Origin of the sequence: Algoriphagus marinus (genome assembly GCF_001936475.1) — a bacterium.
Taxonomy (GTDB): Bacteria; Bacteroidota; Bacteroidia; order Cytophagales; family Cyclobacteriaceae; genus Algoriphagus; species Algoriphagus marinus.
In genome coordinates this window covers 172,597-230,267 of sequence record NZ_MSPQ01000010.1, presented here as the reverse complement: position 1 = coordinate 230,267, position 57,671 = coordinate 172,597, and the positions used below count along the sequence as shown (strand labels likewise).

Below are 57,671 nucleotides of genomic sequence, written 5' to 3'. Positions count from 1 at the left end.
ATAAAGCAAGTCCCCTTCATAGGTGTGATTTTCAAAAGTAAAATCTGAAGTGATATCCTTGTAAGTATGATCTCCTTCCAGTAAGTCCTCATCCACTACAATTGAAAGCGCGCAACCTGCTAGTTGATCATTCACTCGGATGACAACCTGACCTTCAGGAAATTTATTCAATAAAGTTTTTATTTGATTCTCTCTCCAATAGGCTTCTGCCATAGATCGATAGCTATCGATCATCGCTGCCTTCAGTTCTTTATAATCAGATATTTTGAGATAGGAGAGCGTAATATTTCCTGCTTGAGAATTGTCCATAATAGGTGTAAATGTGTGCGAAGGTAAATATTTGGAGATAGAAAAGTTTGTTTTTCTAACTGTTCAAAACAATATTTATTCAGGGCTTATTTCAATATTTTATCGAGCTGAAGAATAGTATGGAGCAAAACATTTGCTCCATTTGCAATGTCTTCTGGAGCGGAATATTCACTTGGCGCATGAGATATTCCGTTTTTGCTTGGGATGAAAATCATTCCCATTGGGGCTATTCTAGCCATTTCTTGAGCATCATGACCTGCTCCACTTGGAAGACTAAGCGTAGAAAAGCCCATTTTTTTGGCCTGATCACCGATGATTTTTCGAATTCCTTCATCTGCTAATGCTGGTTTACTCGCTACCTCTTGATGAGTAATAGATACTTCCACGCCAGCTTCCGAGGCTAATGATTTAGCTTTGGCTTCTATCTCGCGATAGATTTTCCAGATTTTCTCCGATGAAAGATCCCGCATTTCCAGATTCAATTTTACCTCTCCGGGAATAACATTACCAGCTCCTGGAAAAGCTTCGATCTTACCAACAGTTCCTACCTGTGCGCCTTCGTAGGATTTTACTATTTTATTCGCAGCTAAAATAAATTCTGCGGCTGGTAGCAAAGCATCTTTCCGCATATTCATCGGGGTAGTTCCAGCGTGATTTGCCATTCCTTTGAAAGTAAATTGCCACCATTCGATGGCTACAATTCCTTCTACTACTCCAATTTGAATTTTTTCACGGTCAAGATTTCCTCCCTGCTCAATATGAAGTTCTAAGAAAGCCGCCAAATCCCCTTTTTTCCTAGCCATTTCAGCTACTCGATCAGGATTTCCTCCCAATAGTTTGATGCCTTCATATTGGGTTATTCCAGCATTGGTGATTACTTGAAGAGCTTTATCATTTAATTCTCCGACAATTGCTCTACTTCCTACGACTCCTCCTTCTTCATTGGTAAAAATGATTGCTTCCAAGGGATGAGCTGTCAAAATATTATTTTCGGAAAGTGTTTGCATGACTTCTATAGTGCTCATCGAGCCCACTGGGCCATCATAATCTCCACCATTGGGGACTTCATCGATGTGTGAGCCAAAGGCAATGGGTTTCAGAGAAGGATCGGTACCAGCTCTATGACCAATAATATTTCCTGCGAAATCAACCGAAACTTCCAATCCGGCATTTCGCATTAATTCCATCACGTAGACTCTCGCTGCGATATCATGGGAAGAAAAAGCAACCCTATCTGATCCACCGTTTGAATTTTTACCATAGGTAGATAGCATTTCAAGAGAATTATTTAATCTATTTGTGTTTACCCGGAGTTCTGGATTGGTTTGAGCTAGCGTATGGAAAGAGATGCTTAACGCAATTAAAAGAATGAGGTATTTCATCAGGAAGTTTTTTAGTAAAGTACTTAGAATGTGACTAAAATAAAAAAAGTCCTTCTCGTCATGCGGAAAGGACTTTTTGTTGATTTTGGTTTTCTTATTTCAACCAAGCAAGTTGTACCTCGTCTGGAGCTTTCATTCGATCAGCTAATCGCATATATCGATCAGAAAGGTTTGCAAGATATTCCTGTGCTTTGGCAGCCACATCGTTTAAGCCTGTGATTGCTTCAATTTTCCATAAATCAACCAAGTGTTCGATAATTCTTGCATAATCCCAACCAGTGTAGATTCCCACCTTTTGAGTAATTGCAGAGAATTGAGCGAAAAGCGAAGGGTTGCTTCCTCCAACACCCATCATGATCGCAGGCATAGCAATTTGCTTTCGCATCATCTGCTCAAAAGCATGAATCGCACCGTTTGGATCAATCTCAAATATTTTTGACATAAAGGACTTATAAGCCTTCTCATGTCTAGCCTCATCACCTGCAATCGTCTTACAGATTTTTGAAAGGACAGGGTCACCGGCCTTGTCAGCAAGTTTCCCTGTATTCACGTGAGAGATTTTTGTAGCTCGCTCTTGGAAAGAAGTATAAATCATTGCCTGATAAGGATCCCCATCAGTATTAGGATCAAATCCGTTATAAAGTAGTCTATGAATGGTTTGTTCGACCTGTTTCATATCTACTCTTCCGGTCATATAGAGGTATTTATTCAAAAGATCACCATGACGGTTTTCCTCTGCAGTCCATGCTTTGGACCATCTTACCCATCCTGAATTAGAGAAGAGACTTTTTTCTTCATTGATCCCTTCCAGCATATTGAAATAAGTCTGGTAAGAAGGCAGTGCCTCCTCAGTGATCATATTTCCAACTAGCGAAGTCAATACAGTGTCGGGAATTCCTTCTGCGCGTTTTTTAAGCAATTTGATTTCTTCGAAAACTTCCGGATCGCCAAAGTTTGGAAGGAAGTCAGATGGCTGCCAGCATTTGTCTGGATCAACCAAAATATTATCCACTGCCTCACCGACGATTCCGTCGAGTTGGGAGATTACTTCGATATTTTTTTCTAATTCGTAATTTATCGGCTTTGCCATAATTCAATAGTTTTAGAATCCTTTCAGGAATTTTAATAATTATAATTTCCTTTTAGACAGAATAAAGATAGTCACAAAAATCTATTTCTATTTTTCAAAAAATCTATTTTCCACCTTCTAATAATATGAACGGTCACCATTCAAGATAAATTCAATTGCTGACTTTAAAATATAAAATGGTTTGATTCTTTTCTTTGAAAACTCAAATGGAAAATCTTCATAAACCTTCAATTATAATATGGGAGCTTATGAAGATTTAAGAGAGGTTTAGTAGTCTAACTTGTAAGCAGCAACTTTGTTTTTGAAGAAAGTCGGAACATAAACCACTTGGTCAGCAGCATTGTATCCTATGTCCGCAGTATTTGATTCGGCTGCTTTTGTGTCAAGCATCAAGGTTTCACCTTCTGCTGTAGCAAACCAAATCTCTCCTTGCCATCTTGATGCTACAAAATTACCTTCACCTAAGATAACTAACCCATCGCCACCAGTTACTGCGCTATTCAAGATAGTTGTAGTTCCATCAGCATTCCACATCTTCAATCCAGATGCATCAAGGCCATAGATTGTCCCATCACTTGCGACTGCAATACCGTTGATCGATTCATTTCCCTCAGAAATGGTGGAAACTACACCAGCATCGAGCATGTGAACTTTACCTGTATTCATATCTGTGAAGTAAACCTTACCATCATAAGTATCGGTATCATTGAGAAACTGAGCGCCCTCCACCTTGTACTTGTTGGTGATTTTTGCAGTAGCGATGTCGATCTCTACAAGCTCGTCAATATCTGTTACGTAAAGCTTTCCGTTTGCAATTCCCATACCTTTTGGTGCATTCAATCCCGTAATCCAATTTTGATTTACGATGCTGCCATCTTTACCAATGATGGAAATCGATCCTTTTCCATCTTTCCCCACAGGATCACCTTCGATATTTGCGACATAAATTGTACCAGTAGCCGCATCAAAAAGAACCGATTCATTGGTTGTTAAGGTTTCTGCTGTTTCCCAAAGAAGTGTTAAAGTAGGAGTTTTTACATCCTCTACAATTGATAGGTCTTCAGTTACTTCCTCTGTTTTCTGGGGCCCGCATGATGCTAGAAAGCCCGCTGATAATGCAATTAAGCCGAATTTTAAAGTTGTTTTGATCATTTTAATTTTTGGTTAAGGTCCAATTCTGTTGGTTGAAATTGTTTGGTGCTGTTTCGTTTAATCGATCTTCTATTTTGTCCAAATACATGGTGTTGTATCTAAGCCGGGTGATGTAATTTGGTAAAGTTGGATCGCCATTCCAGCAATGTTCTGCTCTATCACCATAAGCAACTTCGCCGTTGTAATTAGGGTTTTGTGTTTGTTCTAAAAATTCTTCCGTCAAATATACTGCATTGTTGAGGTAGTAATTATCCATATCGCCACAATAGATATGAACTTTGCCTTCCAGTTTAGGGCCCAAAGTCTCCCAATCTCGCTCCATGATGTAGCGAAGATCATAATTTTCCTTCCAATAAGCGGCTACTTCAGGGTCGATTTCCCCAGTGTATTTATCCCAGATTGGTTTTGGGTATCCATCCGCTCCAACCGGTGAATAGACAGCCTGCCAAATATCAAATTGTTCCCCTGAGCGAGTTTTATTTCCTCCGATAGCAAGCTCTCGATGATTCATATCTTGGAGCATCGCATCGATATGTCCTAAATAATTCCGATGTCCAGGGCGAAGTGTCTTTCGGAATTCACCCTCTTGGTAATAAGCATTCTCATCATTATAGATATCAACGGAAGTGAATGCTCTGAAGTCTATAGGATCAGGGCAGGCAGCAAAACAGCCATTGTATTCATCAGGATATTTTACCTGAACTGCTAAAGCCTCCCAGCCTCCGGTCGAACCTCCATAGAGAAATCTAGCCCAGCCCTCACCTATACCTCTAAATTCTTTCTCAATATGAGGAATCTATTCATAGGTAATTGCATCTCCATAAGGTCCCAGGTTTTCTGAGTTTACTGCATAGCTGTCGTCATAAAAAGGATTGGCATGCTGGATCTCGATGGCAATAAATCGCTTGAAATCCGGCGAAATCCACTTTTGATAAAAATCATATGCTTCCTGTTGTTGCATTTTGGCATACCCATAGATACCAAAGCGCGCACTGTAATCATCTTCGCCTAGTTCGGGATCCGGTGGGATAGTTCGGAACCCTCCAAAATCATCAGGGAAATGACCATGAAAAACCATGAGTGGGTAGTATTGATTTGGGTTTTCCTCAAAGCCCTCCGGCAAAAGGACATGCGCTCCCAAATACATGTCTCGCCCCCAAAACTTAGAGAGTAATTCCGATTTGATTTTAATATGCTTGATGAATTTGGTGTCTGTTTTCGCTTCAATTGGAGGAATGATTTGATCAATCGTAAACTCGATTTTAGCTCCTTTTTTCAGACTTATTTTTGTTGGCGTACTATAAATATTACCCGGAGTCCTGGCCCATTTTCTTCCTTCACCTTGGTCCATGGCAAGTTTTACTGTATGTCCGTCGGCTCGATTGAAGGTCTCATATTTGATAATATAGGCTTGGACGTTATAATCACCATCCGGAAGACTGTCCATGGATTCGATGGGATAGCCAAAGCTTTTCGGATCAAAAATGAGATCATCACCAGCTTGATAATTCTCGAAATCCATCCCGAAAACTTGGGCTGTGGACACATTGTCTGATACTCCAAAACGTGGTTCAGTGCTGTCGTCTTTCGAAAAAATAAGTAATAAACGACCATCGGATAATCCTTCACTAAGAGCTGGGTCTATTGCGACTTCGATGTTATAAGGCTGATTGGAGGTACAGGACCAAGCCACAATGAGAAAGGAGGCTATTAAATAAAATTGTTTCATAAGGTGTCTGGTTAATTTACTTGAATTTACAAATTATGATTGAATCCTTAGAAATTGAGTTGAAATTAGATCCTATTGAAAAGTGCAAGGACCATTTATGGATTTTCCCAAGTTTCCAGAAGAAAAGCCTTTATCTTCAAATTTTTAAAAACCACTAGCTATGAAAAAATATTTGCCTTTAGTTCTGATCGCTGCTTTGGGATTTGCCTGCCAGGCTCCCGAACCTGAGCCAATCGATTACACCACCATGACTGATGCGGAGCGTTTAGAAGCTGCGACAGAAATTGCTCGAAGTACCATTATGGTTGACGGACATGTCGATCTGCCTTATCGAATGAAAGTCGGAGGATTCACTCTTCAGCGTGAGATTTTAGATGTTTCTGTCCGAACAGACGGGGGGAATTTTGATTATCCCCGTACCAAAGAAGGTGGATTGGATGCGCCTTTTATGTCTATTTACATTCCCGCAGGCAATCAGCAGATTCCCGGAGCATCCAAAGCTTTAGCAGATTCCTTGATCTTAATGACGGAGCGGATCGCAAATGCTTATCCCGATAAGTTTGCCATGGCTTATAGCCCAGCCGATATCGAAGCAAATTTTGCCAAAGGAATAATCTCTCTACCTATGGGTATGGAAAATGGTGCCGGTTTGGAGGATGATTTGGCAAATGTGGCATACTTCCATAGTCGAGGAATTCGATATGTGACTTTGACCCATGGAAAGGATAATTTAATAGGAGATGCTAGCTACGACACTACCGGAACTCATGGTGGACTAAGTGAATATGGCGAGCAAGTAGTCAAAGAAATGAACCGAGTTGGGATCATGGTGGATTTATCGCACGTCTCGGATAATACGTTTAGAGATGCCCTTACAATTACAAAAGCACCGATCATTGCTTCCCACTCATCAGTTCGGAAATTCACTCCGGGTTTTGAGCGGAATATGAGTGATGAGTTGATTCAGGGAATGGCCCAAAATGGCGGCGTCATGATGATCAATTTTGGAGGGACATTTATTGACTCAGCTTATGCCGCTGGGTCAGGAAAAGTAAGAGAGCACTTGGTTAATTACATGGCCGAGAATAATCTTAGTCGAACAGATTCAGCTTTTCAGGTATATGCGGAAGAATATGCAGCTGCGAATAATCCTTTTCCAACAGTTCAGCGTGTGGCAGATCATATCGACCATGTTAAAAATTTGGTTGGAGTTGATTATGTGGGGTTGGGTTCAGATTTCGATGGAGTAGGAGATTCCTTACCCACTGGATTGAAGGATGTTTCGATGTATCCTAACCTAATCGCAGAATTATTAAAGCGAGGTTATTCCAAAGAAGATATTGAAAAGATTTGCTACAAAAATGTTTTCAGAGTCTGGAAGGCTGTGGAGGATTATGCTGCTTCACAAAAATAATTAAGGATTGGATTTTATCTAAAGCCCCTTGTTCGCTAAAGCAAGGGGCTTTTTTTGTCCCTTTAAGCCCTGTGAAAATTCACCATTTTTTAAGGTTTAAAAATTTTAATAGCACAATACCCTGAAAACCAGCAAAGGGTCCATTGCTTTTTCAATTTCATTTTCAAAGAATAATACAATTTCATTCCGTATATTGAGTCATATTTTTTTTCAATTTCATATGATGTTCAAGTCGCTTTTGATACAATTCTGTCGTTTTTATTTACCATTCGCACTTTTCGGAACTTTCTTTTTTGGGTGCAAACCGTCCCTTCCAGACCCGGTAGCTGAGGCTTATGAGCTTTTACCTAATGAGGTAGATTATAATTTTCATGTCAAACCAATTTTGGCGGATAGATGCTATGCTTGCCATGGTCCTGACGAGGGATCGCGAAAAGCCGGGTTGAGACTTGATAGTGAGGAGGAAGCTTTTGCAAAACTAGCATCTGGAAATTTTGCTTTTGTAAAAGGGAATGTAAATAAGAGTGAGGTGTATCATCGAATGATCAGTGAGGATGCCGAACTCCTGATGCCTCCGCCTGAGTCAAATATGACACTCAGTGCAAATGAAATTGCCACCATCGTGAAGTGGATCGAGCAAGGATCTAAATGGAAGCCCCATTGGTCTTTCATGAAAGTAATAAAGTCTGAGGTGCCTGAAGTAGATAAGCAATGGGTAAGAAATAATCCTATTGATAATTTTATCCAAACTGAGCTAATCCGACAGAATCTTGAACCCAATCCAGTTGCAGATAAGGAAAGGCTTTTAAGAAGAGTTACGCTGGATTTGACAGGGCTTCCTCCAACCATTCAAGAAATGGATAATTTCTTGGCAGATAAGTCTCCAAAGGCTTACGAAAAGGTAGTGGACAGGTTACTTTCTTCCCAAGAAAATGCAGAAAGACTGACGATGGAATGGCTGGATGTGGCTCGCTATGCAGATTCACACGGGGTGTCATTCGATGGTTATCGGGAAATGTGGCCTTATCGAGATTGGGTGATTCAGGCTTTTAAAGATAATATGCCTTACAGCGATTTCATCACCAAACAGGTTGCAGGGGATTTGCTTCCAAAGGCTAGCACTGAAGATAAGCTGGCCACTGCATTTTACAGACTAAATCCGATGGAAGCCTCTGCGGGTTCGATTTCAGAGGAATATCGTGTAGAGTATGTCGCAGAGCGGACGGCTACTACTGGGACGGCTTTTCTCGGTTTGACCATTGGATGTGCTCGTTGTCATGATCATAAATTTGATCCGATTAGTCAAAAGAATTTTTTCCAATTATCTGCTTTCTTTAATAGTATCGATGAATATGGGTTAGGTCCTACGGATTTGAATCGGGCTCCCACTGTGCTTCTTTTTGAAGGAAAAGATAAGGTTAGAATTGATTCGCTAGATCTTCTGATTTCTGAAACGGAGAAAGAATTAACCAAAATCCAAGCTGCTGAAATCAAAAATTATGTAGCGGAAATTGGCGAACTATCAAAAATTGAAAATGAGGTTGGTTCCTTTTCTTTTGAGTCGTTTGAAAAAATAAAGCGTGTAAAGAAAAAGGAGAATCCTTTTGCCGATGAAGAGGCTGAAGAATACAAGAAGAAATCTCCTAAAGAGAAGGCAAAGATTGATTCCCTGAAAATGGTTGAAAAGAAAAAAATAGAGACCGAGGAGATCCTAATCTTGGATAAAAACAAAAAATCAGAAGCAACCCTTGGAGTAGAATTAGTGGCCGGTAAAAAGGGAAAAGCTCTTGCATTCGATGATGATTACGATTATGTAAGTCTAAATGATAATGGGTTTTATGATCAATATGATCCTTTTAGTGCCAGTGTCTGGGTAAATCCCAAAAAGGAAGAGATCAATCATCTGAAAAATATCATAGGAAACAGTAATAATTTCTTAGGCTTTTATCGAGGATGGGAAATGATTCTTGATTCCTCCAACCATGTTTCCTTGAGATTAATCCATAGACTTCCGGATGATTATTTGGAAGTAGTGACTGAGGATAGTGTGCCTTTTGATACTTGGACGCAATTGGGCTTCAGTTATGACGGAAGTGGCAAAGCGAGTGGGGTTTCACTTTTTATCAATGGTAAAAACCAAAAAGTAAAATCCTTAAATGATAAATTAACGAGAAGTATTCTTCCAATTCATGAGTACACAGCTAAGCTGGACACACTTCCACTGCGACTAGGGAAAAGCTATCGCTTATTTACCTCAGACCCCGGAATTTATAAGGGTTTAATCGATGAGGTGAAGCTATATGATCGGGAATTATCCTCTCTTGAAATGGCGAAATTGGGTGATGCCGATCCGAGCACAATTTCTAAACCAGCAATCAATCAATTTTTCAATGAGAATGATAAGAAAGCGATTGCCCTTCGAAATGAGCTAAGATCTCTCAGAAAAGCAAGAACAACATTGATGGGGAGTATCCGGGAAGTGATGGTCATGGAGGATATGGCTGAACCTCGACCCACATATCTATTAAGCAGGGGGCTTTATAATCAATATGCAGAGGAAGTGGAAACTAGTACTCCTGAGAATATTTTACCGTATCCTAAAGATTACCCCAAAAATAGGCTAGGCCTAGCCAAGTGGTTGGTGAATGAAGAGAATCCTTTGCCATCGAGAGTTTTGATCAATCGCTATTGGCAGATGATTTTTGGAACTGGAATCGTCAAGAGTTCCGGTGATTTTGGGATTCAAGGTGACTTGCCTACCCACCCGGAGTTATTGGATTGGCTGGCGGCAGAATTTATGGAGAGCAATTGGGATTTGAAAAAAATGCTCAAACTGATGGTCATGTCAGCGACCTACCAGCAGTCTTCTTTTGCCAATGCTGAAAAATATGAAGCAGACCCGGATAATAAGTTTTATTCCAGATCCAGCAGCTACAGATTGCCGGCAGAATTTATCCGGGATAATGCCTTAGCCTCGAGTGGGATTTTGGATAAAAAAGTTGGCGGACCGAGTGTGAAACCTTACCAACCGGAAGGGCTTTGGGAAGAATTGGGTGATTTCTCATACAAACTTCATAAATACAAGCAGGACTCGGTTGCGAATTTGCACAGAAGAAGTATGTACACCTTTGCAAGGAGATTTTCTCCAGCTCCTTACATGATCACATTTGATGCTGGAAACCGGGAGATCTGTATCACTAGAAGAGTGAACACTAATACACCACTTCAGGCACTAAATCTTTTAAATGATCCGCAATTTGTGGAAGCATCCAGATCGATGTCTGAGCGAGTGATTCGAGAAAAAGTGACTCTTGATGAGCAGTTAACCATGAGCTTTCGATTGTCTACCGGTGTGACTCCCACACCAGCTTTGTTGGCAACTCTAAAAGAACATTATCAAAGTGCATTCAAGCATTTCCAAGAAAATCCATCATTGGCAGATTCCTTATTGGCTGTAGGCGAACTGCCTCGGGATAATAGGCTCGACAAAGCTCAAACTGCCGCAATGACAGTCGTTGCAAATTCAATTTTAAATTTTGATGAAACCTACATGAAAAGGTAATTATGGGACATAATCATATACATACTCCAGTGACTAGGAGAGAATTTTTAACCAAAACTTCCTTGGGAATCGGTGCGGTTTCGCTAGCCTCTTTGCTGAATCCTTCTTCACTTTTTGCGGCCACCAATGGTCCTCACTTTGTTCCAAAAGCCAAGCGAATAATCTACCTATACATGGCAGGAGCACCATCGCAATTGGATCTTTTTGATTACAAACCTCAGTTGATTAAAAGAGATGGTCAAGATTTGCCTTCGAGTGTTTTGGGGGATCGGGTGACTGGCACAGTAGCCGCACAAAACTCCTTGCCGATGGTGGGTACGCGTTGGGATTTCAAGCAGCATGGGAATAGTGGAATGTGGATGAGTGATTTGATGCCAAACATGTCTAAAATCACCGATGAGCTATGCAAAATCCAATCCATGCATACAGCATCTGTACAGCATGAGCCTGCTCAAATGTTCACAAATACCGGATCTGAATTACCGGGAAGACCATCTTTTGGATCCTGGATAAGCTATGGCTTGGGTTCGGACAATGAAAACCTGCCTGCATTTATTGTATTGAAAACTGAAGGGCTTGAAGGAGGATTTTCAGGTTTGTATTCCAGTGCTTTTTTACCTGCAGAGCATCAGGGTGTTCGTTTTCGTGGAGGTAAAGACCCTGTTTTATTCTTGACCAACCCTCCAGGTGTTACTGAAGCAGCACGGAGAGAGCAGCTTGATTATTTGAAAAAAATGCAAGAAGGGGCTTTTGATTTCTGGGAAGATCCTTCGATCAAAGCCAAAATGGCACAATACGAGATGGCTTTCCGAATGCAAACGTCAGTTCCTGAGGTTGTGGATACCAAGGGCGAACCTGATTACATCTATGAACAATACGGGGAGGACAGTAAAAAGCCTGGGACTTTTGCCAGTAACTGCCTTTTGGCCCGTAGACTTGCTGAGCGCGGGGTGAAATTCATCCAAGTTTATCATGGTGGCTGGGATCATCACAGTGACCTTCCTAAAAATATTGGAAAAAGAGCCAAAGAAGTGGATCAGGCTAGTGCAGCATTGATCATGGACTTGAAGCAGCGTGGACTTTTGGAAGACACCCTGGTGGTTTGGGGTGGTGAATTCGGGCGAACTTGCTTTTCTCAAGGGCAGTTGACCAAGGATAACTTTGGAAGAGATCATCATCCGGATGCCTATACCATGCTTCTTGCAGGGGCTGGAGTAAAGAAAGGAATGACCTATGGACGGACAGATGACTTTGGATACCATGTAGTCGAAAACCCAGTTCATGTGCATGATCTTAATGCAACTTTACTTCATCTCATGGGACTGGATCACGAGCGATTGACATACAAATTCCAAGGAAGAAGATTTAGACTGACCGATGTGGAAGGTCATATAGTCAAAGGGATTCTCAGCTAGATTAATTCAAAGTCAATTCTTTACAGGTTTTGTTTCCGGCTGCATCTGTAGCGCAGATCTGCCAGGTAGACGATTGATTGTCATTCTTTAAGGAGCCTCTCCAGAGATTTTCGCCATACCATTTTAAGGGGACTTTAACTTCATTAGAAATCAATTCTACTGATTTCCAGTCCTGTGGCATATTTGGACTTTTGTTGTCATGGATTCTTGCTTTGATTTCCATCGTTCCATCTTCCTTCTTAAGAATTTCTTCATGAGAAATTTTTGGAGCTGCTGTATCTTTTTCAATACCTGTTCCGATAAAAATTCGCTCTTCGATCACTTCTTCACCCTCGCCTTGCCCCATAACCAGGTCAATCTTGCCATCTCCATTGATGTCACTGGCCATCAAAGAAAGTGTATGCGGGGTCGGTTCACCAGACATAATTGATTGGCGAAGTTGGAAATTCCCTTTCCCGTCATTGATCAATAATCGGTCTTCCCCGGTAAGGGAACTTAATAGAAAATCCGGATCTCCATCAGAATCAAAATCCAGGAAAATCACATTATTATCATCTTCACCAATATTTTCACTTAAGGGCCAAAGTTTCATCGTGGCATCGAGGAATCCTTTTGCACTATCGTTAAGGAAAATATGCTCGATTCGGGACCAAGATTTCTGATCTAGGATATGTCCATCATTGACCGTAATTAGATCTAGGAACCCATCATTATTTACGTCCATGGGTTCAAATTCGTAGTTATTCGCATAGGCTGGAACCAATCGCTTATTGGTAAAATTGCCTTTGCCATCATTAACAAAAATTCGACTGGTCCCACACATTTTGCAGGAGACGGCGATGTCTAGGTCAAAGTCATTGTCAAAGTCAAAGAACTCCAAATCCCACGAGAATTGAATCAGGATATCAGGCATTTGTGCTTCTGTTACATCGGTGAATCTTGCCTGACCATCGTTAAGCCAAAGTCGGGTTAAGCCACCGCTATTGGTCATATTTGATCCAGGTCCCCAGTCCGAGAAGGTGATGTCCAAATCTCCGTCATCATCCACATCTCCAAATTCCACATCACCAACACTCCCCAGGAATGCAGGAAGATGAGTGAGGGTAACTCTTTGGAAAATCCCATCTCCAGACCCGAGATAGAGTTCGCTTTGGGTTTGAAAAGTATTCCCTAGAAAAATATCAGGATATCCATCTTCATTCAGGTCGCGAACTTTGATCACCCGTGCATAAAACTTGGATTCGCCGAAGACAGTAGCTGAGATTTCCAGAAACTGTTTATCAGGACCTTGATTTAAAAAAACTCGACTTGGTTCTAATTCCCCTGGCTCAGAATAATCTCCTCCATTGGCAAAGATTAAATCGACTAAACCATCACCATTAAGGTCAGCAATTTCCACTCGATTCGTCCATTCAGCTGTTTGGGGCAGATACTTTTCGGTTTGATCTTCCCAGAGGTAATCCGTAGCAGGAAGTTGCTTTTCTTTTGATTCTTGACAGGAGTAAAAAAATAGGATACCAACTGATGTGAAAAATACGAGCGAGAAGTTCTTCATTAATTGGATAATTTGGAGAAATGAATCTGTTGAATACAAGGTTAATAAGATACAAATGTTAACTTTAAGTAGAGCAATCTTTAATTTATGAATCTACTTTTGCAGGCCGACTCCACACTATTTTTGGGCCGATTTCATTCACTCGCTGTTCATTTGCCTATAGGTTTTCTCGTGCTTGCGGCTATACTTTATGTTTTTTCCAGAATCACAAGAAATGAGTCATTACTAAAGCCAATACCAATTATTCTCTTTTTTGGGGCTTTAGGTGCTATTGCATCGGTAGTTTTGGGTTGGTTTTTATCAGAGGAAGGAGGCTATCCCGAAGACACAATTTTTTGGCATCAATGGTTGGGTATAGCTGTAGCTGTTTTTTCAACGGGGAGCTGGCTTTGGATTAAAGGAGTTTTCAAGAAAAAAGAACCAAGAGCTTCAACAACGACTAGGAGATCTGAAGACAATCTTATGATGAACAAAGGAAGTCTAGGATTGGTCCTGGCAGTTCTGGTCTTGCTGATTTCAATTACCGGACATCTTGGAGGCAACCTTACGCACGGAGAGGATTACCTTTTTGTCTATGCCCCGGAGGCTTTGCAAAGCCTTTTTTTGGACGAGGAAACTGGTAAGAAAGCTGGGTTTGAATTTCCTGTAGAACCTGATTCGGTCTTGCTTTTCGGGCATGTGATCGAAAAAGTGTTAAATCAAAAATGTGGTAGCTGCCACAATGAAGAGACTAAAAAAGGAGGGTTTTTAGTAACCTCTCAAGAAGGTCTTTTAGAAGGAGGGGAGAACGGAGCAGTTCTTCAATCTGGCTCTCCGATGAGCAGTGAGTTATTTAAGCGAATTAGTATGAATCCGTCTAGTAGAAAATTTATGCCTACCAAGGGTGCAGCCATGTCTTATTCAGAAACCATACTTTTGAAATTTTGGATAGAAGAAGGGATGCCTTTCGATATGAAGGTAACAGATGAGCGAATCCCTGAAGAACTGAAATTAATATTACAAAGCGAATTTGAGTTGGTTACCGAGCGAAAACCTATTTATGAAAAAGAGCAGGTCGATCCATTGATTCCAGAACTGCTCCGCGAATTACAGGAAAATGGGTTTCGAGTGAGGACCTTATCGGAGGAGAATAACTTTCTTGAAGTAGTAGCAACTGATAGCATGTCGTCTGAAAAAATCAATTCCTTGCTTAAAGTTAAGGGCCAGATTACCTGGCTTGATTTAAGTAATTCAGGAATAAAAGATGAATGGCTTTCACCTTTAAGCCAATTTGAAAAGCTTACTAGATTAAATTTAAATTCAAATCCTTTATCGGATTTAGCACTTTCCAACATCAAAGAGTTGCCTTATTTAGAGTCTATACTTCTTCATTCTACCCAAGTCAGTGATGAAGGAGTAAAGCAACTTTCAAGTCTTAAAAACCTCCAAAGGATTTATGTTTGGAATACGGAAGTCACCGAAGAAATTGTAGACTCAATTCAAAGGGAGAACTCAAAACTTAAAATTGATCTGGGGGTAAAAGAAAATACTAAAGTGGCTAAAACTTCAAAAGTTGATTAGATATTTAAATGATTGATTGTTGAAACTTCATTCATTTCTGGAAAAGGGAATTGATTTTTACTTCCTTTATCTGTGGGAAGGATTATTTAAAAATTTGAGTTCAATAAAATATTCCTAAATTTTATCCCATTATCAATTTAAAGCCTCTTTTAGTATAGTTAAAAGTTCAAATCATGAAAATCCAATTAACAATTTTATTTGTATTCGCATTTATAGCAAGTTCCTTTTCTCAGGAAGGTTTAAGTATTCATCTCAAAGGCATCGAGGGATGTTACACAGAATATTATGGTGCATTTGTAAATCGAGGTGCGCAAGCTGTTTCTGATGGAGAGCACGAAGTGGTCATTTCAATTATTTACCAAAACTCGAGTAATTGCTACATGGGAAAGTCAACTGTGAAAGATGGAAAGTTTGTTAATCCAGTTTTAATTCAAAAAGATAATAATACTTACGCTCCTATAAATACCATCTTCAAAAATATTGACCAGATTTGGCTTGCCCAGCAGAATCCAGCAACCCTTTATGAAATCAATGATGGGATGAGTAAAATGTTTAAAACTGATCAGGGTTATTTTGTTCAGATGTTCTTTCCGGCATTTATAAATGCAAATTCTGGAGTTAATAAAAAAGCACCACCAGCTAGCGAATTATTGAAAAAAGGAAATTAAAAAAGTTCTCTTTTAACTTAATATGCCCCCAACATTTTGTGAATGTTGGGGCATTTTTTTTAGTAAGAAATCAAGATTTGTTTCGATTTCTTGAAAATGCAAATACTACTAGTTTAGAAAAGTTTTTTTCTAAAAACTCATTTGGAAAATCTATATAAACTGAATTGTTTTCCTGTCAAAAATTCCGAGTATTCTGATAAAACACTTCATTTTCAGTCATAATGACCGATAAAAGTCAGTTGGAGGTAGATTTGATAATCACTATTCGTCGAATGAATACCGTGTGACTTCGCAACGTATCCATTGATAAGGTAAACTCTAAATCAGAAAAAAATAACCAGTAATACTATGGACTTCAACCAATTTACTATCAAATCTCAGGAAGCGATTCAAAAGGCTTTGGAGTTGGCTTCAGCAGCGGGACAGCCCAATATCGAACCAGCCCATTTGCTGAAAGGAATACTGTCCGAAGACGAAAATGTAACCGAGTTCTTGTTCAAAAAATTAGGAACTAATAAGCAGTTGATTGGTCAAAAGTTGGATGAGCAACTCGCAAGACTTCCCAAAGTGAGTGGAGGTCAGCAGCCTTATCTCTCGACTTATGCCAATCAGGTCCTCACCAAAGCAAAGGATTATCTCAAGACTTTTGGTGATGAATATGTTGCGATTGAGCATTTGATTTTGGCGATTTTAGCTGGATCCGATGCCACTGCGCAATTATTGAAAGACCAGGGTTTAAATGAAAAATCACTGATCGAGGCAATCAAAGAACTTAGAAAAGGAAATAAAGTGACCGACCAAAACGCAGAAAGTAAATATCAAGCTTTGGAGAAATACTCCAAAAATTTAAACGAAATGGCCAAAAAGGGTAAAATAGACCCAGTAATTGGCCGGGATGAAGAGATCCGAAGGGTACTTCAAATTTTAGCGCGACGAACAAAAAATAACCCGATTTTACTAGGAGAGCCTGGGGTGGGTAAAACTGCCATCGTGGAGGGACTAGCCCAGCGGATCGTATCAGGCGACGTGCCTGAAAACCTGAAATCAAAAACCCTGATCTCGTTGGATATGGGCTTGCTAGTAGCAGGTGCCAAATACAAAGGAGAATTTGAGGAAAGATTAAAGGCAGTCATCAAAGAAGTTACGGATGCGGAAGGGGAAATCATCTTATTTATTGATGAGATCCATACCTTGATCGGTGCCGGAGGTGGAGGAGAAGGAGCTATGGATGCTGCGAATTTGCTCAAGCCTGCATTGGCTCGGGGTGAACTCCATGCAATCGGAGCTACCACGCTGAAGGAATACCAAAAATACATAGAGAAAGACAAGGCCCTTGAAAGAAGATTCCAAGCAGTAATCGTAGATGAGCCTGATGCTGCAGATGCGATTTCCATTCTTCGAGGGATTAAGGATAAGTACGAATTGCACCATGGGGTACGAATCAAGGATGATGCAGTGATTGCAGCAGTCGAACTTTCTCAGCGCTATATTTCTGATCGATTCTTACCTGATAAGGCTATTGATTTGATGGATGAAGCAGCTGCCAAATTGAGAATGGAGATTGATTCGCTTCCACAGGAATTGGATGAATTAAATCGTCGAATTATGCAGTTGGAGATCGAGCGGGAGGCAATTCGAAGAGAGAAAAACAAGGACAAGGAAACTGTCCTCAGTAAAGAACTCGCAGAACTTGCTGAAAAGCGAGATGCTGTAAAAGCCAAATGGGAAAGCGAGAAGGCGGTTATCATGGGTATTCAGCGAGAAAAAGAGAATATCGATAAGTTTAAGCTGGAAGCTGAACAGGCTGAGCGGGCTGGAGATTTCGGGAAAGTAGCCGAAATTCGATACGGTAAAATCGTAGAGTCTGAAAAGAAATTGGAGTCTTTCAAATCTCAATTGGCTGATATGCAGGCTGGATCTCCACTTTTGAAAGAGGAAGTTGATCAGGAAGATATTGCAGCTGTGGTGTCAAAATGGACTGGAATCCCATTATCCAAGATGATTCAATCAGAGAGAGAAAAGCTCTTGCACTTGGAGGAAGAGCTTGGAAGGCGAGTGGCTGGTCAAAAGGAAGCAATCACAGCGCTTTCAGATGCGGTGCGAAGAAGTCGTGCTGGATTACAGGATCCTAAGCGACCGATTGGAAGTTTCATCTTTATGGGGACGACAGGAGTTGGAAAGACTGAGCTTGCAAAAGCTTTGGCAGAGTATCTCTTCAACGATGAAAATGCGATGGTCCGAATTGATATGTCAGAATATCAGGAGCGTCATGCCGTAAGTAGATTGGTAGGAGCACCTCCGGGCTACGTGGGTTATGATGAAGGTGGTCAGCTGACAGAAGCAGTGAGAAGGAAGCCGTATTCTGTGGTGCTATTGGATGAGATTGAAAAAGCCCATCCGGATGTATTCAACATCTTGCTTCAGGTCCTTGATGATGGACGGTTGACGGATAACAAAGGTCGAGTTGCCAGCTTTAAGAATACGATCATCATCCTAACTACCAATATTGGTTCGCATTTGATCCAAGAGCGATTTGCAGAAATCGAAGAGTGGAACAAAGAAGAGATCATGGAGAAAACGAAAGAAGAGGCATTCGACTTGCTCAAGAAATCGGTAAGGCCGGAGTTTCTCAACCGAATCGATGAGGTGATCATGTTCGAACCTTTGAACAAGCAAATCATCCGAAAGATCGTGGATATTCAGTGGAGAGAAATTCAAAAGAGGTTGTCTGAAGCTAATATTGAAATCGATGCCACCAAAGAGGTGTTGGATTACCTTGGCGAGGTTGGATTTGATCCGCAGTTTGGAGCTAGGCCACTCAAGCGAACCATGCAGCGATTAGTCTTGAATGAGCTTTCTAAAGAGATTTTATCCGGGTACATTAAAAATGACTCTGCTGTCTTGGTAGATTTAGATGCGGATAATCAAGTGTATTTTAAAAATGTGGATACTGAGGTGGAGCTAGAAAAATAAGCCTTCGGCGAAATACAGCTTTGCTGAAATAGTGTTTAACCCTTGAGGTCTTTAAGACCTTAAGGGTTTTTTTTTATAACTCAGGTACTTGGATATGTTCGAAATATTTTGAGTTAAATCTCTCTGTGATCAAAATATAACTCCTAGAATTACCTTGATTCCAAAGGTTATTATCCCCCAATCCAATCCAAGTAATTGCCTTGATGAACGACTTCATAGCTCGCATTTGGGTAGGCTTTTGCCCAGGCGGCTGGAGCCTTTGGAGCTTTGGATAGCTGATATTTAAATTCAAAAGCACGGAGCTGATCGCCCTCCTCTTCCACCCAGTCGATCTCTTGCTGATCGTATGTTCGCCAGAAATAGTTGGTACATCGAATCTGATTGTAGCTCTGATATTTCCTTCGTTCGATAGCTAGGTAATTTTCCCAGAGTTCGCCTACATCCGCCCGTAGATCAAGCCGATTGAAGTTTTGAATGATCGCGTTTCGCACGCCATTGTCATAGAAGTACCACCTGCTGCTTTTGACGATTTCTTTCCGGAGATTTCTGCTAAATCCCCCAATTCGGAAGATCACAAATACTTTCGAAAGTAAATCTAAATAGCGCTCCACCGTATTTTTGGACATTCCCAACTGCTTTCCGAGTTCTTCCAGTGAGACTTCTTTTCCTACTTGGAATGCAATTAATCGAAGTAGTGCATAGAGTTTATCACTGTTTTTGATCCCATCTACCATCAGAATATCCTTGAGTAGATAATCATTCATGATTTGGTAGAGGTAGTCTTCTTTGTCCTTCCAATCAGGATATTGGATCAACTCTGGATATCCTCCGAAAATGAGTCTTTCTTCACGTTTTTCAAGGGTAGTTTTGAAATCTTCGATTTTTGAAAATTCCATTTGGGCCAAGGGATACATGAAAAGTGTGTTTTGTCGCCCTACCAAAGGTTCGCCGACCTGCTGATGGAGATCAAAGGCAGAAGAACCTGTGGCGATAACCTGAATCCCCTCGATGCTATCCACAATAAGTTTCAGGATCAATCCCATCTCCGGAATATGCTGGGCCTCATCAATGACTAGAAGATCTTTACCTGCCAGCAATCGGCTATAGTTTGCTACAGAGCGTTCTTGCAATAATGCGGCGTCACCCAAATCTTCTCCATTTAGCACCAATGTTTTTGTAAGATCAACTGTTTTGAGGTAATCTTTAACAAAGGCAGTTTTTCCCGATCTTCTCGGTCCGAGTAGCATCAATACCTTATTTGGTCGGAGCTTTCGCTGAAATTGAGTTAGTAAAGCTCGTGGAACGGCATTCATATTGATTTACTGTGATTTAGAATACAAATGAAATTTTTTTTAGCTAGAAATCCTATGTGACTGACGGAATTAATGTAAATTCAGTCAGTAAATTGACGGAATTAACGTTAATTCCGTCAGTTAGTTGACGCAATTGATATAAATACCGTCAATTGAGATTCTTTGAACTCAAATCCTTTTACACAGTTCTAAAAGAAAAACAGAAATGATCGAACACTTTTTCCAATGTCCGTATTGCTTTGAGGAGATTTCTATGTTAGTTGATCCTTCTGTCCGGAGGCAAGAATATGTGGAGGATTGTGAAGTGTGCTGTAATCCTATCTTGGTTCAAGTGGAAATCGAAGAAGGAGAGATCGTTATTTTTGACGCACAATCCCTCGAACAATAATGCTTATCAATGCAAAACAATCCCTGCCTGAAATCTGGACTATTCTTTCTCATGAATTGAATAGAGGAGCTTTGGATTCCAAGCACCCCTTTCGCTATGTGACTTTGGCGACTGTTGAAAATAACTCCCCGGATCAGCGAACTGTTGTTCTGAGAAAAGTGGATGAATCGCTCAATTTTTATTTTTTCACCGATTCACGCACAGCCAAGGTCAAGCAAATTCATGCAAATCCCAATGCTGAATTTCTAGTCTATCATCCGGCGAAGCGAACTCAAATCCGAGTGAAAGGAAGGCTTCAGATTCATCAGCAAAATGAACTCAGCCGGGAAATGTGGAAGCGGGTACAAGGTGATGCCCAAAAAGCGTATAATTCAAGCCTTTCGCCCGGAACAGAAATCACCAATCCCGAACTCGCGTATGATTGGCCAACAGAGCTGGATGATTCTTTTTTTGCAGTTCTACAATTTGTCCCTGAACGAATTGAAGCTTTACAATTGAATGGCTTGACGCATGTTCGGGTGAGTTTTACAAAAATGGGAAAAGATTGGGAAGGACATTGGCTAGTGCCTTAAATGAAGGTATGTTTTTGGAATGAATTTGATTTTAGCTTTTTCAAATGGCTTTCCTTAAATTCCAGAACCAATCAACCTTATGTCAAAATGAAAATTTTACTTAAAGCCAGTTTGGCGATGCTACTGGCTTTTGGTTTTTCTGAACTCTCTTTTTCTCAGAAAACCAAAAAATCAAGCGCCCAAGAACCCAAATCAACCTTCGATACTGCGCTTTATAACGCGATGGAATTCCGACTTGTCGGACCTTTTCGTGGTGGTCGAGCTACTGCTGTTGCTGGGGTAGTCCAAGAACCTTTGACCTATTATATGGGAGCTACGGGTGGAGTTTGGAAGACCACCGATGCAGGCGAAAGCTGGACAAATATCTCTGACGGCTTCTTCAATACTGCTTCTGTAGGAGCAATCACCGTTTCTGAATCCGATCCCAATGTGATTTATGTGGGTATGGGCGAAGCGCCGGTTCGTGGAGTGATGACCTCTCACGGAGATGGTGTCTATAAATCTACCGATGCCGGAAAAACTTGGTCACATATCGGTTTGGAAAAAACCCGTCAGATCTCCAAAATCGTGGTGCATCCAAGCAACCCAGAAGTATTGCTTGTCGGAGCACAGGGAAGTCCCTATGGTGCGACTGAAGATCGGGGAATCTATCGATCGGAAGATGGTGGAGCGAATTGGACAAAGGTTCACTATGTAGATGAGAACTCAGGAGTTTCCGACCTAAGTATGGATATGACCAATCCTAGAATCATTTATGCGGCTTATTGGGATCATCGACGCTATCCTTGGCAGGTGAAAAGTGGAGGTCCGGGTTCTGGAATCTACAAATCTGTCGATACCGGCAAAACTTGGGAAAAGCTTTCCGAAGGTCTTCCAAAAGAAACCATGGGTAAAATTGGAATCTCTGTTTCTAGAGCAAATGGCAATATTGTTTGGGCGATCATCGAGGCGGAAGATGGCGGTTTGTATCGATCCAATGATGCTGGTAAAAACTGGAAACTCGTCAATCCGGATCGCTTGCTACGGGCTCGATCTTGGTATTACATGCATATTTTGGCTCACCCAACTGAGCCGGAGACGGTTTATATTATGAATGCTCCATTGGTGGAATCCAAAGATGGCGGTAAGACTTTTACCAATATGCGCACCCGACATGGAGACAATCACCAACTTTGGATCAATCCAGCGCATCCCCAATACATGGTCAATGCCAATGACGGCGGTGCAAATGTGACGATCAATGCGGGTAAAGATTGGTCAAGACAGGATAATCAGCCTACTTCACAATTCTACAGAGTGAACGCTGACCGCCAGTTTCCGTATCGGATTTATGGCGGTCAGCAAGATAATTCCTCTGTTTCTATTGCTTCACGAGCTAACGGTCCGGGTATCGGTCCAGAGGAATTTTATCCTGTAGGTGGTTGCGAGTCCGCGTACTCTGCATTTGATCCGGAAAATCCAATCTACATCTATTCAGGTTGCTATCAGGGGATCATCACCGAATGGAATGCTAAGACAAAATTGGAAAAAGACGTGATGGCTTATCCTTATCAAGGTCTGGCTTCCAATCCTCGGGATGTCAAATACAGGTTCAATTGGAATGCGCCAATTATTTCTTCGATCCATGATCGTAGCGTGATTTATCATGCTGGAAATGTGATTTTGAAAACCACCAATCGAGGCATCAGCTGGGAAGAGATTTCACCGGATTTGACGAAAAATGACACGACTCACCTCATTGCTGGAGGCGGACCGATCACCAATGAAGGTGCAGGAGGAGAAGTTTTTCACACGATTTACTATTTGGCAGAATCCCCTTTTACCCCAGATGTACTTTATGCAGGAGCGGATGATGGCTTACTTCATGTCACTCAGGATGGAGGGAAAAGCTGGTCGAATATCACGATTCCAAACACTCCGGAAGGAATGGTCAATCAGATTGAAGTTTCTCCGCATGATCCGGCTACCGTCTATGTGGCTTTCAACAGTTACAAATACAACGACTTCACTCCGCATGTTTTCAAGTCTTCTGATTATGGGAAAAGCTGGACTCGACTGGTGAATGGTATTGCTCCTGAAGCTCATGTTCGGGTAGTTCGCGAAGATCCAAATCAGAAAGATCTACTATATGCAGGCACAGAGACTGGCCTATATGTTTCATTCAATGGTGGTCAGCTTTGGGAGAATTTCCAGCATAATCTTCCAGTCGTGCCGATCACGGATTTGATGATTCAGGATAATGACATGATTGTCGCCACACAAGGTCGGGCCTTCTGGGTGATGGATGATTTGAATCCACTTTATGAATTAGCCGAAGCGGGAAAGGCGGATTTCTATGTCTACGAGCCTGAGGATGCTATTCGAGACTTGGCGGTGCGATCCGAAAGTATGGAGATGGGACAAAACCCATACGAGGGATTTTCAATGATGTACTATCTGAAAGCAGATTCAGATTCTACCGATCTGACTGTCGAGATTTTAGATGCCAGCGGAGCCGTTTTGCGGACCTTTACCACAGATTCGGAAGCAAAGAAAGGTAAAATCAAGAAGGAAGCTGGAATGAATCGACTGCATTGGGATTTGGCGATAGAGGGATTTGATCCGGTGGAGGGAGTGTTCTCAGGCATCGGTGTGGGGCCTGCTCTGGTCGCGCCGGGAAAATATAAAGCCGTTTTCGAATATGGAGATCAGCAGATTACCAAAGACTTAACGGTAAAACCTGATCCGAGATGGTCTGCTAGCCAAGCAGCCTATGATGCGCAGCAGGCAGCACTTAAGCCGATAGCCACTGCCTTGATTGCCACTCGAAAAACAGCTGATGACCTCCGTTCGCTTCGAACTCAAGTGAAAGATCTTCAATCTCGGGTATCTAAAGAAGATTACGCGGACTGGAGCACTCAAGCAGAAGAATTGATCAAATCTATTGATGCCCTAGAGGCTAAATTGATTCAGCCAAAGCAGAAGACTTTCCAGGATGTGATCAACTTCCCAAATCAATTGGATGCGGAGTTGGCTCATATTTATGGGACCATTGCCAATCAGGAACCTCCGGTCACTGATGGCCAAAAAGCTTATGCAGCTGATATGTTGAAGAAATATGAAATCCTGATAAAGGAATCAGAAACCGTAATGAAATCTGCCGAAGCCTTGCAGCAAGCAATGATCGATCAGAAGATTCCTTTCTTGGCGCCCAAGAAGAAGGACTAACCTTTGAGGCGTTATCCTGACGACGAAGGAGGAAGGATCTCCTCGAAGGTTTTATAATGCAAAAGCCCTCAATTGTAACGATTGAGGGCTTTTTATTTAATTTGGTTGTGAGAGGTTATTGTGATTTCAATACAGCTAAAAATTCCCTAATGGATACTGTTGGAATGACCGAGGTCTTGAAATCTTTAAGATTTAGGGTAAGTATTTTGTCATTCTCCTTGGTGAACCCTTCAGAGAATATCTGCACCGATTCATTATAAATTTTCTTTAAATAGTAAAAAAAATATTCTTAAAAATTTAAGTATTATTTCCGAAGATTATTCTGTTCACTAACTAATTAGGGGGGAGGGCTATCAGAATTATATTCCGTAGAATTAAGTTATTCGTATTATCGGCACATTGATCTAATTTTTAAATATTTGGATATATAAAGTTTGAGCTAGTTCTTAGGCTGGATTTAGTTCAAAACTTAATACCCTCGGATGAAATCATTTTTACTTCTCGCCTTATATTCTCTGGCTCTTTTCCTAGTGACCTATCTCTTGCTTGATGTAGAGGGGATGTTTTTAAATGCGCTGGCCAAGCAAACGGAAATCGAAATTCCTGAAAATGTCCTTTTGGACACTTTGGAGGATATGCGCTACTGGAATAAGTTTAGTGGATTGTTCACTTTTATGATTCTTGTCATCAAGTGCTGGCTGATTGCTCTGGTGCTTTATGCAGGATTGTTTTTTGCAAACCTGCATCAGGGAATCAAATTAATCCGACTTTTCAAAGTGGCGGTTTTTGCAGAGAGCATCCTGGTTATTGCAGGCTTGGTGAAAGTGATTGTAGTATCATCGGGCGACTTCTCCTATGAAGAGTTTTCGGTTTTTTACCCCTTATCCGTTCTGAATTTGTTTGAGCTAAGCGAACTGAATCCGCTCTTTATCTATCCGCTACAATTGGTCAATTTATTTGAAATCGGTTATTGTTTCCTGTTGGTCTTCTTTTTTCAGCAGGAAGTTCAGATTGATCTAGGGCGAAGTGCTAAAGTTGCTTTCGGCTCCTATTCATTCGCCTTGGTGTTTTGGTTGGTTCTGATTCTTTTTCTTACGCTCAATTTCACCTAAAACTTTTTTAACCATGCGCAAACTACTTCTAATATTCCTATCCCTGGCACTACTTTCAGCCCTGGTTTACCTAGGTTTCTCTTTCCAGCAAAAAGAAGCGAAGAAAGAACTTATCCAGTCTCAAATCATACGATTGCCTGATTTGGACTTACCGGACTTAGACGGGCAATCGGTAAATTTGAAAGCACTGGTAGGAAATAAGTCATCCCTCTTGGTGTATTTCAACTCAACCTGTGAAATATGCCAGATGGAGCTGAATTCAATTGCCAAAAGAATCGTCGAATTTGATTCCCATGCCTTGGTATTCGTGACCGTACAGCCTGTGGAAGAGGTTAAGGATTTCATCCAAGAACTTGGAATTTCCGACCGTGAATCAGTTCATTTTCTCATCGACTCGGAGATGACAGTCGCAACGTATTATGGAATAAAAGGCGTGCCAGCTTTATTTATCTATGATCGTTCGGGAAGCCTTTTGGAGGATTATTCAGGCCCTGTGAAAGTAGATTTACTACTTGAGCAGCTTACAATTCAAAAAGGAACAGGACTATGACCTTTTCTCCAAATAAGCTTAAAAAGTATCACGTAGCACAACTGGGGGAATACGCTTGTGGTTTGGCTTGCCTCTGTACGATTTCCAGATTTTACGGGGCGGAATTTTCGCAGGAAAAACTCCGGGATATCAGCGGCACCAGCCAAAGTGGTACTACGATGCTCGGCTTGATACAGGCTGCGCAAAAGATCGGCTATGAAGCCAAAGGATTTGAAGCGGAGTTGATTCACTTGAAAGAGCTTAGCGGCCCAGCGATATTACATGTGGTTCAGGATCAAAATCGGGAGCATTACCTAGTGTATTTTGGTTTTGTTGAGGGAAAGCATTGGGTGAGCGATCCCGGTGTAGGTATTTTGGGAATGTCAGAATCTGAGCTTTTGGCGCAATGGAAATCAGGAATACTCCTTCGACTTGAGCCCACGGAAGCCTTGCAAAGTAAAGCGCTAGTTTCCCGATCTAAACGAACCTGGTTTGTGTCGCTGATCGCTGAGGATATTCCCATCCTGATCGTAGCGACAGTCATCGGTAGTTTGATGGCTGTCACCGGGCTTTCCACGGCAATTTTTTCCCAGCGGCTGATCGATGATTTTCTTCCGAATGAAACCTATGATAAAGCAATCATGGGCGTCGTAGCCTTGTGTTTTCTCCTTAGTTTTCGAGCAATTTTGGGCTATATCCAAGGCGTTTTTATGGCCAGGCAGGGCAGAGATCTCAATGTTCGGATCGTCTCCTCCTTTATCGAGCGAATCCTCAAGCTGCCGATGAATTACTTTCGAGGCTATAGCACTGGTGATCTGATTGCCCGAATGAATGACTCCCTTCGCATCCGAAATACGGTCTCCTTAATTACAGGTACAGTCATTATCAATCTATTGGTAGTGATCGTGTCCTTGGTATTTGTCTTTTATCAATCTAGCCTTATCGGTTTGATTTGTTTGCTAGGTGTGTTCTTCTTTTTGATTGCCGGTTGGAAATATCATGCGCCGATTTTAGCAAAGCAAAAAGAAGTGATGGCGGCCCACTCCCTGAATGAAACCCAGTATGTGGATAGCCTCACGGGCATGCATGTGATTCGATCCTACTCGAAGGAAAAAGAATATCAAAGCCGGATCGAAAATGTCTATTCCATGTACCAATCGAAGGGCTATGAACTGGCCATTATCGGAAATAATTTTTCGTTTTGGACCCAACTGATTGTCGCCATTTTTATGAGTTTGCTTTTCGGGGCCGGAGTCTATTTGATTTTTCAGGGCGAGCTACTTCTCGGAGAATTGATGGCATTGATCTCTGTGGGTAGTACCATCGTGCCGGCAGTGGCAGGACTAGTGGTCGCCAATATTCAGTTTCAGGAAGCCAAAGTCGCCTTTGATCGACTCTTTGAGATTGCTGGCTTGGATATGGAGTCAGATGAACCCATAGAAAAAGGTCAGCCTATTATAGGGAATTCTCCGCTACTGAGACTGGATCAAGTGACTTTTCGCTATCCCGGACGGACGCAGATTCTGAAAGGGTTGAGTTTTCAAGTAGAGGCAGGAGCATTTGTGGCAGTCTTTGCTCCGGTGGGTACAGGCAAAAGTACGTTGGTGGATTTGATTCAGCGATTTTATTCGCCAGAGTCAGGAAATATTCGATTCAAAGGGAGAGACTCCAAGGAGATTTCATTGAGTGACTGGCGCGGATCTCTGGGAGTGGTCAATCAAAAGGAGAAGATTTTCAATGCCACGGTCTTTGATAATATTGCACTGAGTACAGATCCCAAAGAGCTGGAGCGCATTGCCAAAGTCGGGGAAGAGCTGGGGCTTTGGAATCTTTTCAAGGCCTTGCCTCAAGGAGCGCTGACGCTTTGCGGGGAGGATGGAAGAAATCTTTCCGGGGGTCAGCGTCAGCTGGTCGGTATCGTCCGAGCCTTGGTGAGAGAGCCAGAGCTGCTAATTCTGGATGAAGCGACCGCTGCCATGGACTGGGAGCTGGAAGATCAACTGCTGCACCTGATCCAGCACTACCTCAACAAAAGACAGGCAGCACTTCTGATGATTACTCATCAGCCCAGCTTGGCAGCAAGAGCTGATCGGATACTACTGCTTCAGGATGGAAAAATCGCATTCTCAGGATCCCATACCCAACTCCTCAATGAAGAAAACACCTATTCCAGAGCCTTCAAACAAATTCTTCACCTTACCCACTAGATCATGGCAGGACTAAAATACTACGAGCGCACGAAGCTACTGATCGAGCTGATCGAAAAAGAAAAGACGGGGAGTCCGAGGGAGCTTGCAAATAGACTTGGTGTAAAGGAAAGAATGGTCTATCGAATCCTAGATGATCTTCGCTTAATCGTGAATGAGGAGATCATATTTTGTAAGGAATCAAAGAGCTATATTTTTTCAAAAAAAAATGGCTGACTGTAATGAAATGACAGTGACCTGAATTTATGTTTGGGTATTCTAAATCAAACTTCTAACTTTAAAAACTATAAGAATTATGAGAGAATTAAGTATCGAACAAATGGAGATGGTGAACGGGGGAGCAATGAATGACGCCACAAGATGTATTGGTGGAATTCTAGCTACAGCGGCCCTTGGAGCAACTGCTTTTTTTGCTCCTGTTGCATTTATGGGGGTCTTGTCCAATCCTGTAGGTTTAGAAGTAGTAGCGGGTGTTTCGGCTGCTGCTGCAATTGCCATTTATGAAGGTTGTTAACTAATTCCAATGATTAGGAGGTCTTTGACCTCTTAGTCATTGACATAACTCACATTATATGCAAGCGAAATATTTAAAATTCATTATTCCTTTTCTAACAATCTTGGCAATATTTACTCTTTTGTTCACTGATAAAGATTTGAACATAGTTGCAATATTTTCGATAATATTTATGTTGTCAGGTTTTAATTATGCGTTATTCCGACACTTGAATAATACCCACGAGGAGAAAAAAAGAGATAAAAAAATGTTAACTATCAATAAATTTGAATCTGAAATAAAAATAGCTAAACCTTTAAGGTTGCTTGGCTTAATTTCTTTTGTTCTATTATTAATTGTTTGGATGGACTTAGTTTCCTTTAAATATTCAGATTATCTATCACTTTTGGTGATTGGTTTATTATTGCCTTACATTCTTTTATGGGTTTATCATTTTAATAAAAGATTAAAGGCAACAAACGAATAGATTATTGAAACTAATTTTTTATATTGAACGTGAGAAGTTTCCACACTTTTTTATGCGCAGATAGTATCTAAGCATTTTTATTTTTAGGAATCCTGAGCTGTAGAGTCAGGACTAAAATACTACGAGCGTACCAAACCCCGTCTGGGTGAAGAAGAAATATCGGTGGGACTGGGTGGGATTTGCAATCCCACCCTTCTATCCTTACCAATTTGTAATTGGTTTTATCTGCCTTGGCTATCAGCCACCCCCCTTCCATTTTTATTCCTAAGAATTTGAAATTTCTATTCTCAGCCATTTTTATCGAGCTCACAAACTAACAGGGTTTGGCTAAAGCCAATTCCTTCCTTTGTTCTTAGATGAAATGGGCTAAAGTGCCATTTCTATTCATTGATAATCATCCCAAAAAAATTCCTATGCCGACCTAAATTTATATTTGGTTACAATTAATCAAATTTCTAACTTTAAAAACAACATAATTATGAGAGAATTATCGATTGAAAAAATGGAGATGGTGAATGGAGGTAAAGTTAATGATGCTTCGAAATGCGCAGGTGGTATTTTAGGTATGGCCTCCACTAAGCGTAGATTGTATCTACGCTTTTTTATTTTTAGGATTCCTGAGCTGTAGAGTCAGGACTAAAATACTACGAGCGCACCAAACTTCTGATCGGGCTTATCGAGAACGAAAAGACAGGAAGTCCAAAGGATTTGGCCAAGAAGCTCGGTTTTAAAGATCGAATGGTTTACAATCTTTTAGATGACCTGAGATTGAGCATGGAGAAAGGTATTTGCTAATGCAAAGAAAAAAGATCTTATATTTTTCAGAAAAAAGCTGATTGACTGCAAGGAAATTGCAGTGAGCTGTATTTAGCTTAGGTTATTCTTAAATAAATAACCACTTTAAACAACAAAATTATGAAAGAGTTAAGTATTGAAAAAATGGAAATGGTGAATGGGGGATGTGATTTTGATGAAGCAATGTTTTATGCAACCTCACAGTTGTATCATCTTGGTCAGCTGGGCTCTGGTAACCAATATTATTATTACCATTTTGCAGGACTTTCATACTACACAGGAAGATTGATGGCTTGTATTTAAAAAATTGAATAACCGATCTAATATTTTGGATCAGTTATCTTTTTATTGTGCTTTTGAGTTAATTATGAATTTTCAACTTATTTGTCCTACTATGAAATATCTATTTTGGATTAATCTTATTATTTTCACTCTTACCTCCCAAAAGGCTGAACTTGATTCAAGACTAGTCGGGCAGTGGACTATGCTATTTTCACTTGATTCTAATGGCGAGGTTATAAAAGATGAGTTCTACGGGAAGAAATATGTGGAAGAGTTCACAAATGATGGAAAACTGATATTGGATCCCAATTTTTTTATTGATGATATGAAAAGACATGGGGAGACTATACCCATGGATTATACACTTATCCCCTCCATAAAATGGGAAACAATTAATAATAATACCTTAAGAGTGGATTTAGGTGAATATGGAACTAGGGACAATCGCTATGGGTTTTTAGGAGACACGCTGATTTTTGGGTATTCCAATGGCACCACTCGATATTTACTTAAGCGAAATAAAGATTAGGGGTAATGGGAAACAATTAGCCAAGTCAGACAACAAGAATTATCGATTGAAAAAATGGAGATGGTTAGTGGGGGTTGCAGTATTGACGATCTCTTCATTCTAAGTTCTGTGTTTTTACTGGATTAGGTATGTATATATATACAAACTATTGGGTTGGTAGTATCTGGTGCAGCAACTTTAGGTATGTTTGCCTGTATGTAAATTCTACTCGATGAAAATTCTGCAATTCATTTTCGGATTAGGGATATTATTTATCACCAATTCGTATTCTCAAAGTATATATGGGGTTTATCATGGGAGTTTAGTCACCGATAAAAACCTAATGTATATAGAGGAGAATGATGGTAATACTTTTATAAAGATATTTTTTTCCGAAAAAGAATCTATTCAAGTTTCTGCTGAAGTTTCAGATGGAAAATTAACATTTCCTCTCCCTCAAAACGAGGGAGAGGATCTTACTATTTGTGCAGAATTAAGTGAAGATTCATCGCGTCTGAATATTGAGTTTGAAGTTGATGGAAAAAGTTACAGTACTACATTCGAAAGAATAGAGTTTCCCAAACGAAATCTCGAGAAAACTTGGTTTGATGAACCCAACACTCCTTCATTTGATCCAAGAGTTGTAGGAAAATGGGTTCAGTATCTTACTACCGATAGTTTGGGTAATCCGATTGAAAGTGTGGCTACAAAAAAGCCTTATGTCACCTCATTTTTGGAAAACGGGGTGTACTTGGTTGATTTGCAATTGATCAGAGATGTATTTGAAGAAGCTGGGAATGTTGCTCTTTTTGACTATACAAAACTCCCAAAATCCAGTTGGTATACTTTGGAAAATAATAGGTTAGTGGTATCGGTGGACGGTACTGATGTTAAATACCAATATGAGGTTTCGGCTGATTCTCTGAAATTAGTTTCTAATCCCATGAGATCAGTTCTTTATTATACTAGGAAATAGCTTTATTAGACCGAAGAGGTTTTTAAAAACGTCCCAGTTGATCAGGAGTTGCAATCCTGAACCTTGATCCTAGGATTTACAATACTTGAAAATAGAATCTTAATTTTTGGATTGGAAGAAGTCAAATATTCGCATCACCTTTCGAGATTAATTCTGATTTATTTCAGTACTCGAAGAGCGGGGGCATTTGTATAATCCGAATTTGCATTGGGCAAGGGATCCAATTCCCCCTTTCCCCTTTTCATCCAGGTAGCAATTTGGAGGGGAATAGCACCGCCTGATCTTCAAAAATCTTTTATTTCCTCAGGACTTTATTGATTACTAGATTGGTCTTGGGTTGGTCAAATCCTACGGTTTAGGTTTTATAATTCTTCAAGACTATTGAACAAGAAGATCTTAACTCTTTTCCATTGTATTCAATTTAGCTTATCGTGAATTGGATTTCTTTTTCAATATTTTTATACCAAAAATTGGTATATTTGATTCAAATGCTTTCAATATGAATAAGAATACATCTATATCACTCGGCAATTATTTTGAGGAATTCGTGCAAGACCGAATTCTAGAAGGTCGGTTTAAAAATGTCAGTGAAGTGATCCGAGCAGGTTTAAGACTTTTGGAAGAGGAGGAAAACAAAGTAAAACTTTTGAAAAATGCGATTCAAGAAGGGATTGATAGTGGAATTGCGGATGATTTTGATCCAGAAAAACATTTAGAATCCCTAAAAGCTAAAAACCGCTAGCGTGGGAAAGTATAAGTTCACTAAAAAGGCTGTGACCGATTTGTCCTCAATTTGGGAGTATACTTGTCAGAATTGGTCGGAAACTCAAGCAGACAGATACTATGAAACGCTAATTTCTGCTTGTGAGGAAATTGCCAATAATCAAGGGATAGGTAAGAATTATGAAGGAATCGCTGACAAACTCTTCGGAATGAAGACGAGTCAGCACATTATTTTCTACCGGATTTTAGACAATACCCATGTGGAAATTACACGAATTTTGCATGGAAGCATGGATCTCAAAAATAGAATTAAAGAGTAATGCCAGTTTATCGGTGCTGATAGTTTTTGCCAGCAATTCTGCTCTGCTGTTCAGGATTTATATTCCTGAACTTTTATCCCAGGATTTTTAATCCGATAAGATTGGTCATAAGTTTCCATTTTGAGCAGGAAGATTGGAAATCTTCGGATAGTTCTTCAAGTTACATCCGCTCTTTACCCGTTCACCCAGAAGCTAGTGAATCAATTCACCGGCGTATTCCGCATCAAATAATTTGTCATTAAAGTATATAAATGCAGACTTGTTCCTGCTCCTTCGTAGATGCCATGGGATCGGTTCGGGTAGGGCATCACTTGGAATTGTTTGTTGTGCTTCACCAGCTCATTGATCAGTAGCTCGGCGCTTTGGTAGTGGACATTGTCGTCTCCGGTGCCATGAATTAGAAGCAGGTTTCCTTTTAGGTTTTTGGCGTAAGTAATGGGCGAACCACTCACAAAATCTTCCATATTCTCCTGTGGCAAGCCCATATAGCGCTCCTGATAGATATTATCATAGATGAGCTGATTAGAAACGGAGGCTACGGAGATTCCTGTCTGATAGACCTCTGGGAATTTGAATAGCAAATTGAGCGTCATTGAACCGCCACCACTCCAGCCCCAGACGGCCACTCGGCTTTCGTCTAGGTAAGGGAGTTTTAGGATTTCTTTGGCCGCCAAACCTTGATCCTGTGCATTGATTTTTCCAATATTCCGGTAGATACTTTTCCGCCAAGCGCTTCCTTTTAAGGTTGGGGTTCCACGGTTATCCATATCGATAATTACATAGCCTTTTTGCGCCAGCATCAGATTAAACAAGCCCACTTGCGTATCGATCGCTACTGCCCCCCAAGGCTCCGAATAGACATGGAAAAGCACCGGAAACTTTTTGCTTTCGTCAAATCCGATTGGATAGATGATTCTCGCATCCATAGTCACTCCTTCGCTCGTCGTCACGGTGGTGAATTTGATTTCTGGCTGTGCCAAAGTGGCTAATTTGGTTTTGTAGGCTGAGTTTTCAACCAAAGTTTTTAGCGTTTTGTGGCTTGCTACTTCGATTAGTCGGACAGTTAAGGGTTCATGAACTGACTGATGGGAGTGAAGGGCAAATCGCCCATTTGGAGAAACATCGTAGGTATTGACTCCCTCGAAATTGGCAGGTGTGAGTCGCTGCGTCTTGCCTTTTCCAGTGAGCGAGCTTTCGTACAAGTAGCGCTGAGTAGGATTGGTTGGAGAGGCGATGTAGTAAACCTGATTCGCTGATAATCCCGCAAAAGAGGCTACATCATAGCTTTCTTCTGTGACGGCTTCAATTTTACCGGATTCCAAATTCACTTTGATGATATGTCGCCAATTTCCATTTTCAGTCATTCGAAGAAAAGCTTTTCCGCTATCCACGATCTTCAAATCGTTATTTCCCCAACCGTTGGCTGAGATGTCCGGGTAGCCCAGATCCACCCAGGTTTTTTCTGTTTCAGTATAGACTTTTTTCAGGTCCTTCGTCGAAGGTTTATAAGTCCAGACAAGAAGTTGATTTTGCTTTCGGTTCATCTGCTGGATCAGCAAGAGATCCGAATTGATCCACTGCATTCCAGGGAGGTAGTTTTCAGTTTCGGGTCCGGGAATCGGAATCCAAAGTTGCTGCTTTGTTTCCGGATTGATCAGTCCGATTTTCGCTCCTGCGGGAGTTTGCCCCACCTTCGGATATTGCAGCGGAATCGGTTTAGAATAAATCGAGTCGGTGTTATTGATCATGTAAAATGTGCCAATCTCCGAAGCATCGATCTGCCAGTAGGAAATCCAATCTCCCGATGGGCTCCAGGCAAATCCATCACGCTTTCCAAATTCTTCTTCGTAGGCCCAGTCAAAGGTGCCATTGATTATTTTTCCGGTACCATCGGAAGTGAGTTGATCAATTTTTCCTGTAGAAAAATTCTCCCGATACAAATTAAAACCCTGCACATAAGCCACGAATTGATTGTCGGGGTCAAACTTAGCAAAGAGTAGGGAGGAGGGTTCAAATTGCTTTCCGACTTGGCTCAGCTTTTTTGTGGTCAGGTCATAGACCCAAAAATCTCCTTTGGTATTGGATCGCCAGACTCTGCTGGAATTGGTGAAAATTAAAACTTTGCTGCCGTCCTGACTTAGGGAAAAAGATTCGATTTCGATGACTTTTCCATTAGACTTTAGCGCCGCCTTTGGTACAAAAACAGACTTTTTCTGTGTCGCGCTTTCCCATCGAATCAGTTCATTTCCATCCGACGAATCGTCTACAGTGACATAAGCGTTCCCATTTTCGATCCACTGAATCGGGGCTTGCCGCTCCTGTCGAAATTCATTGGAAGCATAAATGCGCTCTAAAGTCAGCAAGCTAGGTTCAGCCTGCTGTGAAAAAGCGATTTGATTGATACCTATGCCTAGAAGCAGGGCCGTAACTAGAAATTTTTTAAGGAACATGGATTGAAAGTTTTTTAACCTTTCTCAAAATACAGCAAACCTTCGAGCTTTCTAAATATTCTTACTCAGCCAAACAATTCTCTCCCGTATAGGTATCGGGGCTCTTATTCTCTTAATCTCCCATTCTCTAATCTCCTAATCCCTTTTCCCTTTTAATCTTAGCATTAAACATTCCACCAATACGTAAACTTCAACACCAGCGAGCGGTTCTTCACATTGAATGGCTCAGGCAAATAGTTGTCCGTGTAGACTAAGAAAAGATCCGATGCGGGAGCGAATCTCCATTGGAAGCGGGTATTCAAGTTGATGTTTTTGATCTGCTCGTTGTACTGAATAAAAGTCGTCAGGAAGAGTGTATTCGTCATTGTCACATCGATTCTTGGACCGACTAGCCAAAACCGTGTCGTTCCCCAAGGTTCACGAAGCTCGATTTGATTGTAGTTGGCAGCCATGGCTATGGCCACATAAGGCTGAAATCGGTAACCCAAATCAGCAGTAACATTGTATCGCTTGCCATTTTCATAGTACCCGCCCATTCGGGTGCTGAAGGCATAGGTAAATACGCTTTGCGGTTTGGACGTATATTCAGTTCCCCATGCAAACCACTCATGCTCGGAACCTGTTTGAAGCTGCTCACCTCCAAGATTTGTCGGATCAAAGGGTCGCTGCAACTTGACAAAATCATAAGAAGTCCAAAGCATCAAGCGACTTTGACTTCTCCATCGGATATTGTAGGCTAAAATTGTGGCGTTATCCGTTTTTACTCCATTTTTATTCCAAAAGAAAGTACTCCCAAGCTCAGGTCCATGACTTAAGATTTTTTGACTTTTTGGGAAAAAGAGATAGGCTCCGCTCGGGTTAATTTTGTAATACCCTCTCCTAGGTACGTAGCCAACTTCAGCAGTATAGCTTTCCGAGACGTATTCATGTTGCCAGTTCCAGGTCAGGTTGCCACTCGCATACTTTAGATTTGCCGCATGGACAAATCCGTTGCCTGAATTATTTGGAGCAAAACTTTGAAGCACCATTGCCTTTCCAGTCCAGAGATTATTGCTGGAGGCGAGATTGTATTCCAACCCTGCATTTCTGTTAAATTCAGAATAGACAGGCTTCCCTTCTTCTGTAGCATCGGGGTTGTACCGGAGTGATTGCTTATTGACAAAGATCGCCCCGATATTGGATCGCGCACCCACTTGCCTCTGCAAAGACATGACGGTGAAATTTTGGGAGGGCAACGCATCCTTTTCCACTTCAGCAGTCTGCATGGTCATAGCTCCGATTCGCCAATCTTTGTTGATTCGCCCACTCACTCGCGCACCATACTGAATGGGGACATTTAGCCCAATTCTTCGGGAGAAAAATGGTCGGATCGTGGCATAGCCAAAATTTGCAAAGAGGTCTCCATTTTCAAGGAAAAACTGTCTTCGCTCCGGAAAGAATAATTCGAAACGATCAAGATTAGTGACCTGTCTGTCCACTTCAACTTGGGAAAAATCTGGATTTACGGTCAAATCTAAACTCAAAGAAGAAGTCAAACCGATTTTCGCATCCATTCCTATCTCTCTACGGTAGACATTTTCTCCATCATTTTCAAAATCTTTGGCCACGCCTCCCAAAACGTAAGGGATGACGGATACATTTGCGCCGGCAGGTGGAGGTGGATTATCCCATGCTAAAATTCCTGTATAAGCTAAAGATGCAGAGGGGAATTGACGTGGTACCGGAGCCCATCCTGATTTTTCGGTTGTTTTCAAGTCGAGTCTAGAAAAGTTAATTCCCCATTCTGAAATGCCTTTTTTATAGCGAATTGATTTGAAGGGAATAGCTGCTTCAAAAATCCATTTGTCTTCGTAGTTGGTGACTTTGGAAGTCCATTTATTATCCCAACTCAAATCCACGCTACCACCATTGGACATGATACCATCCCACTGAGCACCGGCTGCATTTGCTCCGAAAGAAAAGCCATTGGTTTGATCATCAAAAGGATCCATGAAGAGCAGGAAGTTGTCATTTTTTCCAAAAGAGAAATCCCGACGAAGTGACTCCACCATATAGGGACCTTCCACTGCATGATAATTTACCACAATCAGATAGAGGTGCTCTTCATCATAGCTCATTCGTACATCAGTTCTCACTTGAGCAAAACTGGTATCCATCGGAGTGATCATGAAAAAGTCAGTAGCTACATCGGCATCTTCCCAAGCTTTCTCATCCAAAACACCATCGATGATAATGGGCGAACTCGCTTTCTTGATATTCAAACGATAGTCTGCATTAATTTTTTGGGCGAATGCGCCGGAACTAAAGATTAATAAAAGGAGGGTTGTAAGGGTGATTTTGGGCATTGGGATTTTATTTGACCTTTGAGGTTTTTCCAACCTCGAAGGTCTTGATTTAAATCTAAATCGAAACGTTTACAATTCTTTCAACTGAAGGGCTACGAGAAGAACCTTCCTCCTTCGTAGTTTGGATGATTTCTCCTAAGTCAAATCAAACACCGGACATTCTACTGCCTCAACCGATAGCTCATCGTTAGATTAATCTGTCGACGGACAAACTGTGAATCTCCTTCGGTAAAGAAATTTTCACCTTCGATAATGTAGCGATTCCTTCGGGAATTGAAGATGTCATTGGCAGTTAAAATCAGGTTTCCCCGCTCTCCTAGAATCCTCTTGGAAGCAGAAAGATCCATAAAGAAAATTCCTTTACGAACGCCTTGAGCTGTTTTTTGGCGAGCGTCATAATTCGCCCGAACTTGGATGTCCATGCCATTTCCGAGTGTGAATCTGGATGTTTGTCGTAATAACCAACTGTAAGTTTTCGCTTGGAAATTCGATTCGATATTACTTCCGTCAATATTTGCATGAAAGAAATTCAAGTTCAGATCTAGCTTCCACCAATCATTTATCTTGTAATCCGAGCTGAATTCTACTCCGAAAGATTTTTCTCCAGTCAGATTGTATGGTGCAGTCACCGAGAACCCATCGTCATTGACAGTTCGGATTCGTTCGATTTTATCTGTGGTATTTCTGAAGTAAACGGTGGAAAATAGGGTCCCTTTTTCAAAGTACTTGATATGACCCAGTTCGAATGAATCCGTGAATTCTGGATTGAGATCTGGATTTCCACTGAAGAAATTTCGCTGATCGGAGAAAGTCACGTAAGGACTTAAATCGTTGTAAACCGGTCTTCTCACTCTTCGGCTGTAGCTAAGTTGGAAAGCGTTCTCCGTAGATATATTGTAAGTCAAGTGCGCACTTGGGAAAAGGTTGGTGTACTTCCGAGGATTTCGCTCATTGGTCTCCACCAAGATCGTCTCCACATCGGTATGCTCTGCACGGACGCCTGCCTGATAGCTCCAATTTCCTGTTTTGTTTCCCCAGATTCCGTATGCCGCAAGAATATTTTCATTGTAAAGAAAAATATTGTCCAGCCCTGGAAGCGGGATCAATTCTCCGGATTCATTTTCTTCTGAGACAAGAAAGTCATTTTCCATCTCTCGGAAGCTGGTCCGTAATCCTGTTTCAAATTTTCCTTCCTTTGAAAAGGGCTTCACGTAATCCAGCTGAAGCAAATATTGATTTTCGTATTCGTCGTTGAGGGAGGTCTGGAGCAAATCTGAATTTGGGATCAATTGGACGGTTGGAGAATATGCTGATTCCGTAAATTTCTGATCTGATCGCTCCCAATAATTCAAATAAGTGAAGGCAGTGGTGAGTTCATGACCTTTCTGCTCAAAGCTTTTTTTGTAGCTCACAATTATCTCCGAATTCGGTTCTGCTTCAGTTTCGTCTTGCTGCCGTAGAGAATAGCCCAGGTAATTATCGAAGTTGTTCAGGTAGTCTTCATAGCGAATATCCGTAATCCTTCTGGCATCGCTTCTTCGCCAAAGGTAAGAGGCAGTGAGAATACTTTTTTCATTGAAATAATAATCCAATCCACCACGGATATTATTGTTGAAGCTTTTGACCAGTCCGGAATTATTTTGACTTAAAATGGAAGTGCTGCCATCCTCATTGTACACCTCTTGATACAATTCACCGACGTTTGGTTGATGTCTCCGAGCCAAACTGTAATTGATAAACCAGTTGATTCGATTCTTACGGTAATTGAGATTAGTGGAAAAGCCCAGATTGAGTGGAGTCCCGGCAATTACTTCGAATGAACCGTTGAATCCTTTATTATTGTCTTTTTTCAGAATAATGTTGATCACGCCAGCCATACCTTCTGCTTCATAGCGGGCAGAAGGATTGGTGATGACTTCCACCCGCTCGACCATATTGGCTTGTAGCTGTCGAAGGCCTGCTCCCCCTTTAAAGCTCACCAATCCCGAAGGCTTGCCATCGATCAGGATTCGAACATTGGAAGAACCACGAAGTCTTACATTCCCTTCTGGATCGACCGCCACGGAAGGTAAATTCATCAGAATATCGGAAGCTGTCCCGCCTGCATTTGCTAGGTCTTTTCCGACATTGAAAATCCGCTTGTCCAACGAAAGTTCCATCAAGGTTTTTTCACCTTGAACCACTACTTCATCCAAGTCCGAGGCGCTTGCTTCGATTAAAATATCCCCGAGATTTCGGGTTGCTTGCTGAGAGGAAAGCGTAAACTGAGCTGTTTTCAACGACTCGAAACCCATGAATTCGATCAATCCATAATAGGTGCCAAAAGGAAGTCTGAGCTCAAAACCTCCTTTTTCTCCGGATATGGCACCGCCAATTAGTGAATCCTGCAGGGTAAATATGGCTATGCTTCCGAAGGGGATGGGTTCTCTGCTGGTCTTATCCAGCAGCTTTCCACTGACTTTTCCCGGAGCTTGATTTTGTTGGGAAAATCCCAAAAGACAGAAGCTTAGGAAGAATCCTGAGAAGAGCAGAATTCTACGAAATGTTGATTTGGCAAATTTTTTCATGCCTTAGGAAATAGGTTTAATTAGGCTAATTAAGCTGAATTACAATCAGATAATTTGTCTAAAGCTAATAGAAGCAAAATAATTAACTGTCCTGAAAGTGATTAGCGGTGAAGGAAGAGGATGGCTTTTTTTAAAAGCGTTATAAAGGATTATGATTATCCGCAATGATGCCAGTATATCAAAATGGCCTCGACTTCGCTCGGCCTTCGGATTCGGGGTTAATTAGGATGGTGGGAGGAAATGCGGCACTGCCGCATTTTCCTCCCACCATCCTAATGTAAAACCCAAGGGTCACCGAGCGAAGTCGAGGTGAACATCAATAAAATTTGGTTGCTGGTATGAAAGCGGATATACCCATAAACGATAAAAAGATGCTAATGGGAACAGATCAATTCATCTTTTTCCAGTCAAGATTCCGATTTTAAAACCGATAGTCAAATTAGGACTGAAACTCCATCCCTCGTATCGATACTGATCTGTCAGGAAAGGGGATGGTCCATCGGCTCCGGTAGTTATTCCTTCCAAAGGGGTGACTTCGTTGTGGTTGACCCGGAATCCCAATCCAATGTATTTGTCAAACAATACCCGCTTACTGATGAATTTCTGAGTTCCAATCTTTGCCATTGCGCCGGTTGAAAAAAAGTTAATATTCCCTAGCGTATAGCCGATGCTTTCTTGGCCATTAGAGAAAAAGTCAGTTGAGCGATCAAAATCTTTTACCAATGCAAATACTTCTGCAGCTAAATAGCTCCTGTTTAGATACCATTTGACTTCCGTCCGAAAGCGGATAAATGAAAAATCCTGATTTTGATCCCTTCCTGCATTTGCTCCAAAAACGCCTGCGTTGAGTCCGATTTCGCCTTGCCAACTCAAACTGTCATTGAAGAAATATTCTGCACCGGCTTGGAAGACTACCGTTTCCAATTCGGCCAGCGCCATAGGACTGACTTTGATCAGAACATGCTTGGCAAGATCTTGATTCTTTTGGCCAAAGGCCGAACCCATCAGCAGCGATAAAAGAACAAGAAGGAGATGGTATTTTTTCATTTTCTTTGCCCTCTTTTTTTAGTCTTTAGCGCCTGTTAAAATTCCAACTTTGATCCCAAGAGAGAACTGCATCACCGAATCCCAGCCTTCAAAGCGGTAGCGATCTCCAGTCCAAAAATTCCCATCAAATAGATCTCTGTTCTGATTTTCTGACAGCTCAATTACAACGATTTCCCTAAAACGGGAACGAATGCCAATTCCTGCAAAGGAGTCCAAGAGTATATTATCCGAAACCCAGTGCTGGCGACCAAACTTCAAACCTGTTCCATATACTTGAAAATTAATCCGGGCTTTATCGTACCAGATTTTTTGTTTGAAGGTGGTGTAGTAATCATCTGTTCGGATAAAATCTTTGTCCACGTAGAAGAACTCGAAGCCCCAATAAAATTTTTTTTGGTGGAATTTGATTTCGCTTTTGCTCCGCCAAAGTGAAAAGTCCTCGTTTTTCCCCCTTTTGGAAGGGATTCCGAATACTCCTCCATTGATTCCGAGTTCTGTCTGAAAGCTGATTTTTGGATTGAAAAAGTATTCCACTCCTCCTTGGATGACGATGGTCTCAGGCTCTATAAATGATAAAGGTGAAATCTTAATAAGCAACGTTTTGTCCAAATCGAGCAGTTGCTGTCCAAACGTTTTGCCTTGGCAAGTGGCAACCAAAAATATAACCAGAAAGAGTTGACTCTTCAAATTCATATGATTATAAATTCTTTTGAATGGCCATATGGAATGCCCTAGGTAATCATTCCCCTGTATGAGGACTTTCCTCATGGGCATTTCATATGATTATAATTTCTTTTTAATGGCCATATGGAATCTCGCAACATTTAATCCTCCCGGTGTGTGACTTTTTAGTCATGCTCGATTTCATAGTTGAAGATAACTATAAAGGACTTAGATTTCTCATCCTGATGTTAATTTGCCATTATTTTTTCTTGAAAAGACTTCCGATAATCTTTGCTATGAAATCCAGTCGCTCCATTGGGCCAAGGAGCGAACCATGGATCATCTCTAGGCCGTCCATACCAGTAGCTTTGGGCTGGTTTGGATAGATCAAGATAAAGCTATGATTCCTTAGAAATGTATTGATCAGATTGGGTACATGCTCCATGTTTGGGTGATAGGATTCTTCGCCCCTTCGACTGAGAACCATGATTAAATTATCGTCCGGCTTCAGGATAATATTCAGATTTCCCAATTCCCCCCAATCTGGGAATTCTCTAAACTCAAGCCTGATCGGATGATTTTTAAGAATTTCCTGAAGATAAATACGGGTACTATCGGAAAGGTAAAAGATCATTCTAGCACCGGTATTTCGGGCGATATTCCAGACTTTTACCAGCCAAAAAGGGAATCCTAATTCATGCTCGGCTCCCGGAGGAATAAAAACTAAATGACGTCTATGCGTCTCAAAGGGCTGATTCGGTTTGTAAATGTACGTGGTGGTATTGCTTCGGCTGAGCAGGTTCTCCGTGAGATTTCCCAAAAAAGTATCACTCATATCCTGCTTTTGGTGCAGGCCGAGGACCAGATCTGTGATCTTATTTTCATGGATTACACTGGAAATACCATGGGCAATGCTGGTGTCATAGCGGAGCAATTCATAGAGAAAGTGATCTGTCGCAGCAGCGGTTTCGGATGCTTTGTTGAGGGTTTTTTGAGCTTTCATCTCAGCGCCAGAATCTTGAAGTTCTGGATTGATGATGCTCAATGCATACATGCTTGCTTTCTTTTTTGGGGATTGAAGCAGGATGCTGAGATTGATCAATTCATCCGAAGTTTCTTGATTTCGGACAGGGATGAGAATTCGCTCCGGGATTTCTGAGCTGGTATTCTCATCTAGTGGCGATTCAGCCAAAGCGATATTTTTAGCTCCTTTTTGAGCTTCAAAGGAAGCAATCGTACAGGTGACTAAAATCATGACGATTGTTCCATTCAAAATTGTTTCTGAAAGCAGTCGAATCGGTTCACCCAATTCATCCGTCCCTAAAATCGTATTGTACCCAATCAATACAGCGGCTAGCGTAGCCGCTGCTTGGGCATTACTCAATCCAAAAATAATCCGTCGCTCGTCGATCGAAAATTTATAGGTTTTCTGTGTAAAATAAGCGGCTAGCCATTTTGCTAAAATGGCGATACTTGTCATCACAAAGGCTACCCAAATGGTCTCCCATCCCTCAATAAAAATTCGAAAATCTACCAGCATCCCCACTCCAATCAGGAAAAATGGTATAAAAATCGTATTCCCTACAAATTCCACTCGATTCATCAATGGGGAGGTGTGAGGAATGAGTGAGTTGATGGCTAAGCCAACCAAGAATGCACCAATGATAGCTTCCACACCAGCCAGTTCCGCCATGGCTGCGCCTAAAAAAACCAATACCAAAACGAAAATAAATTGGGATGAATTATCGGTGTATTTCTTGAAAAACCAACGACCAATTCTGGGGAAAATAAATACAATCACCGTGGTAAATACTACCAAAGATGAGATCAACTTGACCCAAAAAACCGAGTTTACTTCACCTTTGGTAGATCCAATTATGATGGCCAATACTAGAAGTGCGAGCGTGTCAGTGATCAAAGTTCCTCCAACGGTGATGTTTACTGCTCGATTCTTAGCGATACCCAATTTAGAAATCAACGGATAAGCTATCAGTGTGTGGGATGCGAACATGCTCGCCAACAAGATCGAAGTGAGTATGGTCATTTCTAGCAAATACAGGCCAGCTAGAATTCCCAGAAACATCGGGATCAAAAAAGTAAACATGCCAAAGACTAGACTCTTTTTGCTGTTTTTTTTGAAGTCCTGCAAGTCAATTTCAAGACCAGCCAAAAACATAATATAAAGTAATCCTGCTGTTCCGGAAAGGATGATGCCACTGTCCCGCTCTATCAAACCCAATCCCTTTGGGCCAACGATCGTTCCAGCGATAATCAAACCCAGAAGGGGAGGGATTTTTATGCGATTGAGAAGTATAGGGGCCAAGAGGATGATTACTAGAATCAACAAGAACTTGATAACCGGATTAGAAATCGGTAATTCAAAACTTGCCAATTCTAAAAGTAGGTTCATCAAAATATCTGATTAAGCAATTTCCATACTTACGAGATAGCCAGTATATGCTAAATAAACGCATAAGAGTAGCAGTGACTGCCATCGGTCAAGACGATGTTTCTTCCCGATAAACATGGCAAGGAACAAGAAGGCTGTACCTCCCAAAAGCATGTAGATATCAGTATTGAATGCTGAATTATAGCTTAGGGGGCGTATTAGACCACTAACTCCAATGATCAAGAGGATATTGAAAAGGTTGGAGCCCACAATATTCCCTATCGCGATATCTGCGTTTTTACGCATTGCGGCCACTACTGAGGTAGCCAGTTCAGGCAGGGAGGTTCCGGCTGCGACGATCGTGAGTCCGATGATTTTTTCACTGACGCCCAATGATTGGGCCATAGCCACAGCATTATCCACTACTAATTTGCCACCGCCGACCAGACCTGCTAAACCCAGAATGATCAGAACCCAGATCTTCAAGTTTGAATAATCCTTATTTTCTATGGTTTCAGCATTTGGATCAGATTTCAATTGAGTAGCTACGTAATAAAGAAAACCACCAAAAAAAGCTAATAGAATTAATGCGTCTATGCGAGAGATTTCTTTGGTCTCAGAAGCGAAATAATTATTCGCTAGAAAAAGCAATCCAACCGCCGCTAAAAAGGAAAAAGGAATTTCCTTCCAAACCGTACTGGATTGGACAGCCAAAGGCGTAATAATTCCTGCTATTCCCAGGATGATAAAGAGGTTAAAATTGTTTGATCCAATGATATTGCCATAGACGATATCCGGGAAATTCCCTTGAGCTGCAACAGCATTTACAACTAGCTCGGGAGCAGAGGTGCCAAATGCAACAATCGTCAATCCAATTGCTAAATCAGAAACATTATATTTCTTGGCAAGAACAGATGCCCCATCCACCAGCCAGTCGGCTCCTTTGACTAATAAGACCAAACCAATTAGCAATAAGATGATTTGAAGAGCCATAGCCAGTTGAATTAGAGATCAAAAGTAGATTGAAAAAAACGTTGATTTTTTACTGCCGAAATAAATATTTTTTTGAAAAGGATTTTCTTCTGAAAAATCCAGGAAAGTGAATAAGTTTTTGAAAACTGCTATCTTTCCAACCTAACACATCTACGGTTTTTATGAAAAAGCACCTAACTCTAATTCTTTTGGTAACACTTGCCTTTCAGGTTAATTCCTTTGCGCAAATGACTATGCCTGACCATATCAAAGATAAAATGACTTACCCCGTTCTTGACTTTGCACCATGGGTAGGAGTGATTCCTATAGAGAATCCAGCGATGCCTTATGATCCAGCGATCACCTATAAAATCGCTATTGATATCTACGGCACTTTCAAAGATTCTACCAAGGTCTATGAGCCTTTTACAGAGATCGCTCGAACCTACAATCTCCATATTGCGAACGGAGTCCCAGCAGAAAAAATAAAAATTGCGGCAATAATTCATGGGGGGTTATCAAGAGCTGTTCTCAGTAATGAAGCTTACAAAGAAAAGTATGGTATCGATAACCCGAATATTCTAGCTCTTCAGGAATTGAAGAAAGTGGGAGTTGAGTTTTACCTCTGCGGTCAAAGTATGGCCTTCCTTAAAATCCCTCAAGAAGATATCACCCCCGAAGTGAAAGTGGCGATTTCCGCGAAAACCACCTTTGTCGCCCTCGATCAAATGGGCTATACCTATATGGATGTGAGTGGGAATTGATTTTTCTGGTATTTCACCATTCTAAAAGCATCTGATAATTGCACCAGAGGTGCTTTCTGATTGTAGGGTTAGATTCGAAAATAAACTAAGAGCACCAGCGGTGCGATCTGATGTTTTTATTCTCTGAAATCAAATCGCTTCTCTGAAGCGGAAGAATTTGTATAAATGCCAATTAATAGCATAAAAAAAGGCCATAAGGCCTTTTTTTATTTGGTTTTTGTTTCCGGATTTGGTTTCTCTGGTTCAGCTTCCTCAAGTTTTTCACCTTTAAGGTAGCTTGGAAGGTTCAAGCCTGCCATATTGAATAAATCATTTAGTGGAGGCACCGTCTTCATCATTCCAGATACAAAATTAGCAGTGGAACCATTCCCTCCTTCATTTTGACCCGAATCCCAAACCGTGATTTTATCAATTTTAATATTTTTCACAGCTTCAACTTGAGTTCGAACTAACTCAGGAAGTTTTTCAATCAATAATAATTGGAAAGCTTTGGTTGGATCTCCGCCTGCAGCACTCACTACTTCACGGTAGCCTTCAGCCTGCTTGGTTAAGATTTCATATAGACCTTTCGCTTCAGCTTCCATCTTGGCAAAGATCGCATCCGCTTCACCTTTGGCCTGCTCTCTGATTCGTTCCGCTTCTGCTTGGGCATCGATAATGGCACGTTGCTTCGCTATTTCGGCTGGAATTACAATATTCGCATTCTGTGTGGATCGTTCTCGTTCTGCTCTGGCAGTTTCAGCTTTTTGCTCCGCTAGGTAGGCCTCTTCCAAAGCTCTAGCTTGCTGTACTTTTTCGGATGCCAAAGCGATTCGCAATGCCTCAGCCTCTTTTTCTCTTCGCAATGCATCGGATTGTGCAATTGAAATTTTCGCTTCGTTCTCTCCTTTAATTGCAATAGCATTCGCCTCGGAAGTTTTTACTCTTGTATCTCGCTGTGCTTCTGCTTTTCCGATACTTTCGTCTTTTGCTGCTTCTGCTATACTAACTTCCCTGTTCTTGTTAGTCACGGCAATTTTCACATCCCGGTCTCGTTGCGTGTCGGCGATCTGAACGTCTTTTTCACGGTCTGCCAGGGCTTTCCCGGTTTCACCTATTTTCTCTTGCTCCGCTACTGATATTTTTGCTTCATTGATTGCTTTTGCTGCTGCTTCTTTTCCAAGGGCTTCGATATAGCCAGATTCATCTTTGATATCAGTTACGTTGACGTTGATCAGCTTCAAGCCGATTTTCTTCAATTCGCTATCCACATTTTTGGAAATGCTTTCCAAGAATTTGTCCCGGTCAGAATTGATCTCTTCGATCGTCATCGTAGCAATTACCAAACGTAACTGTCCAAAAAGTATATCCTTAGAAAGCTCCTGAATCTGCTCGTGTGCCAATCCTAATAAACGCTCAGCAGCGGTATTCATGGTATCCACATCGGTAGAAATAGCAATCGTGAATCGACATGGTACATCTACTCGGATGTTTTGACGAGAAAGTGCATTGGTAAGATTGGCTTCAATAGAAATGGGCTTCAAATCCAGATAGGCAAAATCCTGAATCACTGGCCAGATGAATGCACCACCACCGTGGATACATTTGGCAGAGGTGCCCCCTGTCTTACCGTAGATCACTAGGATTTTATCCGAAGGGCATCTCTTATACCTTGATACCAAGGCAAGAATGGTCACAAAAGTGACTATAGTCGCGACGACTATGATTATTAAAGGGTCCATAAATTGGGGATTAAAGTTTTTCTACAATGAAGATATTCCCACTTTCGATTTTTTTGATTCGAACAGTAGCGTTGGTCTCGATTTTTTTATGCTCAGTCATTGCATCAAGTTCTCGAACAGATCCATTCAGGCTGACCATGATTTTGCCCTTACCCTGCATATTTCCGGGAATGGATAAATACACGTCAGCAATTTGATTGATTGTTTTTTCGGCTCGGAAAGTATTGTCTTCTCCGAGTTTTTGGATCTGACGAATAATGATAAAAAAGAAATAAATGAACCCAAAGCCAACAATCAAGCTAACCAAGATTAGGAGGGATGTGTTGGGAATGAGCTTCGCAAAAGAAATACCTGTCCAGCTGAAGCCTAAAAGGAAATTAATCAGGTTTCGAAATGAAAAAAGCTGGAAAGGAGCTTCTCCGGCAACATCTAAATCCCCATCAAAGTCCGCTTCCAACCCATCTGATCCGCCCGATCCTATAAATGTCAAGATGGTTTGGATGCAAAAGATTAGAGAGACTGGAATGGCGATGTACCAAAAGAGCTTCAGCTCAGGCGGAAGTGCAGATAAGAATTCCATGAAATTTTTATAAAGAACCTAATTTTATTAGTAAACCAAATGACTACCTAATAATAGGAAAAATACTACTAACTCAATCGTTTGGAAAAAATTATTTTAAAAATATTTTTTATTGGGTTTAGGTCTTCATCCTGTTCCTAATCAAATGACTTCCCAAAGCCAATAAAATAAGAGCTGCAGCGATTAGAGCTGCTCCTTGGAGTAAATTCACCGTGCCTCCATGCCGGACTGAAATGGCTAATAAAGCCCAAACTCCGACTAAGGGAAAGGCAATTAAGTTTCTCGAAAAGACGATGAAGATGTTTACCAAAGCTGCAATCGCAATCATCACGATGGCCCAGGTGATTTCGGAAATTCCCCAGCCAGTCCATCCGATTTTTGCCAGATAGGCTGATATATTCGCGACTGTGGCCACGGTGATCCAACCTGCATAAATACTAATGGGAACCCTCACGAGCCAATTTCCTGACTTGTGTTGGGAAGGGAGATTCATTCGGAGATTTAGGATCAAAATCACCAAAGCGAAAAGCATGGCAAGCATGACTACGACACTGAGTCCGGTGTTTTCTGTCAGCCAAAACCAGAGCCAAGCCGCATTTAGGCAATTGGTCATAATTAAATAAGGCCCCATCTGCGAGATGAAATCGCTATCCGTTTTTTTGCTGAAGGCTGCCCAAACCAGGTAAATCGCCTGAGCTACCAGCGCCAAATAGATTATTCCCCAAATGGCAAAAGCATATCCTGCAGGAGTGAAAAAATTATCCAACACGGCACTCAACTCGCCTACGGTTTTCCCCCCGATATTCCCGGTATTGGTATAGTAGTTCCACCAGATCACAACTACTAGTACGATTAGATTAAGAAGGACGTAGATTTTATGGGAGAGTTTCATGTTTCTAAAGCTAAAAAAACTTGAAGAAGAAGGTCTAATCTAAACCAAAAAAAAATCCCGCAGTTCTCACCGCGGGATTTTCCTTTTTTCAGCTTTCTGATTTCAGCTTTCTGATTTTTTTAAAAAGCCGTTTTTTCTAAATGTTCCTCTAAGTCGAGCTTGTTGATTCCTTTACTCAACCAATCCGGTGCGGCTTCGCCTTTGAGATGATGGTTAAAGAATTCCATCATCCGCACGCTATAATCTTTTCGGTTTTCCAGTTTGCTCAGACCGTGATTTTCACCTTTGTACTGAACTAAAACGACCGGCTTTTTTAATCTTCTCAAAGCAGAATAGTACTCGACACCTTGAGTGAAGTCCACTGCTCCATCTTTGTCATTGTGAAGCATCAGCAGAGGCGTTGTCACATTTTTCACATGGTAGACTGGGCTATTTCGCTCATAAGCCTCCCAGTTTTCCCAAGGTGCACCTCGGAATCTTCCCTGTGAAGCTTCAAAAATGGACATATTTCCTCCGCCCGAATTCCAATAGATCAAATCATACATGGAGATCATATTGGTCAATGGCGCTCCTGCAGCAGCAGCTTTAAACATATCCGTCTGCGTGATCAAGAAGGAAGTCTGATAACCACCCCACGAATGACCGTGAATTCCAATATTGTTTTCATCGATGACGCCTGTTTTGATCGCAGCTTTCACTGCTGGGATTACTGCCCAAACAGCTGACATTCCTGGATCATCCAATTTGTACACAATGTCTGGAATGAAGACTGCGAATCCATTGCTGGTGTACACATTTGGATTCCAGCCCGTACCGCTATAGCCCGGATTGGTCCAGTTGTGGCGAGTCTGCGAAAGCTTCTCGTAATAATAAACGACCGTTGGGTATTTCTTACCTTCTATATAACCTGCAGGAAGGAATAATGCTCCCTGAAGCGAATCGCCTTTATCTGTTACATAATTCACCAATCTTGTTCCTGCCGACCAAAGGTATTTATCGGCATCAGGAGCATTGGCTGTGATTTGCTTTGGTGCTGCTAGCGCGGCATCCGTGACATGCATTTGTGGTGGTGTATTGAAGGTCTCGCTGCCAAAGAAAAATACCGGAGCTTTTTCAGCCTTTTGCAATCCACCAATATTTGCATCTTCCCAGACTAGTGATTTGGCACCAGGAGCTAAACCTCCTTTTTTCGCAGGAGAAAGCAACGCTATTCCACTTTTCTTATCCCATTCACCGTAAGTTCGGATATAGACAGGCTTTGTTAGATCGATTCCCTTTTCTTCAGGATCTAGATTGAACCGGTATTGATATCTGATTTTTTCAGCTCTACCATTTTGAGTCAAATTGATCGCTGCTGATTTGCCATCAACTGGCACTTGCCAGATATCCCAATCGTCTCGAAGCAAGACGTATTTGCTATCCGAGCTCCAGCCCAGCGCTCCGACCATTGGTTTTTCTACATTATGATCGTCTTCCACATCGACAAAAGATACTGGAATTTTTTCCGTGATATTGATGGAAGTTCCTGAAGCGATATCATACACATGAAAATGCCCATCTTCGCCATAAATCAACTTGGTCCCATCTGTCGATGGTCTTGGGATCGAGGAATAGGAAGGAAGGTAAAACTTGATGAAAAGCGTCTTTCGATCGCCTGTTTTTAAATCTACAATATAAAAATCGCTATAATTCTGACCGTCTAAGTTGATGTCCAATTCATAGGCTTGATCGTCCATTCCCATCGCATAGCGCTCCTTTGGAAGGATATTCAAATCCTTCATGCTGCTATCCTGTAGGGCTATGTGTTTCTTAGCGGCTATATCGTACATCGCATAGAAGCTGTAGTTTTTGTCCTGATTCTCCATCACCTGCTGACGTGACTGCAGTCGGCTATCATTCCAGTGCCAGATGGTCATATCGGGCTTGTCTGCTTCATTCTCTTTTTTGCCTTTTACCTTTCCGGAGTCGAGTTTGCTGATGGCTTTCTGAAGATCAGCGATTGATTTCAAGGTCGTGTCAGCCATGATTTTTTTCATAGCATCAGCTTCTGCCATCTTCACCGAGTCCTTATCAACTTCTTTTTTGACATCCTCTTTTTTAGCTAACACCAAAGGATGAATCCCGTAGAAAAGCCGGGTCAAATCCTCAGACCACATCGGACGACGAATGCCGCTGATCGTGTAGGACTGATCAAATCCAGTGCTGTCTTTCAAGGCATCGTAGATCGTCACTTGAGGGTTGTTTAGATTTTTTACTCCGATCACTTTTCCGTGATCTTGCTTGTATTTCTTGTCTTCGACTAATTTTAGCGCTGCAAAAGCATCGCCTTTCTCCGTCCAATTCAGTGACTTGTATGCAGCTTTGTCTGTATCCAAGACCGAAGTGCTATTATTGCCCAAGTTCAAAAGATAAACTCCATTTCCAGATTTATTGGCGGCATCCACGGTGTAGGCAAGGTGAGAACCTGACTTATTGAAGCTGAACTCTGCCACATTTCCCAGATTTTGGGTTTTCTTGCTGTTCAAGTGATAGATCAAAAGATCTGAGCCTTTTGCATCCCCATTCCCCTCTTTAGGAAGATTGATGGCAAGGTGGCTGGCGGCATCACCATTGAAGGAGAAGCTGCTGACATTTTCAAAGGTCACTTTATCCTCCTTGCCTAATTCCATCAAGGAAAGCTTGTCTCGAAGCGGCTTGCCTTTGGATTTTTCATTGGCTTTCTTCTCGCTGAATTTTGGGTATTCTTTGAAAGCGATCCACTTGCTGTCGGCGCTGAATTCAATTGATGGGAAATTCGTTGAGCCAATTGGAAAAGATTTTTTGGAATTCGGATCATTTACTTTTTGCAAAATGACTTCTCCGTCTGCCTCCAATGCTACAATTCCATAGGCGATCCACTGCCCATCAGGAGAGATTTCAAAACTGGAGGATTGCATGTATTTCCAGGTAGGGATATCCTTCCAGGTGATTGGTTTTTTCTCTTGGGCTATCGCAAAGCTTGTGACAAGGCAAAGCATCCAAAGAGCAAATAAATGTTTACGCATATTTTGGTTGTTTTTTAGAATGGGAAAATAGGGAAAAATCTCCATTTCAGGATAAAATCTGGAGAGGGCTGAATATTACAAAAGTGACATTTAAAATGAAGCAAGGTTTTAAGGTCTTCCGACTCCTGTGTGGCAAGACTAAGTAGCTGGTATCAATCCAGGAAGTCAGATTATAAAATAGATTCTAATAAAACCTTTAAAATCTTTTCATTTCACTTCTGCTTTTTTTACTATTTGCAATTTTTCATGATGCTGCAATAATGTTGACTCTACTTGCTTGAGGATAGCATTGAAATCATTCAGATTAGGATTTATAGCTTTTATTTTTGGGTCTTTTTGAATTTTCAAGTATCTCAAACCATTGATTTTTAGTTCAAGGATGGTTCTTTGAATTTGTTCCTCAATTGTTTCTTCCACGAAGTAAATCCTGAAATCGTAATTTGGAGCAATATGGTAGTGACCTTTTTCTTTTCCAAAACAATCAAACTTTAGAATTTCCTGTCCAAAAGCTTTTAGAATTACAGCTGGTCCTTTACCGATAGGAAGAGACTTCCAATACACTTGGAAAAACACATCATCTTGAATTTTAAAGATCACTTCGTCTTCATGCGTGACAGTAGTTTTTTTTGGTTGTGGAATAAAACCTATAAATCTTAGTAATTGAATTATGATTTTCTTCATAAAAAAAATAGTTTCACCAAAATTCCCGGAAAGTTTAAAGTAGTCAATTCCTATGAGATATGTTTGCATTCTAATCAATTTCGTCTTTTGAAAATGAAAAGACTTCTTTTACTCTTCTTTTTCCTTGCGCAAGTTTTCGGAGTGGTTTATACCAAATTCAGTTCTGTCAATTATTTCGGATGGGTTCCCTTCGATCAAATATCCTTTTATGAAATAACAGTGAGTATAGATTCAGTGAAACTAAGCTCCCTTCAAGTCAGTAATCGGTATAATTTGCCAAATCCCGGTAGGGAAAACAGGAGTATTTCCCATGTCTTTTCCCAAATATCGCAGTTTGAACGTAGCTACGGGAAGTCAGATTCTGCCCAAGTAAGGGTGATTTATAGAGTAAATGGAAAAGAGGAGGAAGTATGGGATTTTTAAAGTTGGAAAGGTTTCAAAGTAAACAGTTCTTGTCCTTTACACGCCTTCTCTTCGTAGCCAGAATGCTAGTTTTGTACTTGATTTTGATCAAAGGTTCTATGCATATTTTTCCGCCTTTCTTACCTTTTTTCAGTTTCTTGGATGTTTTCAAAGAATTCACCTGGCTTTTTCCTTTGATCGATTGGGTTTATTGGATTTCTCTGGTAGCAATTTTATTAGGTTTCAAGTTTCAGAGATTTTCTTTAATTCTGTCGATCTTAATTTTTTATCAGATTCTATCTTCCAAGAGTCAATATTCGACTAGTTTTCTGTATTCTGGATGTATATTTTTCTTGATTGGAATATTTCACCCGGGATTAGAATGGTCATTCAGGTTGCAGATTGCTCTTTTATACTTGGGTGCGGGTTTGAATAAGCTAATGGATGTTGACTGGTTATCTGGTCAATATTTTGAAAACTTCATCATTAACGTTTACCCAAATTCTTTAAACTTAACCATGGCTAATTGGGTAGGAGAACGGCTATTCGCTCAGCTATTATCGTATACCGTGATTGCAGCTGAACTCGTCCTAGGTCTTTGGGCTATTTCCGGTAAAAAACAAATTCAATTTGCGGCTATCATTCTGTGTTTTCATTTTAGCGTTCTCATTTTCACCTTTGGGAAGCTATCTCTTATTTACATGTATTTGATGGCTGTTACAAGTATTCTGATTTTGCCAATGGGCTTGAAATTCAAGGAAAAACTTATTTTATGAGAAGAAACTAGCTTTCCATAGTTCATAGAATATAGTGTCGGATTTTTTGATTTTTGTTTGAATTGTGATTTGATTTTAATTTCTTGAACCATCAAATGTTGATGTCTTTGTAAAATTTCTGGAACAAGACCAATTTGGTATTTCCCATTTTTTTGGGGTTTTTAGTTGAAATAGAATTAATGATCACGCTTTATGATAACAACAAGTATTAAGGAGTCCCGCTTAATTGCTGGGAATGAGATTTTTGGAGTGACTCTTAGAAAATTAAAGGAACATAAGGATTATAGAGGGAGTTTCACCGAGATTTTTAATCATCGTTGGAATTTAGAATTGGATGCAGTACAATGGAGTTTAGTTAAGTCTGAGGCTAATGTTTATCGAGGGATGCACTTTCATAAAAGGCATGATGAGTATTTCTGTCTTATTCAGGGGAGATGTGAATTGGGACTTAAAGACATGCGTTCTGACTCCCCAACCTATTTACAATGGTCGCTATATGAACTTTGGGAAGAGGATTTAGCTGCGTTGGTTTTTCCTCGTGGATTATTGCATGGATGGTATTTTCCTATACCTTCAGTTCATGCTCAATCCGTTTCTGAATCTTATGTAGATTATGGGAAAGATGATAATTGGGGAGTGGTTTGGAATGATCCTGATTTGGGTATTCCTTGGTCTTTTGAAGATCCAAAAGTCTCTAACCGAGCGGGAGATTTCCCTGATTTAAAATCCTTTATTGATGGAATAGCACCTTTTTGATTTTATTCAAAATTTCTTTGGGTAATTGGCTGATTTTTCTGCCTTTGACACGAATGAAGAGCCTTTGTTTATTAATGTTATAGCCAGACATTAATTCTCGAAAGGCCTCTTCTTTTTTTTGTTGAAAAAGAAATTTATCCTTTATAATCTCTTCCCATCGAATCAACTCTGCTTTTCTTCTTTCGGAAGACATGCCTGGATGATCGCCTCTTTTAAACCACAAAATAGTCGCTTCAAGTCCAGAATAAGATTTGCAATCAGGATGTCTCAGAAATTGATCCCACATGTAAATATCTGTAAACTGCCCTACCGGCGTAGTACGCCATCCATAGGGTAGTTTTTTGTAAAAATCCAGGCTATGACCTACGCAAGAGAGCTTCCAAGAGGCGGAGTTCCAGCCAGCTATATTTTTCCATCCAAAGGTCATTCCTTCTCTTGCTTCCAACATTACAAAGTTTAAAGTAGAAGCAAAATCATGTTTGTCAAGGTAAAGCTCCAGGGTCTCTAAATGATTTGAAAGCATAATATCTCGATCACATAGGTAGGATATGTATTTACCCTTTGCTTCATTCAAAAGAACCTGGTGTCTATTCTCCTCCCCTCGTCTTGGATGTTTTGGGAAATCAAAAAATCTGATGCGAGAGTCTTTCGCTACAAGATCGTGGATAACTTTTTTTGTAAAATCATTTGCTCCATCTCCTATAACCAGTATTTCAAAGTCCTGAACGGTTTGGTTTAGAACGCTACCTATTGAATGAGGTAAAATCAGGCCTCGGTCTATTGAGGTAGGAATTACCACAGAAAATTTCACAGGTGAGGGGCTCATGTGTTTGATAGTTTCTTTAATTGATTTATAGTTCTAATTACCTCTACTCCTTCTGCCAAGTCAGTTAAAGGAGGAAGTCCACCATTCAAGAAATTGATGAAAGAAGCAAGTTCACTTTCAAGAGGGGATTTAGTGTTAAATGTCCGTTTTTCACTTTGGATTTCTTCTGGCTTCGACCGATCATCCCCGTGAAAAATCTCAATGTAATTCACTTTCTCATCTTTTAGGACTGCCACACCTTTTGTGAAATGTAGGCGTACTTCCCGTCTTTTGTCAGCATATCTATTCGAAACCTCCAATACGCAAGGTATCTCCTCTCCAAGAAATGCCGTCATCCCGCGTTGAATTCCATTATAAACTTCCACGACAGCAGCTTTTGGTTTAGGGAAATAGCCCAGCATACAAAAGGCAATTGTAATGTCATGCGGGATCAAGGTCCAAACCGAATCCACATCTGATCTTGGGCTAGTCCAATTACATCGATTGGATTTATAAAAAACAAGATCTCCCAGTTCTCCACTTTTCACTAAATCAGCAAGCATTTGAATACCTGTATGATAAAGCCAATTATGCATGACATAGATCTGATTTCCTTCAATATTTAGAAGTTCCTCCGCTTCTTCAAGATTACAAGTCAGAGGTTTTTCTACAAAAATGGGAACCTTATCCTTTGCAAGGTCTTTCAACACCTCGAAATGGGTGATCGCTGGAGTAGCGACCACCCATCCTTTGGGGCTGAAGTTTTCTGGTCTGTTTGCAAAAACTTGTGATGCACCCATCTCCAGAGCAGTAATTCTATTTTCCTCGGAAGGATCCACTACAAAGACGGACTGCTTTAGGCTTATTAGATCTCGTAGAATATTTCTACCCCAAATCCCACAACCTATTAATCCAATCTCAGTTTTCATACTGTTATCAATGTTTTTTGATCAACCTGATCATCACTAAACCTTCGAGCAAAGAAAAAAATCTCAAAGTTTTTCATCATTACCACAGTCTATTGTAATACTGCCTACTGCTTACTGAAAACTACCTTTCCAGCAACCACCGTCATCATCACTTTCGTAGTCAAAATTTCCTCCTCGGCCACCTGCATGATATCCTTATCATAGATGGTAAAATCAGCTGCCTTACCTACTTCAATCGAACCTTTGAAATCTTCTTCAAACTCTGCAAATGCCCCATCCAAGGTATAGGATTTTAAGGCTTCCGCTCGGGTCATTTTCTGATCGGCTTCATAACCACCTTCCGGCATTCCTTGCAATGTTTTTCTTGTTACGGATGCATAGAAAGAAGGAAGTGGATCTACAGGCTCTACTGGTGCATCAGTACCGTTGGTGACTACCGCTCCAGTTTTCATCAACTTTTGCCAAACATAGGCGCCATCAATGATTCGCTTTTCGCCTAAGCGATCTATCGCCCAAGGACGATCCGAACTTAGGTGAATGGCCTGCATGGCTGCGATTACGCCCAATTCCCCAAATCTTGGAATATCATCCGGATGAATGTGCTGCGCATGCTCGATCCGGAATCTATGATCGGTTGCGTTTGGATTTTTAGCTAAAGCAGCTTCGTAGCGATCCAAAATTTCCTGATTGGCACGGTCACCTATGGCATGCGCACAAACCTGAAAGCCTAGTGGTAAAGCACGTTCTGAAACTTCTGTCACTACTGACATAGGAAGGGTCTCATGGCCACGATGCCCAGGACGATCTGTATAATCTTCCAATAACCAAGCGCCACGAGGGCCTAAAGCTCCATCGCAATTCAATTTGATCGAACGAACGGTAAGCATGTGATCCGATGAGTCGATCATTGGACCTTTTTTATACCACTCTTCTAAGAGCTCTGGTTGACGACCAGTGAGCATAATGTACTGGCGGACAGTCAGTTTTCCTTCATTTTTGAATTTCTGTACCAAATCAATCACTTCCTGCCCACTTCCTGCGTCGTGAAAGGAAGTAATCCCTTTCTCCACCAGTTCTTGCAAGGCCAAAGTCAAGGCTTGTTCGTCTTTCTCTGGTGTAGTCTCTGGGATCAATCTTGCGACTAATCCTGAGGCGCGTTCAGTCAGA

At 41.1% G+C, this 57,671-nt stretch carries 46 protein-coding genes and 1 pseudogene (2 of these 47 only partly in view); 25 read left to right on the top strand and 22 right to left on the bottom strand.

What is annotated here, in order from left to right:
• The 5 genes and pseudogenes from BVC88_RS16725 to BVC88_RS16705 form a co-directional block, all read right to left on the bottom strand.
• Nucleotides 1-309, bottom strand: partial view of a carbon-nitrogen hydrolase family protein gene (locus tag BVC88_RS16725; RefSeq protein ID WP_175574437.1) — the 5' portion only. Its footprint begins 1,227 nt before the window's first position; the window shows 309 of its 1,536 coding nt (coding positions 1-309); its start codon is at nt 307-309; its stop codon lies off the left edge, out of view.
• An 86-nt stretch (nt 310-395) separates the two neighbouring features.
• Nucleotides 396-1,691, bottom strand: a complete 1,296-nt coding sequence (locus tag BVC88_RS16720) for a Zn-dependent hydrolase (RefSeq protein ID WP_075351859.1) — start codon at nt 1,689-1,691, stop codon at nt 396-398.
• A 94-nt stretch (nt 1,692-1,785) separates the two neighbouring features.
• Nucleotides 1,786-2,781, bottom strand: coding sequence for an acyl-ACP desaturase (locus BVC88_RS16715; protein ID WP_075351858.1), 996 nt, complete (start codon nt 2,779-2,781; stop codon nt 1,786-1,788).
• Between the two features lie 267 nt (nt 2,782-3,048).
• Nucleotides 3,049-3,933: an SMP-30/gluconolactonase/LRE family protein gene (locus tag BVC88_RS16710; protein WP_075351857.1), complete on the bottom strand. Its 885-nt coding sequence runs from the start codon at nt 3,931-3,933 to the stop codon at nt 3,049-3,051.
• A gap of 1 nt (nt 3,934) precedes the next feature.
• Nucleotides 3,935-5,662: pseudogene (locus BVC88_RS16705) on the bottom strand (hypothetical protein).
• A gap of 160 nt (nt 5,663-5,822) precedes the next feature.
• On the opposite strand from BVC88_RS16705, the gene BVC88_RS16700 reads away from it, so the two are divergent.
• The 3 genes from BVC88_RS16700 to BVC88_RS16690 all read left to right on the top strand — a co-directional run bounded on the left by BVC88_RS16700 (nt 5,823) and on the right by BVC88_RS16690 (nt 12,053).
• Complete coding sequence (locus BVC88_RS16700) at nt 5,823-7,076, top strand: dipeptidase (RefSeq protein WP_075351856.1); 1,254 nt, start codon at nt 5,823-5,825, stop codon at nt 7,074-7,076.
• Nucleotides 7,077-7,296: 220 nt separating this feature from the next.
• The gene (locus BVC88_RS16695; RefSeq protein WP_083639135.1) at nt 7,297-10,638 is read left to right on the top strand and encodes a DUF1553 domain-containing protein; all 3,342 of its coding nucleotides are present in this window, start codon (nt 7,297-7,299) and stop codon (nt 10,636-10,638) included.
• A gap of 2 nt (nt 10,639-10,640) precedes the next feature.
• Nucleotides 10,641-12,053 (top strand): DUF1501 domain-containing protein, encoded by a 1,413-nt coding sequence (locus BVC88_RS16690; protein WP_075351854.1) that lies wholly within the window; start codon nt 10,641-10,643, stop codon nt 12,051-12,053.
• 1 nt (nt 12,054) lies between these two features.
• Here the strand turns inward: BVC88_RS16690 and BVC88_RS16685 are convergent, their stop codons facing one another.
• On the bottom strand, nt 12,055-13,608 hold the full coding sequence (locus BVC88_RS16685; protein ID WP_075351853.1) for an FG-GAP repeat domain-containing protein: 1,554 nt from the start codon (nt 13,606-13,608) through the stop codon (nt 12,055-12,057).
• Nucleotides 13,609-13,695: 87 nt separating this feature from the next.
• On the opposite strand from BVC88_RS16685, the gene BVC88_RS16680 reads away from it, so the two are divergent.
• The 3 genes from BVC88_RS16680 (at nt 13,696) to clpB (ending at nt 18,809) form a co-directional block, all read left to right on the top strand.
• Entirely contained in the window at nt 13,696-15,168 is a 1,473-nt protein-coding gene (locus BVC88_RS16680) for a c-type cytochrome domain-containing protein (RefSeq protein WP_075351852.1), read from the top strand.
• A 173-nt stretch (nt 15,169-15,341) separates the two neighbouring features.
• Entirely contained in the window at nt 15,342-15,836 is a 495-nt protein-coding gene (locus tag BVC88_RS16675; RefSeq protein ID WP_075351851.1) for a hypothetical protein, read from the top strand.
• A gap of 348 nt (nt 15,837-16,184) precedes the next feature.
• The gene (gene clpB, locus BVC88_RS16670) at nt 16,185-18,809 is read left to right on the top strand and encodes an ATP-dependent chaperone ClpB (protein ID WP_075351850.1); all 2,625 of its coding nucleotides are present in this window, start codon (nt 16,185-16,187) and stop codon (nt 18,807-18,809) included.
• Between the two features lie 170 nt (nt 18,810-18,979).
• Here the strand turns inward: clpB and BVC88_RS16665 are convergent, their stop codons facing one another.
• The gene (locus tag BVC88_RS16665; protein WP_075351849.1) at nt 18,980-20,122 is read right to left on the bottom strand and encodes an ATP-binding protein; all 1,143 of its coding nucleotides are present in this window, start codon (nt 20,120-20,122) and stop codon (nt 18,980-18,982) included.
• Nucleotides 20,123-20,327: 205 nt separating this feature from the next.
• Here BVC88_RS16665 and BVC88_RS16660 point away from each other — a divergent pair, with 205 nt between their 5' ends.
• From BVC88_RS16660 to BVC88_RS16585, 15 genes are all read left to right on the top strand, one after another.
• On the top strand, nt 20,328-20,510 hold the full coding sequence (locus tag BVC88_RS16660; protein ID WP_075351848.1) for a CPXCG motif-containing cysteine-rich protein: 183 nt from the start codon (nt 20,328-20,330) through the stop codon (nt 20,508-20,510).
• Nucleotides 20,510-21,082 (top strand): pyridoxamine 5'-phosphate oxidase family protein, encoded by a 573-nt coding sequence (locus BVC88_RS16655; protein WP_075351847.1) that lies wholly within the window; start codon nt 20,510-20,512, stop codon nt 21,080-21,082. The genes BVC88_RS16660 and BVC88_RS16655 overlap by 1 nt, the downstream gene beginning before the upstream one ends.
• 87 nt (nt 21,083-21,169) lie before the next feature.
• A complete protein-coding gene (locus BVC88_RS16650) occupies nt 21,170-24,289 on the top strand; it encodes a VPS10 domain-containing protein (RefSeq protein ID WP_075351884.1) in 3,120 nt (1,039 codons plus the stop codon).
• A gap of 482 nt (nt 24,290-24,771) precedes the next feature.
• Entirely contained in the window at nt 24,772-25,401 is a 630-nt protein-coding gene (locus tag BVC88_RS16640) for a hypothetical protein (RefSeq protein WP_075351845.1), read from the top strand.
• A gap of 13 nt (nt 25,402-25,414) precedes the next feature.
• Nucleotides 25,415-25,951 (top strand): peroxiredoxin family protein, encoded by a 537-nt coding sequence (locus tag BVC88_RS16635; RefSeq protein ID WP_075351844.1) that lies wholly within the window; start codon nt 25,415-25,417, stop codon nt 25,949-25,951.
• Nucleotides 25,948-28,137 (top strand): peptidase domain-containing ABC transporter, encoded by a 2,190-nt coding sequence (locus tag BVC88_RS16630; RefSeq protein ID WP_075351843.1) that lies wholly within the window; start codon nt 25,948-25,950, stop codon nt 28,135-28,137. The genes BVC88_RS16635 and BVC88_RS16630 overlap by 4 nt, the downstream gene beginning before the upstream one ends.
• A 3-nt stretch (nt 28,138-28,140) precedes the next feature.
• Complete coding sequence (locus BVC88_RS16625; RefSeq protein ID WP_075351842.1) at nt 28,141-28,353, top strand: HTH domain-containing protein; 213 nt, start codon at nt 28,141-28,143, stop codon at nt 28,351-28,353.
• A gap of 79 nt (nt 28,354-28,432) precedes the next feature.
• Nucleotides 28,433-28,651, top strand: a complete 219-nt coding sequence (locus tag BVC88_RS16620) for a class IIb bacteriocin, lactobin A/cerein 7B family (protein ID WP_075351841.1) — start codon at nt 28,433-28,435, stop codon at nt 28,649-28,651.
• A 58-nt stretch (nt 28,652-28,709) separates the two neighbouring features.
• Entirely contained in the window at nt 28,710-29,117 is a 408-nt protein-coding gene (locus BVC88_RS16615; protein ID WP_075351840.1) for a hypothetical protein, read from the top strand.
• A gap of 478 nt (nt 29,118-29,595) precedes the next feature.
• On the top strand, nt 29,596-29,745 hold the full coding sequence (locus BVC88_RS21380) for a hypothetical protein (protein WP_175574436.1): 150 nt from the start codon (nt 29,596-29,598) through the stop codon (nt 29,743-29,745).
• Nucleotides 29,746-30,032: 287 nt separating this feature from the next.
• Complete coding sequence (locus BVC88_RS16605) at nt 30,033-30,215, top strand: hypothetical protein (RefSeq protein ID WP_075351838.1); 183 nt, start codon at nt 30,033-30,035, stop codon at nt 30,213-30,215.
• Nucleotides 30,216-30,306: 91 nt separating this feature from the next.
• A complete protein-coding gene (locus tag BVC88_RS16600) occupies nt 30,307-30,723 on the top strand; it encodes a hypothetical protein (protein ID WP_139316594.1) in 417 nt (138 codons plus the stop codon).
• Between the two features lie 211 nt (nt 30,724-30,934).
• Nucleotides 30,935-31,678 carry a hypothetical protein gene (locus tag BVC88_RS16595; protein ID WP_075351836.1) on the top strand — a complete coding sequence of 248 codons (744 nt, stop codon included), beginning with the start codon at nt 30,935-30,937 and terminating at the stop codon, nt 31,676-31,678.
• A gap of 499 nt (nt 31,679-32,177) precedes the next feature.
• Entirely contained in the window at nt 32,178-32,420 is a 243-nt protein-coding gene (locus BVC88_RS16590) for a type II toxin-antitoxin system ParD family antitoxin (protein WP_075351883.1), read from the top strand.
• A gap of 1 nt (nt 32,421) precedes the next feature.
• Nucleotides 32,422-32,721, top strand: coding sequence for a type II toxin-antitoxin system RelE/ParE family toxin (locus tag BVC88_RS16585; protein ID WP_075351835.1), 300 nt, complete (start codon nt 32,422-32,424; stop codon nt 32,719-32,721).
• 200 nt (nt 32,722-32,921) lie between these two features.
• On the opposite strand, the gene BVC88_RS16580 is transcribed toward BVC88_RS16585, so the two are convergent.
• The 7 genes from BVC88_RS16580 to BVC88_RS16550 form a co-directional block, all read right to left on the bottom strand.
• Nucleotides 32,922-35,171, bottom strand: coding sequence for a S9 family peptidase (locus BVC88_RS16580; RefSeq protein ID WP_075351834.1), 2,250 nt, complete (start codon nt 35,169-35,171; stop codon nt 32,922-32,924).
• A gap of 164 nt (nt 35,172-35,335) precedes the next feature.
• On the bottom strand, nt 35,336-37,516 hold the full coding sequence (locus BVC88_RS16575) for a DUF5916 domain-containing protein (protein WP_075351882.1): 2,181 nt from the start codon (nt 37,514-37,516) through the stop codon (nt 35,336-35,338).
• A 161-nt stretch (nt 37,517-37,677) separates the two neighbouring features.
• A complete protein-coding gene (locus tag BVC88_RS16570) occupies nt 37,678-40,083 on the bottom strand; it encodes an outer membrane beta-barrel family protein (RefSeq protein WP_075351833.1) in 2,406 nt (801 codons plus the stop codon).
• Nucleotides 40,084-40,476: 393 nt separating this feature from the next.
• Nucleotides 40,477-41,130: a hypothetical protein gene (locus BVC88_RS16565; protein WP_139316593.1), complete on the bottom strand. Its 654-nt coding sequence runs from the start codon at nt 41,128-41,130 to the stop codon at nt 40,477-40,479.
• A gap of 18 nt (nt 41,131-41,148) precedes the next feature.
• Complete coding sequence (locus BVC88_RS16560; protein ID WP_075351831.1) at nt 41,149-41,823, bottom strand: hypothetical protein; 675 nt, start codon at nt 41,821-41,823, stop codon at nt 41,149-41,151.
• Nucleotides 41,824-42,052: 229 nt separating this feature from the next.
• Nucleotides 42,053-44,203, bottom strand: coding sequence for a cation:proton antiporter (locus BVC88_RS16555; protein ID WP_075351830.1), 2,151 nt, complete (start codon nt 44,201-44,203; stop codon nt 42,053-42,055).
• A gap of 12 nt (nt 44,204-44,215) precedes the next feature.
• Nucleotides 44,216-45,175: a calcium/sodium antiporter gene (locus BVC88_RS16550; RefSeq protein ID WP_075351829.1), complete on the bottom strand. Its 960-nt coding sequence runs from the start codon at nt 45,173-45,175 to the stop codon at nt 44,216-44,218.
• Nucleotides 45,176-45,336: 161 nt separating this feature from the next.
• Here BVC88_RS16550 and BVC88_RS16545 point away from each other — a divergent pair, with 161 nt between their 5' ends.
• Nucleotides 45,337-45,918 carry a DsrE family protein gene (locus tag BVC88_RS16545; protein ID WP_075351828.1) on the top strand — a complete coding sequence of 194 codons (582 nt, stop codon included), beginning with the start codon at nt 45,337-45,339 and terminating at the stop codon, nt 45,916-45,918.
• Nucleotides 45,919-46,124: 206 nt separating this feature from the next.
• On the opposite strand, the gene BVC88_RS16540 is transcribed toward BVC88_RS16545, so the two are convergent.
• From BVC88_RS16540 to BVC88_RS16520, 5 genes are all read right to left on the bottom strand, one after another.
• Complete coding sequence (locus BVC88_RS16540) at nt 46,125-47,639, bottom strand: flotillin family protein (RefSeq protein WP_075351827.1); 1,515 nt, start codon at nt 47,637-47,639, stop codon at nt 46,125-46,127.
• A gap of 10 nt (nt 47,640-47,649) precedes the next feature.
• The gene (locus tag BVC88_RS16535; protein WP_075351826.1) at nt 47,650-48,219 is read right to left on the bottom strand and encodes a serine protease; all 570 of its coding nucleotides are present in this window, start codon (nt 48,217-48,219) and stop codon (nt 47,650-47,652) included.
• A 118-nt stretch (nt 48,220-48,337) separates the two neighbouring features.
• Nucleotides 48,338-49,111: a TspO/MBR family protein gene (locus BVC88_RS16530; protein WP_075351825.1), complete on the bottom strand. Its 774-nt coding sequence runs from the start codon at nt 49,109-49,111 to the stop codon at nt 48,338-48,340.
• A 119-nt stretch (nt 49,112-49,230) separates the two neighbouring features.
• Complete coding sequence (locus tag BVC88_RS16525; RefSeq protein WP_075351881.1) at nt 49,231-52,155, bottom strand: S9 family peptidase; 2,925 nt, start codon at nt 52,153-52,155, stop codon at nt 49,231-49,233.
• A 207-nt stretch (nt 52,156-52,362) separates the two neighbouring features.
• The gene (locus BVC88_RS16520) at nt 52,363-52,836 is read right to left on the bottom strand and encodes a hypothetical protein (protein WP_075351824.1); all 474 of its coding nucleotides are present in this window, start codon (nt 52,834-52,836) and stop codon (nt 52,363-52,365) included.
• Between the two features lie 93 nt (nt 52,837-52,929).
• On the opposite strand from BVC88_RS16520, the gene BVC88_RS16515 reads away from it, so the two are divergent.
• From BVC88_RS16515 to BVC88_RS16505, 3 genes are all read left to right on the top strand, one after another.
• Nucleotides 52,930-53,259 (top strand): hypothetical protein, encoded by a 330-nt coding sequence (locus BVC88_RS16515; protein ID WP_139316592.1) that lies wholly within the window; start codon nt 52,930-52,932, stop codon nt 53,257-53,259.
• Between the two features lie 497 nt (nt 53,260-53,756).
• A complete protein-coding gene (locus BVC88_RS21375) occupies nt 53,757-54,014 on the top strand; it encodes a hypothetical protein (RefSeq protein WP_245803663.1) in 258 nt (85 codons plus the stop codon).
• Nucleotides 54,015-54,206: 192 nt separating this feature from the next.
• Nucleotides 54,207-54,770, top strand: a complete 564-nt coding sequence (locus BVC88_RS16505) for a dTDP-4-dehydrorhamnose 3,5-epimerase family protein (RefSeq protein WP_075351821.1) — start codon at nt 54,207-54,209, stop codon at nt 54,768-54,770.
• Here BVC88_RS16505 and BVC88_RS16500 read toward each other — a convergent pair.
• The 3 genes from BVC88_RS16500 to BVC88_RS16490 all read right to left on the bottom strand — a co-directional run.
• The gene (locus tag BVC88_RS16500; RefSeq protein WP_075351820.1) at nt 54,745-55,596 is read right to left on the bottom strand and encodes a glycosyltransferase family 2 protein; all 852 of its coding nucleotides are present in this window, start codon (nt 55,594-55,596) and stop codon (nt 54,745-54,747) included. The two genes, BVC88_RS16505 and BVC88_RS16500, sit on opposite strands and share 26 nt — an antisense overlap.
• The gene (locus BVC88_RS16495; protein ID WP_075351819.1) at nt 55,593-56,504 is read right to left on the bottom strand and encodes a Gfo/Idh/MocA family protein; all 912 of its coding nucleotides are present in this window, start codon (nt 56,502-56,504) and stop codon (nt 55,593-55,595) included. The genes BVC88_RS16500 and BVC88_RS16495 overlap by 4 nt, the downstream gene beginning before the upstream one ends.
• Before the next feature lie 104 nt (nt 56,505-56,608).
• Nucleotides 56,609-57,671 carry the 3' portion of an amidohydrolase gene (locus BVC88_RS16490; protein WP_075351818.1) on the bottom strand. 644 nt of this gene lie beyond the right edge of the window, so only the last 1,063 of its 1,707 coding nucleotides appear in the window; its start codon lies beyond the right edge, outside the window; its stop codon occupies nt 56,609-56,611.

Coding starts and splice junctions, on each gene's coding strand:
- BVC88_RS16590 (WP_075351883.1), top strand. CDS start 32,178: ATGAATAAGAATACATCTATATCACTCGGCAATTATTTTGAGGAATTC.
- BVC88_RS16535 (WP_075351826.1), bottom strand. CDS start 48,219: ATGGAATTCTTATCTGCACTTCCGCCTGAGCTGAAGCTCTTTTGGTAC.
- BVC88_RS16545 (WP_075351828.1), top strand. CDS start 45,337: ATGAAAAAGCACCTAACTCTAATTCTTTTGGTAACACTTGCCTTTCAG.
- BVC88_RS16520 (WP_075351824.1), bottom strand. CDS start 52,836: ATGAAGAAAATCATAATTCAATTACTAAGATTTATAGGTTTTATTCCA.
- BVC88_RS16700 (WP_075351856.1), top strand. CDS start 5,823: ATGAAAAAATATTTGCCTTTAGTTCTGATCGCTGCTTTGGGATTTGCC.
- BVC88_RS16710 (WP_075351857.1), bottom strand. CDS start 3,933: ATGATCAAAACAACTTTAAAATTCGGCTTAATTGCATTATCAGCGGGC.
- BVC88_RS16570 (WP_075351833.1), bottom strand. CDS start 40,083: ATGAAAAAATTTGCCAAATCAACATTTCGTAGAATTCTGCTCTTCTCA.
- BVC88_RS16650 (WP_075351884.1), top strand. CDS start 21,170: ATGAAAATTTTACTTAAAGCCAGTTTGGCGATGCTACTGGCTTTTGGT.
- BVC88_RS16655 (WP_075351847.1), top strand. CDS start 20,510: ATGCTTATCAATGCAAAACAATCCCTGCCTGAAATCTGGACTATTCTT.
- BVC88_RS16680 (WP_075351852.1), top strand. CDS start 13,696: ATGAATCTACTTTTGCAGGCCGACTCCACACTATTTTTGGGCCGATTT.
- BVC88_RS16525 (WP_075351881.1), bottom strand. CDS start 52,155: ATGCGTAAACATTTATTTGCTCTTTGGATGCTTTGCCTTGTCACAAGC.
- BVC88_RS16550 (WP_075351829.1), bottom strand. CDS start 45,175: ATGGCTCTTCAAATCATCTTATTGCTAATTGGTTTGGTCTTATTAGTC.
- BVC88_RS16540 (WP_075351827.1), bottom strand. CDS start 47,639: ATGGACCCTTTAATAATCATAGTCGTCGCGACTATAGTCACTTTTGTG.
- BVC88_RS21380 (WP_175574436.1), top strand. CDS start 29,596: ATGAGAGAATTATCGATTGAAAAAATGGAGATGGTGAATGGAGGTAAA.
- BVC88_RS16635 (WP_075351844.1), top strand. CDS start 25,415: ATGCGCAAACTACTTCTAATATTCCTATCCCTGGCACTACTTTCAGCC.
- BVC88_RS16595 (WP_075351836.1), top strand. CDS start 30,935: ATGAAAATTCTGCAATTCATTTTCGGATTAGGGATATTATTTATCACC.
- BVC88_RS16600 (WP_139316594.1), top strand. CDS start 30,307: ATGAAATATCTATTTTGGATTAATCTTATTATTTTCACTCTTACCTCC.
- BVC88_RS16530 (WP_075351825.1), bottom strand. CDS start 49,111: ATGAAACTCTCCCATAAAATCTACGTCCTTCTTAATCTAATCGTACTA.
- BVC88_RS16555 (WP_075351830.1), bottom strand. CDS start 44,203: ATGAACCTACTTTTAGAATTGGCAAGTTTTGAATTACCGATTTCTAAT.
- BVC88_RS16605 (WP_075351838.1), top strand. CDS start 30,033: ATGAAAGAGTTAAGTATTGAAAAAATGGAAATGGTGAATGGGGGATGT.
- BVC88_RS16495 (WP_075351819.1), bottom strand. CDS start 56,504: ATGAAAACTGAGATTGGATTAATAGGTTGTGGGATTTGGGGTAGAAAT.
- BVC88_RS16515 (WP_139316592.1), top strand. CDS start 52,930: ATGAAAAGACTTCTTTTACTCTTCTTTTTCCTTGCGCAAGTTTTCGGA.
- BVC88_RS16640 (WP_075351845.1), top strand. CDS start 24,772: ATGAAATCATTTTTACTTCTCGCCTTATATTCTCTGGCTCTTTTCCTA.
- BVC88_RS16620 (WP_075351841.1), top strand. CDS start 28,433: ATGAGAGAATTAAGTATCGAACAAATGGAGATGGTGAACGGGGGAGCA.
- BVC88_RS16500 (WP_075351820.1), bottom strand. CDS start 55,596: ATGAGCCCCTCACCTGTGAAATTTTCTGTGGTAATTCCTACCTCAATA.
- BVC88_RS16615 (WP_075351840.1), top strand. CDS start 28,710: ATGCAAGCGAAATATTTAAAATTCATTATTCCTTTTCTAACAATCTTG.
- clpB (WP_075351850.1), top strand. CDS start 16,185: ATGGACTTCAACCAATTTACTATCAAATCTCAGGAAGCGATTCAAAAG.
- BVC88_RS16660 (WP_075351848.1), top strand. CDS start 20,328: ATGATCGAACACTTTTTCCAATGTCCGTATTGCTTTGAGGAGATTTCT.
- BVC88_RS16625 (WP_075351842.1), top strand. CDS start 28,141: ATGGCAGGACTAAAATACTACGAGCGCACGAAGCTACTGATCGAGCTG.
- BVC88_RS16685 (WP_075351853.1), bottom strand. CDS start 13,608: ATGAAGAACTTCTCGCTCGTATTTTTCACATCAGTTGGTATCCTATTT.
- BVC88_RS16565 (WP_139316593.1), bottom strand. CDS start 41,130: ATGAAAAAATACCATCTCCTTCTTGTTCTTTTATCGCTGCTGATGGGT.
- BVC88_RS21375 (WP_245803663.1), top strand. CDS start 53,757: ATGGCTAATTGGGTAGGAGAACGGCTATTCGCTCAGCTATTATCGTAT.
- BVC88_RS16715 (WP_075351858.1), bottom strand. CDS start 2,781: ATGGCAAAGCCGATAAATTACGAATTAGAAAAAAATATCGAAGTAATC.
- BVC88_RS16580 (WP_075351834.1), bottom strand. CDS start 35,171: ATGTTCCTTAAAAAATTTCTAGTTACGGCCCTGCTTCTAGGCATAGGT.
- BVC88_RS16675 (WP_075351851.1), top strand. CDS start 15,342: ATGAAAATCCAATTAACAATTTTATTTGTATTCGCATTTATAGCAAGT.
- BVC88_RS16505 (WP_075351821.1), top strand. CDS start 54,207: ATGATAACAACAAGTATTAAGGAGTCCCGCTTAATTGCTGGGAATGAG.
- BVC88_RS16720 (WP_075351859.1), bottom strand. CDS start 1,691: ATGAAATACCTCATTCTTTTAATTGCGTTAAGCATCTCTTTCCATACG.
- BVC88_RS16695 (WP_083639135.1), top strand. CDS start 7,297: ATGATGTTCAAGTCGCTTTTGATACAATTCTGTCGTTTTTATTTACCA.
- BVC88_RS16575 (WP_075351882.1), bottom strand. CDS start 37,516: ATGCCCAAAATCACCCTTACAACCCTCCTTTTATTAATCTTTAGTTCC.
- BVC88_RS16560 (WP_075351831.1), bottom strand. CDS start 41,823: ATGAATTTGAAGAGTCAACTCTTTCTGGTTATATTTTTGGTTGCCACT.
- BVC88_RS16630 (WP_075351843.1), top strand. CDS start 25,948: ATGACCTTTTCTCCAAATAAGCTTAAAAAGTATCACGTAGCACAACTG.
- BVC88_RS16690 (WP_075351854.1), top strand. CDS start 10,641: ATGGGACATAATCATATACATACTCCAGTGACTAGGAGAGAATTTTTA.
- BVC88_RS16665 (WP_075351849.1), bottom strand. CDS start 20,122: ATGAATGCCGTTCCACGAGCTTTACTAACTCAATTTCAGCGAAAGCTC.